Source organism: Pseudomonadota bacterium, from assembly GCA_016711215.1.
In the GTDB taxonomy this organism is placed as follows: Bacteria; Myxococcota_A; Polyangia.
Genome location: JADJTL010000002.1, coordinates 172,517 through 230,187 on the forward strand (window position 1 = coordinate 172,517; position 57,671 = coordinate 230,187).

Consider the following 57,671-nt stretch of genomic DNA (forward strand, 5'->3'; position numbering starts at 1 on the left):
CCCACGTTCTTGACCACGACGTTCTCTGCTGCCCCCGCTGCGGTGACCGAATGGTTCCAGTGCAAACCGTCAAGGACCCCGCCGTTATCCAAACCATCCTCTCTCACCTCGGCCTGCCCGCCACTGTTCCGACGACCTCCTCGTCGCGCGGACCTCCCCAGCAGGCCTTCGACTTCGACCAGAGTCCCGACGACGAGATCTTCGATATCCCCTTCGCCACCGACGCCTGACCGGCGCTCGACCGCGGTGTCATCCGAACCGCTGCGCTCGCACGCCCAACACTCCTTCTATTTGCTGTAGCCTACAAAACAGTACCCCCCGACAGAAGTCGCCGCTGCCCGATCGCCTCCTCCGACCAGCAGCAACGAATACCTGCCTCGATCGGTGATTTCCTTGTTTGTTCGTCTTGCTGGCAGCGGGCGATCGGCCGCCCGCTGCAGGGTGCGCTGGTCGACGAGGTAACCCGCTCAGCTGCCGTCGCCGGTGGTGCGCCGCGGGAGGTGGCGCTCGTTGCGCCGACCCACACCGTGGTCGACCCCGGGGACCCAGCTTTTTCCACCCCGAGCAAGCCGATCGGCAAGCCGATGAGCCCCGAGGAGGCCCAGCAGCTCGCGGGGGCCCACGGCTGGCATTTCGAACAGGGGGACAAGGGCTTCCAACGGTTCGTGGCTTCGCCAACCCCGCGAGGGGTCGTCGAGCTGGCGGAGATCCGACGGCGGATGGAGGGGGGCGCTATCACCATCGCCGCTGGAGGCGGTGGTATTCCGGTAGCGCGCGAGGCAAGTGAGCTGCGCGCACTCGAGGCCGTAGCCGACAAGGACCGGGTGGCCAGCCATCTGGGGCTGAGTCTGGGGGCCGATCTGGCGGTGTTTCTGACGGATGTGCCGGCGGTCTTCGGGAGTTTCGATCCGCGGACGAAAACGGGGCAGCCCCTGAAGCGCCACCTGCGGGTGAGCGAGGCGGACGCTCTGGTGTCAAGCGGCCAGCTCGGCCGCGGCGGCATGGCGCCCAAGGTCGCCGAGGCCGCGCGTTTCGTCAAAGAAGGCGGCGGCATGGCGCTCATCACCTGTCCGGACGCGCTGGAAGCGGCGCTGCGGGGCCTGAACGGCACCTGGATCGTGCCGTAGGTCCTGGCGTGTGCGCCCGACGGCCTCGGCTGGAGGGCGCGACCTGAGACTGCCCCGACGGTGTCAAAGGCTAACGACGTACCGCTCCTCGCTGAGCGGGTGCGCGCAGCTGCGGCGCCAACGCTGGTGGCGCGCTGTCCAGGCAGACCCGGTGTTGGTGCAGCCGCGCCAGCCACTGCTGCTGAGTGGCGGCATTGGGCGAGAGGCTCAGCGCGGGCTGACCGAGGGCCTCGGCCATCAGCAGCCCGAGCAAGGCTTGCCCGATCCGGGTGGCGCCACCAGGTAGAACGACCGCACCTCGGGCCGCGCGCTGGCTGCCAAAAAGCGCGTGAAGGCTTCCTGTTGAGCGGGTCGCAGCTCGATTCCCGCCGCGTACCCTGCCCAGGGCGAGATCTGTCTGGTCGATACCATCGGGGTGGGGCGACGATAGCGCGGCCGCGGCGCAGCCGCCACGTTGCGGCGTGCCCGCGTAGGTCCACGAAGGGCCGGAAGGGTCGGCGCTGCGAGGCGGGTAGGTGAAAGCTGGTTAGGCGCGGTGGAAGGTGGGGGCGGGCGAGGGGGCCGGTGCAGGGCGCGCGAGCGAGCTACTGCGGCCCGAGCTGCTGTGCCGCCCCTCCGAAGGGCCCCGGGCTATTGCCACTCGGGAACGAGACCTTCAGCGTGGCCGGAGGGACCGGATTTCCGGACGGGTCTTTCTCGAGCATCTGGTGCTCTTGGCCCACCCTCATGGCAAAGCCGGTAAGCTGGCCCTGCGGATCGCGCGTCATTGTCACCGTCGTGGCGTCCTCGTTACCGCCAGAGGGCTTGCCAATATTGAGCACGTCTACCCTGGATCCTCCGGTCCCGGTGCGTCCGGCAAGATGCGTGATTTTCCGTCCAGCGACCCGGCCTAGCAGTTTCTTCATCTGCTTCAAATCCGGAGCCGTGAGTTGGCCCACGTTCTTCCGCAACTCCCGGACTGCTCCGATCATGGACGACCTAGCTTCCTTAGTCGCCGTGGCCTTCAGCCGCGCCTGTTCATCGGGTGTGCCCGAGGCCGGTCCGGGGTTCTTGATTTCGCGTTGTATCCGGAGGAGCATGCGGCCGACAGTGCGGACTTCCCTTCCGTCGACTGCCGACGTGCGCGGGGCGGTGGCGCCAGGGTAGGCCGCGACGACCTTGGCCCGGCTCTGGGCGGGTGCGAGTGTGGCGAGCGCTAGGGCTCCGGCAGTTACAAGCTTTGCCAAGGTTTTCATGATCGCTTCCTGTCTGTGACGCCTGAGTGACGCTTCTGTGACGCGAAGGTGTCGCGTCGGTGGTTCGGCGCCCGCCCAAGCCCTAGCACGGGGCATTTTGGTACAGGCGAGGCGTGCATAAGCAAGATGCGATCCAAAGCCGCGCCCACTCGAATCGCCTGAATGTGGGCCCCGACGACGCAAGAGCACGGCATGTAAAGCAAATCATTCTAACCGGTTGTCCATTCTGCTCGGCGCAGCCGGTGCTCCAGCTTGCCCGGGGGCACCCCACCCGGCTTCTCTCTCAAGGTCGGTCGGACACTCCGAAGTTCGGAGAAGACCGGAGCAACGCAGCGTTACGCCCCACCCGCGCACCAGGGCCGACCAGCGGCGGGCGGTTGTTGACCTCGGTCGCCGGACGCGCGACCCTGCATCACCCGCGGCGCGAACTGATTGGAAGCTGACGATGCAGCACTGGGCACCTGAGCTGGCTATCGCCTTCGAGAGGCTCTGGCACACGACGCTGGCCTACATCCCGCGGGTGGCCGCGGCGCTGGTGCTGCTCGTGGTGGGCTGGCTCGTCGCACGCCTGCTGCGGCTGATCGCGTTTCGGCTCGTTCGGCGGCTGGGTGCTTTTGGCGCGGTGGAGCGAGAACTCAGGGCAGCGGGCGTGGACGAGGTGGCGCCCAAGGTCTTGGCTGCCGTCATCTTCTGGATTGCCTTCCTGCTCTTCGTCGCGGCGGCCGGCCAGATCCCGAAGAAATCGCGGCTCATCTTCGACGATCTGGTTACCGCGGACAGGTGGTACTCGTGCGCAACGAGGCGGGTGCCGAACACTTCGCGGTGCGCATCGACAGCTTTCCCTCCGGCAGGCTCGGAACGCTTGTTCGCCGTGTCGCTCGCAAGACCGACCAGCCGGCGAAGCTGATCTACGATCCCGTAGCATGCGTGATCAGTTAAGCGAAGCGTGGGCAACACGGAGCCGTTTGGGCTGACCTGGGGAGATGCGCCAACCGCGCATTTGGTCGAGGACGGAGGGGCGGCGCCGCCAGTTGGGGTCGGTCTCGCCGTTGAATAGCTCGGCGAGGCGACGCCACTCGAGGTCGGCCTCGCGGCCGGAGAGCTCAAAGGCCCGGCCAATGGCAAAGGCAGCGACGGCGACCATACGCGCGAGGGCTTGTGGATGCAGCGGCGGCTTCGTCCGCTCGGCCCTGCCGCGAGGAGAGCGCCTCCCGGCGGCGGTGATGGTGCGCAAGCATGCAAACGATGACCGAAGCGACCATCGCGGCGTGCACCAGGGCACGCACCGCAGGCCCTGTCTTGGCGCCGATGTCGTCCAGGCGCAAACAGGACTTGTCGAGCTTGTTGTCGAGTTCGATCTCCCAGCGCACCCGATAGAGGTCGGCGACAGCGTGGCGCAACGTCGGGAGCGAGGTTGGTTAGATAGAAGCAGTAGCCCTTTGGGGTCGAGACGCCCACCAGCCGTGCACCGACCACGCGCGACCCATGGCCGAGCTCGACGTCGGCGTCGATTACCTTGCCGTCGAGCTTGAGCACCTCGCGTTGCAGCAGGAGGTCGAGGTCTGTTCCGGGCGCAAACGTGCAGCTGACGCTGCCACGCGCGACGTGCAACACCTTCGGCTTCCAATTCTCTTTCAGCCGCAGCACACACGAGACGCCGTAGCGGTCGCAAGCTCGACAACAGCTTCAGCGAAGCATAGCCCAGGTCCACCAACAGCCCGAGGCCACGCCAGCTCTCGTCGAGCTTTAGATGCGGCGCGTCGTGCTCGCGTGCGGGGCTAGGTGATACGCCACCGTGGTCCCCATCCCCACCGAATAGCGCTTGTGCACCTTCAACGCCGCATATGCCCCGGCGCCCGGATACTCGTCCATCAGCGCATCGGCGAGCCGCACCGTTGTCGCGTCGACGATGTGCCAGTCTCGCGCCGTACGGCCCAACAGCCCCGGCAGGTCCAGCGCCTGCCCCGCGACATATGCAAGCGCGCGGTCCCGCACCCCCTCCATCGCTCGCTCCAGCGCCGGCCCAAACCACCCGTAGAAGCCACCACGCACTACCCTCGGCCCCCCAGACTCGAAATACATCTTCATCGCGTCCGCTTGCCGCCCGCCCCTCCCCGTCGACGCCGACACCACCATCGATCGCAATAACACCAGCGCGTTCAGGCGCCGCTCGCGCTGCTGCAGCCCAGCCGCCTGCACCACCGCCGTCAGCGCCTCGTCCGGCAGAATCGCCTCGAACACCTCCCGCACATCGCTGCCTTGCATGCTCATCCGCCGAGCTGATCACGCCCAACCCTGCTCTTCAAGCCCATCGCTTAACCGATCGTTCTTGCACCGCTTTCCTCCTAACTGGACAGCCATGCTACACAGAGGATGCGGAGGGCGCTCGCCGCAGTGTGTCGTGCTACGCTAGCCAAATGAATGATCAGCCATTGGAAGGACTTCCGGCCAAGACGGTGGGGCAGCGCAAGGCGGAGCGAGTTGGTCGCGACCAGTTGCTCGCCCTGCAGGAGACCGTCGCAGCGCTTGCTGTGGGGGCCCTGTGCGAGCGGGGCTTGTATCGCTTCGATAGTTTCGAGGAGGCCGAGCGGTGGCTCCTGCGACAGATGACAAGCCGGGCCCGCGTGTCCCGACGCGCCAGGACATCGTCCGCATCGCGCGGAGCCTCAACGAGTCAGGCGCGCGATACGTGATCATCGGAGGGATCGCCATGGCCTTCCACGGTTACGCCCGCGCGACACGAGACCTCGATCTGCTGGTCGACCCGACGCCTGAGAATGTCGCACGGCTGCGCCGCGCGCTCAGCGTGTTGGAGGACCAGGCGGTGCTGGAGTTGGACGACTCTGACGTCCAGACCTATCGCGTCGTGCGGGTGGCTGACGAGGTGGTGGTCGACCTGCTTGCCGAAGCTTGTGGCAACACGTACGAGCAGGTCAGCGACCAGATCGAGTCCTTCGAGTTGGACGGTGTCAGCGTGCCGATCCTCTCACCGCGTGCGCTGATCAAGACCAAGCAAACGGTGCGCGAGAAGGATGCGATCGATTGTAGCTTCCTTGCCGCTTTGGATAGCGCCGACGACGACTGAGGTCGGCGAGCCGTCTCCACCCGACAGCAATATTCAGAATGAAACCGAGCTTCGCTCCGACAGTGCGGGAAGTCGGACGCTGCGGCCAAAGTCGCCCGGGCTCGATTCGCTGGTCGCGGTCTTCGCCGAGCTTCCGGATCCACGTGTGGCTCGAACCCATGCTCATCCGCTGGTCGGGGATCTGCTGCAACTGCTCGACGTTCGCGGCGCCACGATCACGGCCGATGCGAACAGCTGTACCGCCAGCAGCCCGTTGATCCATTGCTCCCGTCGTGAGGCGGGGCACTGCGGCCCCTGATGGACGTCCGCGCGGCGGGAGCTCTCTGCGCGACCAGGAGGCGCCCTGGTCGCCCTGCTCCCACTCGCCTGCGCCCGGCTCGCCTACTCCCAGTTGCCTGCCCGTCCGCGGCCCGCGCCGGGGCATCTTGTCCCGCTGCTCGGCTTTCACGCACCCCCCAGCGCTGACAAAGCGCTGACAAAGGGGTGCCGAGGCGCTGCGGTCCTTGACACTCGCGGTGCTGCCTCCTAGCGTCGTTCGTTTAGCTCATCGACGGCGCCTGCATGCGCCTTTGCAACCAGGGAGCCACATCCATGGCGCCATCGCGCGGGCTACGTTATTTGGGGGTCGACGTCGGGGCCGAGACGATCAAGCTGGTCGAGCTGACCCGCGAGCCCGGCGGCACCCTGCGCTGGACGCGGCGCGCCCTCTTCGAGCACCAGAAGGATCCGACGGCGCGGCTGCGCGCGCTGCTGGCCGACTGGCAGTGGTCGGAGGTGCATGCGGCGGCGGCCTGCGGGCGGCTCAGCCGGCAGCTCAACCTCGCCCGCGTGCCGACCCAGCAGGCTCAGAGTCGCGGCTACCGCGAGCTGCGCGGCGGCAAAGCGGCGCAGGACGCGACGCTGGTGGCGATCGGCAGCCGCGGGTTTTCGGTGCTCGAGCTGCGCGCCTCGGGCACCGAGGTTTTCCGCGAGAACTCGCGCTGCTCGCAGGGCACCGGCAACTTCCTGCGCCAGCTCGTCGAGCGCTTCGACCTCGACGTCGAGCAGGCCAGCGCCCTCTGCGCCGACGTCCCCGACCCTGCGCCGCTCTCGGGGCGCTGCCCCGTGATTCTCAAGACCGATATGACGCACCTGGCGAATAAGGGCGAGAGCCGGCCCCGCATTCTCGCCGGGCTCTACGACGCGGTCTGTGAGAACGTGCAGGTGCTGATCAAGCCGCGCCTGAGCCCGCCGACCGTGGCGCTGCTCGGTGGCGTCAGCCGCGCTGAGCGCGTGCGCGAGCACTTCCGCCGCTTCCTCGCGCGCCACGGCATGACGCTGGCGCTGCTCGACGGCGACGATGGCCTCTATGTCGAGGCTCTCGGCGCGGCGGCGCTCGCGGCCGACGCACCGGCGGCCCATCTCGTGCCCCCGCTCGACGCCCTGCTGCTGCCGACGGTCGACCACACGCTCGAGCGCGTCCCGGGCCTCGCGGACTACCTCGACCAGGTGACGCGGATGCCCGCGCCGCCGCCACCGACGCTCAACGGCGCCCCGCGCCGCCTGGTGCTCGGCTACGACATCGGCTCGACGGGCTCCAAGGTCGTGGCGCTCGACTGCGAGACGCGCGAGGCGATCTGGCAGGGCTACGTCAATACCAGCGGCGACCCCGTCGGTGCCTGCCAGGCGCTGACGCAGCAGCTCGTGACCAGCCCGGCCGGTCACTACAGCGTGGTCGGCGTGGCGGCCACCGGCAGCGGCCGCGAGATCGTCGGCTCACTGCTCGCGACCTGCTACGGCCCCGACCGCGTCTATGTGCTCAACGAGATCGCCGCCCACGCCGCCGGCGCGCGGCACTATGATCCACGCGTCGACACGATCTTCGAGATCGGCGGCCAGGACGCCAAATACATCCGGCTGGCGGACGGGCGCGTGATCGACGCCGCGATGAACGAGGCGTGCAGCGCCGGCACCGGTTCCTTCATCGCCGAGCAGGGGCGCAAGCTGGCCGGCATTCGTGACGTGGTGCACCTGGGTGAGGAGGCGATGGAGGCCGACTGCGGCGTCTCCCTCGGGCAGCATTGCTCCGTCTTCATGGCCGAGGTGATCGACGAGGCCGCGGCCGCCGGGGTCGACCAGCGCGCGATCGTCGCCGGAATTTACGATTCGATCATCCAGAACTACCTCAATCGTGTGAAGGGCGCGCGCTCCGTTGGCGAGGTGATCTTTTGTCAGGGCATGCCCTTCGCCGCCGACGCGCTGGCCACCGCGGTCGCGCGTCAGACGGGGGCCCAGGTGATCGTCCCACCGCATCCCGGCACGGTCGGCGCGCTGGGTATCGCGCTGCTGGCCTGCGAGCAGCTGACGTTGCGCGGCCAGCCCGCCCTCGAGCTGCAGCGCCTGCTCGAGGCGGCGCTGAAGGGCAAGGAGACCTTCGTCTGCAAGTCGACGCAGGGCTGCGGCGGCGCCGGCAACAAATGCCGCATCGACCGCATCACCACGGTGGTGGCTGAACAGCGCCAGCACTTCACCTGGGGCGGAGGCTGCTCGCTCTACGACCGCGGCACCGGCAAGCGCAAGCTGCCCGACCTGGCGCCCGATCCCTTCCGCGAGCGGGCCGAAAACGTCCAGACGCTGATCGATCGGCTCGGTGAGCGCCGCGGCCGGCCGCTGATCGCGCTCACCGATGAGTTCGCGCTCAAGGGGCTCATGCCCTTCTTTGCGACCTTCCTGCGCGAGCTCAACTACGACGTTAAGATTCACACCGGCGCCGACCAGCGCGTGCTCAAGCGCGGCATCGAGCAGGCCAATGTGCCCTTTTGCGCGCCGATGCAGCTCTACCACGGGCTGATCGCCGAGCTGCGCGAGAGCGGACCCGACTACCTCTTCGTGCCGATGCTACGCAGCCTCGAGCGGGTCGGCGAGGAGAGCTGCGCCACGGTCTGCCCGATCGTTCAGGCCAGCCCGGACTTGCTGCGCTGGGACCTCGGCAGCGCGGGCGGACCGAAGGTGCTCTCGCCGGTGATCGACATCGGGCCGGACAACCTGGCCTCGAACGAGCTGATCGAGAGCTGCCGCCGCCTGGCCGTCGAGCTCGGCGTGGTCATGAGCTGGTGGCCGGCCTATCAGGCGGCGTTGGCGGCGCAAACGGCCTTCGATGCCGAATGCCTGGCGCTCGGGCGACGCGCGCTCGACTTCTGCGCCCGCAACGAGATCGTGCCGGTCGTCGTGCTCGGCCGCGCCTACACGCTTCACAACCGCGTGCTCAACTCCAACGTCCCGGCGATCGTGCGCGAACAGGGGGCGATCGCGATTCCGGTCGACTGCTATCCGATCGACACGGAGGTTCCGGTCTACAAGGACATGTTCTGGGGCTACGGACAGCGTATCCTGCGCGCCGCGCACCAGCTTCGGCGCAAGCCAGGCGAGTACAGCATCTTCTGCAGCAACTACTCCTGCGGGCCCGACAGCTTCAACCTGCACTTCTTCGCCTACCTGATGGAGGGCAAGCCCTTCGCGATCATCGAGACCGATGGCCACTCGGGCGACGCCGGCACCAAGACGCGGGTCGAGGCCTTCCTCTACTGCGTGCACGAGGACCTGCGCTCGAGTGAGCTGGCGACGACGGCGGCCGCCCGCGATCTGACGACGATCGAGGAGAAGAAGGCGCAGCTGCCCGACATTCGCGCAGCCAAGGAGCGCGTACTGATCCCGCGGATGGGCGAGGGCGCAGAGGTGCTGGCCGCCGCGCTGCGCGGGGTCGGGGTACCGGCGGAGGCCCTGCCCGTGCCCGATCGCGACACGGTGCGCCTTGGGCGACGCCACACCTCGGGCAAGGAATGCCTGCCGATGGCGCTGACGCTCGGCAGCCTGCTCCAGCGCCTGGGCCGTGACGAGGACGAGAGCCGCTTCGCCTTCTTCATGCCGACGGCAACGGGCCCCTGCCGCTTCGGCGTCTATAACATCCTGCACAAGATCACCCTCGAGCGACTGGGCTACGAAGGGCGCGTACGGGTTTGGTCGCCGAGCGACAACGACTACTTCGCCGGGATCCCGGTCGGCTTCTCGGCGCTGGTGTTCTCGGGCTTCATGGCTGCCGATCTGCTGCTGGAGGCGCTCTACGACGTGCGCCCGGGCGAAACCCGGCCCGGGGCCGCACGCGCGATCTTCGACGCCTATCGGGCGGAGCTCTGGCGCCTGCTGGAGCGTCGCGCGGCGGGCAACCTCTCGCTGCCAGCGACCTTGGCCGAGGTCGCGACGGGCGAGCACTTCGGCTGCACTGAACTGTTGGCGCGCGCGGCGCGCGAGTTCGCCGCCATCAAGGGCGGGACGGAGAAGCCGGCGGTCCTGGTGGTCGGCGAAATCTACGTGCGCTGCGATCCCTTCGCCAATGACTACGTCGTCGACCAGCTCGAGCGGCGCGGCCTGCGCTGTCGCTTTGCGCCCTTCAACGAGTGGCTCGAGTACACGGACTTCCTCACGCTGACGGCGCAGGGCGGCGCGGGTCTCACCGATCGCCTGCGCGGCCTGATCAAGGCGCAGATCCAGCAACGCAGCTACGACACGATGGCGGCGCCGCTCGACTGGCCCGCGCGCACGACCGTCCAAGAGTCGCTGGAAGCGGCGGCCGACTACCTGCGCCCGGAGCTGCACGGGGAGTCCGTGCTGACGGTGGGCGGTCCGACCCACGAGTGGCGCGAGGGTTTGATCGATGGCGTGATCAGCGTCGGCCCGCTCGAGTGCATGCCGAACAAGATCTCGCAGGCGCAGTTCTTCCACGTCACCGAGCGCGAGGGGCTGCCGGCGCTGACCTTGGCGCTCAATGGCGACCCGGTCGATCCCGAGCAGCTTGACAGCTTTGCCTTCGAGGTCTTGACCCGCTACCGCGAGCGCCACGCGACGCCGCAGGTGCTGCTCGGCGCGGCGGAGCCACGCCTCGCTGCGGAGCTCGGCAGCCTACCGCCCGAGGCCTCTGCCGCGGCACCCGCGCCCCAGACCGCGGCGCCCTGCGAGGCCTGACGGGGAGCCGCGCGGCGCAGGTCTGACGAGCGACACGGCCCTCCTCGACCCCTGGCACCGAGGGCGAAGCCAGAGCAGGGCCGGTGGCGTCGGCGGCTCGTCTCGGCGCGGGGGCTGTGTATAATGCGCCGCGCTGCGGCTGGGCGACGAGGCCGCGCCGAGCATGAGGTCGTCAGCACGAGGTCGAGCAATGAACACCGGACTGGCCTGCCGCGGGGTACGCGGCGCCACCTGCGTGGCGGAAAACACCACCGCGGCGATTACGGTGGCCACCCGCGAGCTGCTGCGCGCGATGCTCGAGGCGAATGCCATCGCCACCGAGGACATCGCCAGCATCTTTTTTGCTGCCACGCCCGACCTTTATGCCGCACATCCCGCGACGGCGGCCCGCGAGCTCGGGCTGGGCGACACCGCGCTGCTCTGCATGACGGAGATCGCCGTCCCTGGAGCGCCGGCCCGCTGCATCCGGATCCTGCTGCATTGGAACACGACCCGCGCTCAGGCGGCGATCGAGCACATCTATCTCGGTGCCGCGGCGGCGCTGCGACCGGAACGGCTCTGGCCGCGGCCCCCGAGCGTCGGCACCCCAACCGAGGGCAGCGCGGCGCCCCACTCCGCGGGCGCCCAGACGAAGGCCACGCTGATGGGAGACGGGCGATGAGCCTGCGCGTCGCCTTTCAGGGCGAGCGCGGCGCCTACTCGCACCTCGCGGCGCAGGCGCTGCTCGGGCCCAATGTCGAGGTGCTGCCCTGCGTCAGCTTCGACGAGGTCTTTGATACTGTCGCCTCGGGCGCCGCCGAGCGCGGCGTCGTCCCGGTCGAGAACTCGCTCGCCGGGACGATCCATCGCGTCTACGACCTTATGATCCGCCACTCGCTGCACATCGTCGGCGAGCACGCGCTGCGCATCGCCCACAGCTTGATCGCTGCGCCGGGCGTGGCGCTCGAGGACGTGCGCGTCGTGCTCTCGCATCCGCAGGCCCTGGCCCAATGCGAGCACCGACTGCGCGCGCTCGGCCTGAAGAGCGAGGTGGCCTACGACACGGCGGGGGCCGTCAAGCTCCTGGCGGAGTCCGGGCGACGCGACGCGGCGGCGCTCGCCAGCCCGCTCGCGGCGGAGGTCTACGGCATGCAGGTGCTGCGGGAGGAGCTGCAGGACCACGAGCATAACTACACGCGCTTCGCCGTGCTCAATCGCGAAGCGCTGACCGAACGACCGTCGGGCGACCTCAAGATCTCGGTGGCACTTTCGCTACACAACGAGCCTGGCGCGCTATTCAAGGCGCTGGCCGTCTTCGCCTTGCGCAACCTCGACCTGACGAAGATCGAGTCGCGGCCGCTGCCCGGTCGCACCTGGGAATACCTGTTCTACATCGACTTCGTCAGCGATGACTTCGCCAACAAGGGGCGGCGCGCGCTCGGCCATCTGGAAGAGATCTGCGGCATGCTCAAGGTCTTGGGCGTCTATCCGCGGCGCGTCTGACGGAGCTCTCGATGACTGTGCCAACCCCTGACTGGGATCAGCTCGGCTTCGCCTATCAGGCCACCGAGGCCTACTACCTGGCGACGGGCGAGCGTCAGGCCGCGCCGAGCTGGGCGGCGGGAGGCCTGGTGCCCGCGGATCAGCCGCTGGCGCTCGCGCCCTCCGCCGCGGTCCTCTCCTACGCTTGCGGCATTTTCGAGGGGCTCAAGGCAGAGCGCGCGCGCGACGGCCGCCTGCTGCTCTTCCGCCCGCAAGACCACGCCGAGCGCTTTCGTCGCTCCGCCGAGCGGCTGCAGCTGCTGCCGCTCCCACCCGAGCGCTTCGTCGAGGCCGTGCGCGCGGTCGTGCGCGCCAATGAGCGCTTCGTCCCGCCCGCGGGGCGGGGAACGTTCTACCTGCGACCGCTCGAGCACGGCATCGCGCCGATGCTGGGCCTGGGCCTCGGCTCGCAGTACCAGTTCGTCGTCTACGGCAGCCCCGTCGGCGATTACCACGCCCCGCAAGCGCTCGAGCGCGGACTACGGCTGCGGGTGCTGCCCTTCAGCCGCGTAGCACCCGGGGGCACCGGCGCCGCCAAGGCGATGGGCAACTACCCGGGCGGTCTGGTGCATAAGGAGCAAGCGCAGCGCGAGGGCTTCGCCGACGTGCTCTACACCCTGGTTCCCCCGAGCGGCGGCCCCGCGCTGCTGCAGGAGTGCAGCGGCGCCAACGTCTTTTGTCTGCTGCGTTCGGGTACCCTCATCACGCCGGCCACCGACGACACGGTGCTCGCCGGCGTCACACGCGCCAGCGTGCTGACCCTGGCGGCGGCCTGGGGTTTGGAGGTGGCGGAGCGAGCGCTGACGCTCGAGGAGCTGCTCGCCGACGGCGCCGAGTGCTTCTGCACGGGCACGGCGTGGACCGTGCGCAGCGTGGCCGCGCTGGGCCTCGCCGACGGCCGGGTGCATGACTGCGGTCCGCCGGCGCTGGCGCCGAAGCTGCGCGCGGCGCTGCGCGCCATTCAAAGCGGCGACGAGACGGATCGCTGGGGCTGGACCCTCAGCCTCTGAGGGCGGGGCCCCGGCAAGGAAGCGCATCGAGCATGGAGACGCTTGCCCTCGTCCAGACCGCCGGCGGCCACTATCCCGTGCTTTGCGGCGACGACCCGTCGGCGCTGTTGGCGCGGGTCTGGGACGCGGGCTGGCGTCAGGCGGCGCTGATCGGCGACAGCAATACCCTTCCACGCTTCGGACCCGCGCTGGCGAGCGCGCTCGCGGAGCGCTGCGACACGGTGCTGCAGCTCGCCTTCCCTGCCGGCGAGGCGCATAAGACCCGCGAGACCAAGCAGCGCCTCGAGGATACGCTGCTGGCCGCGGGCTTCGAGCGCGGCTGCTGTCTGGTCGGCCTGGGCGGCGGGATCGCGCTCGACGTCGCCGGCTTCGTCGCCGCGACGCTGCTGCGGGGCGTGGCGCACATCAACCTGGCGACCAGCCTGCTGGCGCAGGTCGATGCCGCGGTCGGCGGCAAGACGGGCGTCAACACGGCGCAGGGCAAGAACCTGATCGGTGCCTTTCACCAGCCGCGCGCCGTGCTGATCGACTACGCGGCGCTCGCCTCGCTGCCCCTGGCGGAGCTGCGCAACGGGCTGGCGGAGGCCGTCAAACACGCCGTCGTCGCCGACGCTGCGCTCTTCGCCGCGCTTGAGGCCTGGGCCGAGGGCGGCGCGGCGGGCGCGCTTTTGCCTCGCCCCCTGCTTGCGCGCTGCGTGCAGATCAAGGCCGAGGTCGTGGCGCGCGACGAGCGCGAGCAGGCCTACCGCCAGGTGCTGAACTTCGGCCACACCGTCGCCCACGCGATCGAGGCGGCGAGCGATCACGAGGTGGCCCATGGTGCCGCCGTGGCGATCGGCATGGTCGTCGAGGCGCGCGCCGCCGAGCGCCTCTGCGGCTTCCCGGCGGCCGAGAGCGAGCGCCTGCGGCGCTTGCTCCAGCGATTGCGGCTGCCGATTCAGAGCGCGCTGCCTTTCGCCGCGCTGCGCGACCGGCTCGGTCACGACAAGAAGACGCGCGGCGGGATGGTGCACTGCGCGCTACCGGAGCGGCTGGGGCACATGCACGAGGCCGAGGGGCGCTGGGCGCTGCCGACCCCGGTCGAGCTGCTGGCCGAGGTCTGGCAGCCGCTCGACTGAACGGGCGGGGCTGCGTCAGCCTGTGGGAGGGAGTGAGCAATGCTTTGCGTGACCGGCAAGGAGGGCTCCGTCGAGCTGCTCCAGCTCCGATTGGATCGCGTCTTTGCCACGGGCCGCGAGCGCGGACTCGCTGCCCTCGGGGAAGCGACCGGCGCGCCGCCCAGCCTGCTGCAGGAGGTGCGCCTCGACGCGCTGACGCCGCCCCTCGAGGGCGTCTGGGCGCTGCTGCGCCGCCACGCCCCGCGCTTGCTGGTCTGCTGTCGCCCGGCGCGCGAAGGTGGATCGTTCATCGGCAGCGAGGCCGATCGCCTGCAGCTGCTCGAGCGCGCGGCCGAGTGTGGCGTGGCCTACCTCGACCTCGAGGCCGACTGCAGCGACGGCACCCTGCAGGCGTTGGCGCAGCGCAGCAGCCGCACCCGTCTGGTAATCTCCGCGCATCACTTCGCGGGCCTCCCGGCGGACCTCGAGCGCCGCTTCGCGGCCCTGGCCGAGCGTGGGGTCGGGGACGTGCTGAAGCTGGCGGTGAGCGTCGACGATGTGATGGACCTGCCGCGGCTCGCGGCGCTCGCTAAACGCGCCCAGCGGCCGACGCTGCTGCTCGGCATGGGCCCCGCCGGCCTGCTCTCGCGCTGCCGCTACCCGGCGTTCGGGGCGCCCTGGACCTACGTCAGCGCCAACGACGACGGGGGCACCGCGCCGGGTCAACTGACCTTCGATCAGGCGCTCCAACTCGGCCTGCCGCAGAGTGCCACCGCCCCCTTTCTCGCGGTCGTCGGTGGACCGCAGGTCGTCAACTCGCCGGGACCGTTGGCCTACAATCGGCTCTTTCGCCGTCGTGGCTGGCCCTGGAGCTATCTCCCGATCATCACCGCACAGCCGCAGCAGGCCTTCGCGCTGCTGCGCGCGCAGGGCGCGATCGGGGTCGCGGTGACGATGCCGCATAAGGACGCGGCGATGACCTTCGCGGGCGCCGGCGCCGACCTCCGCGCGCAGCAGGCCCGCGCGGTCAACTCCCTACGCTTCAAGGGCGACGCCGTCGAGGCGACCAACACGGACATCACGGGCGTGCGCGAGCCGCTGCAGGCCCTGCTGGCGCGCGCGCCCTCGCCGCCCGGAAGACCCCTGGCGCTCGTCCTGGGGGCCGGTGGTGCCGGGCGCGCCGCCGCCCTCGCCTGCCGCGCCCTCGGCCTCGAGGTGACGGTCAGCGCGCGGCGAGAAGCCCAGGCCCGCGCCTTGCTCGAGCCCGGCGAGCGCTTCGTGGCCTGGGACGAGCGCGCCAGTGTCGCCGCCACCGTGCTGATCAACGCCACCCCGCTGACCGGCAGCAGCGCCAGCCCATGGCCGGCCACAGAGCGCATCGGAGCGCGTGTGGTCTTCGATCTCGCGCTCGGCACCGAGCCACCCGCGCTGCTGCAACAGGCCCGCAGCGCGGGCGCCGAGGTGCTCGCGCCGCAGGAGATGTGGCTGGCGCAGGGCGCCGAGCAGATGAGCTGGTTCACGGGTGAGGCGATCACCGTCGACGAGCTGCGCGACTGCAGCGGGCACCGGCGCGCCGACGCGACCGGCCGCCGCGACGCGCGGCGTGGAGGCGACGATGCCAGGCGTTGAAGGGGCGCTGACGCTGAGCTGTCCGGGCAGCAAGAGCATGACCCAGCGTGCGCTGATGATCGCCGCTCTGGCCGAGACGCCGGTGCAGATCGACGGCGCGTTGGCCTGCCACGATTCGCACTACCTGACGCTGCTGCTGCGCGCGCTCGGCGTCAGGGTCGATTGGGACGGTACGCGCATCAACGTCGCCCCCGCGGCCACGCTGCGCAGCGACGGGAAGCCGCTCTACGTCGGCAACGCCGGCACGGCGATGCGCTTTGCCAGTTGCCTGGCGCTGGTGGTGGAGGGCGAGCTGCAGCTCGACGGCGACGCCCGGATGCGCGAGCGCCCGATTGGCCCGCTGGTGGCCACGCTGGCACAGCTCGGCGTCCAGGCGCGCTACCTCGGCCGCGAGGGCTGCCCACCCGTCGTCCTGCGGCGCGGCGCGCAGGCCGCCCCGGCCCGCGCCACGATCGAGGCCTCCCAGTCGAGCCAGTATGCGAGCGGGCTGCTGCTGGTCGGCGCGCGGCTACCCGCGGGGCTGGAGTTGACGCTGGGCGGCCAGGCGGTCTCGCTGCCCTACCTGCAGATGACGGCGGCGATGATGCAGCGCGCCGGCGCCGAGCTGTGCTGGCTCGACGCGGGGCGGATCGTCGTCAGCCCGCGGCCCTATCGCGCGAGCCGGATCGCCGTCGAGCCCGACTGGTCGACGGCGGCGTTCTTGCTCGCGGCCGGCGAGCTGCTGGGCCGCCCGCTGCACATCCCCGGGCTCGTCGACGCCGCCCATTCACTGCAGGGCGACGCTATCTTCGTCGAGCTGCTGGAGGAGCTGCGCCGACCGCAGCCGCACCGTATCGACCTCGGGCCGACCCCGGATCTGATCGCGCCCCTGGCGGCGCTCGCCAGCTTCGCCAGCCATCCGACGACGATCGCCGGGGTGGCCCACGCTCGGATCAAGGAGAGCGATCGCATCGCCGTGCTCTGCCAGCAGCTCGGCCGCGCGGGCGTCGAGGTCGAGGAACGCGTCGACGGCCTGGTGATTCATCCGTGGCGCGCCGCGGACCACGCGCCGGTGACCCTCGAGCCGGCCAACGATCACCGCATGGCGATGGCCTTCGGCCTGCTCTCGCTGCGCCTCGACCACGTCGCCGTCGCCGAGCGCGACTGCGTGGCCAAGTCCTTTCCGCAGTTCTGGGACGTCCTGGCGCGGCTGCGCGCGGCGTAGCTCGCCTTGAGCCGGGGATCAGCCGTGAGCGGAGCGCGCTTCGAGGGCAGTCGGGAGGGGGCGTCCGCCGCGAGCACCGACCCGCGCGGCCAGCGCGTGGAGATGGAAGCCGGGCAGCCGGAGCCGCTCGAGCAGGGCCTCTGGGGACCGGTGCTGGTCGGTCTGCGCGGCAGCGGAAAGAGCGCGCTGGCCCCGCGCGTGGCGGCGCGGCTGGGGCTCGTCTGGCTCGACGCGGACGTCGAGCTCGAGCGCCACGAGCGGCAAACAGTCGCGGCGCTCTTCGCCCAACACGGTGAGGCCGGCTTTCGCCGACGCGAGCGCCGCCTGTTGCTCGAGGAGCTCTTGCCGCGCCAGCGCACGGTCTTGGCCACCGGCGGCGGCGCGGTGCTCGACGCCGAGGTGCGCGCCTGCCTGACCCGGCGCGTGACGGTCTGGCTCAACGCGCCGCTCTCGGTGCTGGCCGATCGCATCGCCGGCAGCGCGCGCCCGAGCCTGACCGGGCTGCCGATCGCCGACGAGCTCGAGGGCCTGCTGGCAGCACGCGAGCCGCTCTACCGCGCCGTCGCCAGCCTGGTGCTCGATAGCGCTGCCGCCAGCCCCGATGCGCTGGCCGAGCGCATCGCCGACCATTGGCGCACGGCCGAGCGCGCTGGCCACGCCGGAGTGGTACGGTAGGCGAGGTTTGCTTAGGCAAGAGGACGCGAGGCCCGTTGCATGTCATCGAATAGCTTTGGCGACAACTTCCGCATCACGACCTTCGGCGAGAGCCATGGTGCGGCGCTCGGCGTCGTCATCGACGGTGTGCGTCCGGGCGTGGCGGTCGACCTCGCCGCGATCCAGCAGCAGCTCGACCGACGACGTCCTGGCACCAGCCCGCTGACCAGCCCGCGCAAGGAGGGCGACCAGCTCGAGCTGCTCTCGGGGGTCTTCGAGGGCAAGACCACCGGCGCACCGATCGCCATCATCGTCCGCAACAGCGATGCCCGCTCGCAGCACTACGCCGAGTGGCACGACGTCTTTCGGCCAGGCCACGCCGATCTGACCTGGTGGCGGAAGTTCGGCATTCGCGACTGGCGCGGCGGCGGACGGACCTCCGGGCGCGAGACGCTGGCGCGCGTCGCGGCGGGCGCGCTGGCCCAACAGCTCTTGGTGCGTGAGGCCGGCGTGACGATCCGCGGCCACGTCGTACGCATCGGCACGGAAACCGCGACCACCTTCGATGGCGACGAGATCGAGCGCAACGACGTGCGCTGCGCCGACGCGGCGGCCGCCGCGCGGATGACGGCGGCGATCCTCGCGGCGCGCAAGGATGGCGACTCGTTGGGGGGCGTCGTCGAGGTCATCGCCGAGGGTGTACCGGCCGGCTGGGGCGACCCCGTCTTTCTCAAGCTCGATGCCCAGCTCGGCGCGGCGATGCTGTCGATCGGCGCGGTCAAGGGCGTCGAGATCGGCGATGGCTTCGCGCTGGCGAAGCGGCGTGGCTCCCAGACCAATGATCCGATCTCGCCGACGGGCTTCGCGTCGAACCACATGGGCGGCCTGCTCGGCGGTATCTCGAGCGGCGCGCCGATCGTGGCGCGCCTGGCGGTCAAGCCAACCTCGTCGATTCGTCATGAACAACAGACGATCGACACCGCCGGCCAACCACGCACCTTGCGCGTCCCCGGACGCCACGACCCCTGCATTTGCCCGCGCGTCGTGCCGGTGGCCGAGGCGATGATGGCGCTGGTGCTCTGCGATGCGATGCTGCGGCAGCAGGCGCTGACGGGCGCCGCCACCTCCGCGGATCAGCTCCTCGCCGAGCTGGCCTTCTGCGACGGCGAGCTGCTGCGGTTGGTGGCCCGCCGCCGTGCGCTGCAGCAGGAGCTTGGGGCAGTGCTCGACGCGCCACGGCAGGAGTCCCTGTCGCGCGTGCAGCAGCAGACCAGCACTGCGCTCGAGCTACCGCTCGCGACGACCACCTTCTTCGAGCTCGTCGCCGCCGCCTGCGCCGCGACGGCACCGATCACAGACCCGATCGCGGACCCGACCGAGGACCCGAGCAAGGACGTGCCATGATCATCGTCTTCAAGCCAGGTACGAGCCGCGAGCAAGTCGAGTCACTGGTGCAGCGTCTGAGCGCGGCCGGCTGCAAGCCACTCTACCTTCCCGGGGACGAGCGGCTGGCGATCGGCGCGATCGGCGACGAGCGACTGCTCGCTAGCCTGCGACTGGAGAGCCATCCGCAGGTCGAGAGCGTCACCCTGGTGCCCAGCTCGCATAAGCTGGTCAGCCGCGAGTTCCATCCGCACGACTCGATCGTCAACATCGGCGCGGTCCCGGTCGGCTCGAATCGCTTCATCGTCATCGCCGGCCCCTGCGCCGTCGAGAGTCGCGAGCAGATCACGCAGGCCGCGGAGCTGGTGCAGCGCGCCGGCGCGAGCTGCTTGCGCGGCGGCGCGTTCAAGCCGCGTAGCAGTCCCTACGCCTTCCAGGGGCTCGGCCGCGAGGGCCTCGAGCTGCTGGCAACGGCGGCGCGCGGCGTCGGGCTGCCGAGCGTGACGGAGGTCGTCGAGACGACGGATATCGAGGCGATCGCGAGCTATGCCGATGCCTTCCAGGTCGGCGCGCGAAACATGCAGAACTTCAGTCTGCTCAAGGCGCTGGGCCAACAGCGCAAGCCCGTGCTGCTCAAGCGCGGGATGGCCGCGGAGGTCAAGGACCTGCTGCTGGCCGCCGAGTACATCGTCAGCGAGGGCAACGACGCGGTGATCCTCTGCGAGCGCGGCATCCGCACCTTCGAGACCGCCACGCGTAACACCCTCGATCTCAGCGCCGTGCCCTTTCTCAAGCAGCGCAGCCACCTGCCGGTGATCGTCGACCCCTCGCATGGCACCGGTCGGCGCGAGCTGGTGGCGCCGATGGCCCGCGCGGCGGCGGCCTGCGGGGCAGACGGCATCATCGTCGAGATGCACCCCGATCCGGCGCAGGCGCTCTCGGACGGCGCGCAGTCGCTCTACCCGCAGCAGTTCCGCGAGCTGATGCAGGGCCTCCGCGCGATCGTCGCCGCGGTCGGGCGAACGCTATGAGCGAGGTCATGACCCTGGCGGCCAGCCAACGACGAACCCTGCTGCGCAACGTCAACCTCTGCCCCGACCCGATCGAGGCCTTTCGCGCTTGCTGCGGCGACGCGACGCGGCTCGGCACGGCGCTGCTGGAGACCGCCGAGACCCCGGAGTCGGCGGCCTCGGCCGGCAAGTCGCTGCTGATCATCCGCAGCGCGTTACAGATCACCTGCCGCGGTCGGCAGGTCACGGTGCGCGCGCTCGGTCCTCATGGGCAGCTGCTCTTGCCCTGGCTGGCTGAGCGCCTCCCGAGCGCCGAACAACTGACCCATAGCGCCGACACGCTCTCGTGCAGCTTTCCGCCGATTCCCAGTGGGAGCGAGCAGCAGCGCCTGCTCGCGGGCTCACCGGTCGACGTGCTGCGCGCTCTCGGTCGAGGCCTCGTCGAGCGCATCGAGCAGCCCTCCGCCGCGCCGCTGCTGCTGGGCACCTTCGCCTACGATCTGCTCGAGAGCTACGAGGCCCTGCCGCCCGCGAGCGCCGACCCGACGGGCTGGCCGGACTTTGAGTTCTTCCTGCCCGATCGCTTGGTCTGGCTCGACCACGAGCACGGCACGGCCACCGTGGTCGTGCATCTCTTCGGTGGCGACCAGACCTCGAGCGCCTACGGCGATGCCGTCTCTGGCGTGGTGCGCTTGGTCGAGGGGCTCAATCAGGCCAGTCGCGCGAGCGAGCCCGCAGCGACCCCAGCGCCGCGCCGCGCCACCGACACGGGTGGCGACAGACCCGCCGCGCTGGCCGCCGTCGATATGGATGACCCGACCTTCGCCGCGCTGGTCGAACGCCTCAAGCAACACATCGTCGCCGGCGACGTGTTTCAGATCGTCCCGTCGCGAACCTTCTCGGTGCCCTGCAGCGCCCCGCTCGAGGCCTACCGGCGCCTGCGCGCCGCCAACCCCAGCCCCTACATGTTCTACCTCAATGGCAGCGCAGGGGTGTTGTTCGGCACCTCACCGGAGACCGCCGTCGCCGTCGAGGGTCAACCGCCGCGCGTGCATATCCGCCCGATCGCGGGCACCCGTCCGCGAGGTCGCGCGACGCCCCAGGGGCCGATCGACTTCGACCTCGACAGCCGCCGTGAGGCCGAGCTGCGCCTCAGCGAGAAGGAGGTCGCCGAGCACATGATGCTCGTCGACCTCGCGCGTAACGACGTCGCGCGCGTCAGCGAGAGCGGCTCGCGACGCGTCGAGGCGCTGCTGACGGTCGAGCGCTATTCCCACGTGATGCACCTCGTCTCGCACGTCAGCGGCCTGCTGCGCCGCGACCTCGACGCGTTGCACGCCTACGTGGCGACGATGAACATGGGCACCCTCGTCGGCGCACCGAAGGTGCGCGCAGCCCAGCTCCTGCGGCATTACGAAGCGACGCGCCGTGGACCCTATGGCGGCGCCGTCGGCTACCTCACGGCCGACGGGCGGATGGACAGCGGCATTATCATTCGCGCCGCGCTGGTGCGCGACGGCCGCGCCTATGTGCGCGCGGGCGCGGGCGTCGTCTACGACTCCGATCCGGCGGCCGAGGCCGACGAGACGCGGCGCAAGGCCCAAGCCGTCCTCGATGCGATCGAAGCGGCGGAGGAGGGACGATGAGCGCAGCGACCAGCGTCAGCGTGCTGCTGATCGATAACTACGACTCCTTCACCTTCAACCTCGTCGATGAGTTCGCCCGCCGCGGCGCGCGCGTCGAGGTCTGGCGCAACGAGCTCAGCGCCGAGCGCGCGCTCGAGCTGGCCCTTGCACTGCCGGCGCCGCGCTTGATCGTGCTCTCCCCGGGGCCGGGTCGACCCGAGGACGCGGGCTGCTGTCAGGCGCTGGTGCAGGCCGCCTGCGGGCGCGTGCCGGTCTTCGGCGTCTGCCTCGGCCTGCAGGCGATCGTCCAGGCGCTCGGGGGCGTCGTGGGACCCGCGGGCGAGATCGTTCATGGCAAGTCGGTGTGGATCGATCACGAGGGCGAGAGCGTGCTCGCGAGGCTACCGCAGCCGCTCCAGGTCGGTCGCTATCATTCGCTGGTCGCCACCCGCGTTCCCGAGGCGTTGCAGGTGATCGCCCGCTACCGGCAGCTCGTGATGGCAGTGTCGCACCGCAGCGCGCCGGTGATCGGCGTGCAGTTCCACCCAGAGTCGATCTTGACGCCACACGGCGGCGCCCTGATCGATCGCACGCTGGCGTGGGCTGCTGCCGCCTGCACCCCAGGCGCCGAGCCGGGCTCGGGCCGCCACGATGCGTGAGCTGCTGGAGACACTCTGCGCCGGCGGCTCGCTGCCCCGGGCGCGTGTGCGCGAGGTCTTCGGGCGCGTCATCGACGGCGCGATCACCGAGGTCGAGCTCGCCGCGCTGCTGATCGCGCTCAAGGCCAAGGGCGAGAGCCCTGAGGAAATAGCCGGCGTCGCCGAAGCGCTGCGCGCCGCGGCCGAGCCCTTCGACACCGCTGGACGGCCGGTGGCGGATAGCTGCGGCACGGGAGGTGACGGCGCCGGGACAGTCAATATCTCGACCGCCGTAGCGCTGCTCGTCGCCGAGCTCGGGCTGCCGATGGTCAAGCACGGCAATCGCTCGGTCTCGTCGCGTTGCGGCTCGGCCGATGTGCTCGAGCATTGCGGCGTGAAGATCGACGCCAGCCCGGCGGTCTCGAGACGCTGCCTCGACGAGCTCGGCGTCTGCTTCCTCTTCGCGCCGCAGTATCACGCGGGCATGCGGCACGCGATGCCGGTGCGCCGCGCCCTCGGGGTGCGCACGATCTTCAACCTGGTAGGTCCGCTGGCCAACCCGGCGCGGCCTCGCTGGCAGCTCGTCGGCGTCCCCGATCCGGCGCTCTGCGAGCCGCTGGCGCGCACTCTTGGCCTGCTCGGCTGCGAGACAGCTCTGGTGGTGCATGGCGCGGGGCTCGACGAGCTCGCGCTGCACGGGCCGACCACCGCGGCGCTGGCGCGCGGTGGCAGCGTCGAGCGGCTGCAGCTCACACCAGCGGACGCTGGTCTCCAGCCACAGCCCTTGGAGGCGCTGCGCGGCGGCGACGCGGCAGATAACGCGCTTTGGCTCAGTGAGGTCCTGGCGGGCCGCGCCCTGCGCGCGCAGCGCGAGGTCGTCGCCCTCAACGCCGGGGCGCTGCTGTGGATCAGCGGACGGGCTGCCGAGCTGCGGCAGGGCGTGGCGCAGGCGCTTGCTGGGTTGGCGGGCGGCGGCGCAGCTGAGCGACTCGCGCGTTGGGCCGCGCTGTCGCAGCAGGGCACCGGCTCGTGAGCGTGCTCGCGCGCATCGTGGCGGCGAAGCGCGAGGCGGTCAGGCAGCGCCGCGAACGCCTGCCCCTGGCGCTGCTGCGCGAGGGCCTCGCGCCGAGCACCCGCAGCCTGCGGCAGGCGCTGCGCTCGGCGCCCTGCGGCTACATCCTCGAATGCAAGCGCCAGGCACCGTCGGGCGGCCTGCTCCGCGCGGATTACGACCCCGCGGCGCTGGCGCGCAGCTATGCCGAGGTGGCCAGCGCGATCTCGGTACTGACGGACGAGCCCTTCTTTGGCGGCAGCCTCGACCACCTGGCGCAGGTGCGCGCCGCGGTGGCGCTGCCCGTGCTGTGCAAGGACTTCGTCGTCGAGCCCTATCAGCTCTACGAGGCCAGGCGTTGGGGCGCGGACGCCGTGCTCTTGATGCTCTCGGTGCTGGATGACGCGCTGCTGCGCGAGTGTCTGGCGCTGGCGACGAGCCTCGGACTCGACGCCTTGGTGGAGGTCCGCGATCGCCCCGAGCTCGAGCGTGCGCTCAGCGCCGGGGCCGAGCTCGTCGGCATCAACAACCGCAACCTCGCGACGCTCGAGGTCGAGCTCGGACCACCGAGCTGCTGGCGCCGCTGGTGCCAGCGGAGGTGACCCTGGTCGCCGAGTCGGGGATTCGCAGCCGCGCCGACGTGCGGCGCCTGCGGCCCCTCGTCGACGGGTTTCTGGTCGGCAGCAGCCTGATGCGGCGCGCGGAGCTCGGCCGCGCGGCGCGCGAGCTGGTGTTTGGGCGCGTCAAGGTCTGTGGGCTGACCCGCGCCGAGGACGCCCGCGCGTGCTGGCGGCAGGGAGCGAGCTGGGGCGGGTTGATCTTCGCCGAGCGCTCGCCCCGCGCCGTGACCCTGGAGCAGGCCGCCGCGCTGCGGCTCGCGGCGCCCGAGCTGCAGTGGGCCGGCGTCTTCGTCGATGCCCCACCGACGACCATCGCCGAATGCGCGGCGACGCTCGGGCTGCAGGCCGTGCAGCTCCACGGCGACGAGTCGGCCGCGACGCTGCGTGCCTTGCGAAGCGCCCTGCCCGCGGGCTGCGCGCTCTGGAAGGCGATCGGCGTGCCGGTTGAAGGGCCGACGCTCGGGGCCGCGAGCCTCTCGACGGCGCAGGCGCTCGGCGCCGACCGCCTGCTGCTCGACAGCCAACGCGGCGGCAAGCGCGGCGGTACGGGCAGCGCGTTCGACTGGCGTGGGCTCGCGGCGCTGCCGGCGGCCACGCGGGCCGAGCTGCTGCTCGCCGGCGGCCTGGGACCTGCCAACATCGCCGAGGCGGATACGCTCGGCGTCTGGGCGCTCGACCTCAACTCTGGCGTGGAGGAGGCACCGGGTCGCAAGAGCGCGGAGCGGCTGGCCGCGTGTGGCGCTGCGCTGCGCGCTGCCGGGGGCAGCCGACGCGACGCGGCGAAGCGAAATCACGCCGCTGACAGCGCCTGCTGATGGCGCCTATGGCGTGGCGCCCTCGTCGACCGCCGCGGCCTAGAGGGCGGGAAAGGCGATGCGCAGGAAGGTGTACGCCCCGCGCTGCTCGGTCGTGATCGTCGGCCGCAGCGGGCGCGCGAGCCTGATCTCGAGGCGCACGCGGTGACCCTTCTGCGCGTAGAGCTTGAAGCTCGAGACCGCGCCACCAAACTGCTTGGTCAGCACGCGACGCAGGTTGTTGTGCAGCGCCACGTCGACCTTGCTCAGGCTCACCTCGACGCGCCTGCCACGCACGCGGCTCGTGAAAGGCACCGTGCCCGTGAGCTGCAGAAAGACCTCCTGGCCCTGTCCCGGGCGCGCCCGAAATCCGGGCCAGGTGATGAGCTGCACGTCCCCGGCGGGTCGCACCTGGGGGGGCGGGTCCCCCGCCTCTGGGCTGACGCCGGCGTAGCTCAGGGGGGCGCGAGCCCGTGAGGGCACCGCCTTCGGGCTACGCCCCTCGGCGCGCGCTCCGACGGCGAGGGAGGACAACCACAGCAGACCAACGACCGCGCAGGCTTTCGAGCTCATGTCGGATGCTCCTGGGAAGGGCCGCGGCCACGGCGCGCGGGCCCGGCGGCCAGGATCCGTTGCAGCCTGGCGCCGGTCAAGTTTCGGGTCGGGCGCCAGGCTCGTCGCCCTCGCCGCGATAGACGCAGCCAGCGGTGCAGGTCTCACGCAGAACGACCTGACTCAGCCCGGGCAAGGTCGGCTTGAGCCGCTGCCAGATCCAGCGGGCGATGGCCTCGCTGGTGGGGTTGTCCAGGCCCTCGACCTCGTTGAGCAGGCGGTGGTCTAGCTGATCATGCAGGGGCTGGAAGGCCGCGGCGAGGTCGGCGAAGTCGATCACCCATCCGGTCGCCTGATCGACGACGCCGCGCACGTGGAGGGCGATGCGAAACGAGTGGCCGTGCAGCCGAGCGCACTTATGACCCGCCGGAACCCGGGGTAGCCGGTGCGCCGCCTCAATCGTGAACTCCTCGAAGATCTCCATCGTCGCCGCGTTCATGGAATCCCCAGCAGCTTATGAAGCTGCAAGCTGAGCCGCCACTGCGGATGCGCGAGGCAGAACTGCAGCGCCGCCTGCGTGTGGCGCTCGCGCTCCCTGCCGTCCAGCGGTTGCACGAAAAAATGGCGGAAGTCCAGCGCGGCGAAGCGCTCGGGCTCCGCGCCGGGCTGCGGGTAGACGAGCTTCAGCTCATCGCCCCGACGCTGCAGCAGCTCGCTGCCGGCCTTGGGGCTGACGCAAATCCAATCGAGGCCCGGCGGCGCGGGGCGCGTGCCGTTGGTCTCGACAGCGACGACGAAGCCGCGCGCGTGGAGCGCCGCGATCAGCGGGGAATCGAGCTGCAGCAGCGGCTCACCCCCGGTGCAAACGACGAAGCGTTCGGTGGCCATCCCCTGCGCGGGCCAGCAGCGCGCCACGGCGTCGGCGAGCGCCGCGGCCGAGCGAAAGCGCCCACCACCGGGCCCATCGGTGCCCAGAAAATCCGTGTCGCAGAACCGGCAGATCGCCGTGGCCCGCTCGGCCTCGCGCCCCGACCACAGGTTGCAGCCGGCAAAGCGACAGAAGACCGCCGGACGGCCCACCTGGGCCCCCTCGCCCTGCAGCGTGTAGAACAGCTCCTTGACCGCGTACGCCACCCTCGACCTCACTCGCGCGCTGCGTCTCTTATGCACAGGAGCGAGGGCTCGAGCAATCGTCCCGACGATCGGCCAGTCGCGCGCTGCGACGCGCGCTGCGCCCTCGCCGTCGACGCCCGGGCTGGTCTAGACTGAGCGGCGATGGACGCCGGCCTGCGTGAGATCCCGTTCAATTACACCTCCGCCGATGATCGGTTGGTGACGACCTACCTCGGCGGCGAGGCGCTTTGGGAGCAGCTCGAGCAGCTACGGGCGCGGCGCGTCACGGGGCGCTCGGCGCGGCTGCTGCTGCGCGTCTTCGGCGACCTCTTCGTCCATCGACGCAACGCCTTTCTCTATCAGGAGCTGCTCGATGCGCCACGGCGCCGGACGCGGCTGCTGCGGCGGCTGACGACCGAGCTGGCGATCGTCGAGGAGAGCGGCGGCGGCGACCCCCTGGTGCTCGCCGTGCTGTCCACCACCCGTGAGTTGCTCGAGCAGTTTTCCCGCGAGCTCGGCGGCGCGGCCCGCGAGCGGCGCCGCATCGTCACCGCGCTGGCGCCGATCGTCGGCAAGCAGAACGTCCGCTTCGACCCCTTCACGCTCGTCTCGCACGCGACGGACGCCACCGACTGGCGACTCTTTCTGCCGCGCGTCGTGGTCACGCCGGCTCGCGAGGAGCAGGTGGCGCCGCTGCTGCGCGCGCTCGGCGAGCTGGGGCTCGCGGCGATTCCCCGCGGCGCGGGGACGGGCCTGACCGGAGGCGCGGTGCCGCTGCGCGCCGGCTGCGCCATCGTCAACACCGAGCAGCTCGACCGCATTGTCGGCCTCGAACAACGCGAGCTGCCCTTCCCCGACGGGCACCTCGAGCCTCTGTCCGTGCTGGCGGTCGAGGCAGGGGTCGTCACCGAGCGCGCGATCGAGGCGGCGGCGCAACAGGGCTACGTCTTCGCCACCGATCCGACCAGCGCCTGGGCCTGCACGATCGGCGGCAACATCGCGGAGAACGCCGGCGGCAAGACCGCGGTGCTCTGGGGCACCTGCCTCGATAACCTGCTCGCCTGGCGGCTGGCGCTGCCGAGCGGTCAGGTCTGGACGGTGCGCCGCGTCGATCATCCGCGGCGGAAGATCCTGCCGACGGATCGGGTGCGCTGGCAGGTCGTCGACGCCGAGGGCGCTGTGCGGCGCACGATCGCCCTGCGCGGCGACCAGCTGCGACGTCCGGGGCTGTGGAAGGACATCACCAACAAGGCGCTAGGGGGGCTGCCGGGCCTGCAGAAGGAGGGCACGGACGGCGTCATCACGGCGGCGGAGTTCATTCTCTATCCGCGCTATCAAGCGACCGCGACGCTCTGCCTCGAGTTCTTCGGCGAGGACATGGAGGAGGCCAGCCGCGTGATCCTCGAGCTCTCGCAGGCCTTCCCCAACAGCGGCGCGGAGGTGCTGCAGGCGCTCGAGCACTTCGACGACGAGTACGTGCGGGCGATCGGCTATCGCGTCAAGGCGCGGCGGGCCGCCATCCCCAAGGCCGTCCTCCTCGTCGATATCGTCGGTCACGACGCCGCGCAGGTCGCCCGCGGGGTCGAGAGGGTGCGCGGGCTGCTCGCGTGCCACGAAAACTCCGAGCTCTTCGTCGCCGCCGATGCGGCCGAGTCCACGCGCTTCTGGGCCGACCGCAAGCGGCTCGGGGCGATCGCGGCGCGGACCAATGCCTTCAAGCTCAACGAGGACATCGTCGTGCCGCTCGACGCCCTGGCCGCGCTGGCGGCCTACTGCGCCGCGATCAACCTCGAGGAGGAGCGGCACAATCAGCGGGCGTTGGTCGAACGCCTGCAGTGCCTGCTCGCGGAGGCGCCCGCCGCGGCCAAGGACGAGGGCGGGGCGTTTCTAGCCGAGCGGTTGGCGGAGGCGCAGGCGCGCTGTGTGCGCGCGCTGGAGGCGTTGGAAGGCGCCAGCGTGGTGGCCTTGCGCGAGCTTGGGCCGCTGCGGGAGCTGAAGCGGGACCTGCTCGAGTATCTGCGCGGCTACGCGGCGCTGACGACGGCGCTGGAGGCCTGTTGGCAGGACGAGCGCCGCCGGCTGCTCGTCGTCGCCACGCACATGCATGCGGGCGACGGCAACGTCCACGTCAACATCCCGGTGATGTCGAGCGACCGCGCGATGATGAGGCGCGCCGAGGCGCTCGTCGACCGCCTGATGGAGAAGGTCACCGAGCTCGGCGGCGTCTGCTCCGGTGAGCACGGGATCGGCGTCACCAAGCTCAAGTACCTCGGCGACGACGCGCTCGAGGCCCTGGCTGCGCACCGCCGCGAGCTCGATCCGCAGGGGCTGATGAATCCGGGCAAGCTCTCGGACCGGCGGGCCGCCGCGCTGATCTTCACGCCCTCGTTCAATCTGCTCGAGCTCGAGGCGCGCATCCTGCAGCACGGCAAGCTCGAGCAGCTCGCGCTGAAGATCGCCAAGTGTATTCGCTGCGGCAAGTGCAAACCCGACTGCTGCGTCTTCCACCCCGCGCGTGGCCTGTACTTCCACCCGCGCAACAAGAACCTGGCGATCGGCGCGCTGATCGAGGCCCTGCTCTATGAAGCGCAGCGCGAGCGCTCCGACTCCTTCGAGCTGCTGCGCCATCTCGAGCAGGTGGCTGACCACTGCACGATCTGCCACAAATGCCTCAAGCCCTGCCCGGTGGACATCGACACCGGCGAGGTCAGCGTGCTGGAACGCGAGATCCTCGCCGCGCGCGGGCATAAGCGCCGCCGCTTGGCGGCCCGCGCCACGCTGCGCTACCTCGACAGCCGTTCACCGCTCTTCAACGCGGCCTTTCGCACGACGGTCCTGCGCTGGGGCGGCGCCGTGCAGCGCGGCCTCGCCGGCGCGCTGGGCGAGCGCCCCGAGGCGGCCGCCAGCGCGCGCGGGCCCGCATCCTATACGCGCCAGCTGCTCTCGGCCCCGGGACCACGAGCCGAGCGGGCCACGCTGCGGGAGCTGCTGCCGGCGTGTGGGCCCGACGAGGCGTTGGTCTTCGAGCCGAGCGGGCCGGCGAGCGGCACCGTGCTCTACTTCCCTGGCTGTGGCTCGGAGCGCCTCTACGGCTCGATCGGCCTGGCGGCGCTGCATGTGCTGCAGGCGCTGCAGCTGCGGGTCGTGCTGCCGCCGCCCTTTCTTTGCTGCGGCTTTCCGGCCTGGGCCAATGCCGCGGCCGCCGAGCACGGGCGGCAGAGCCTGCGCGACACGATCGTCTTCTCGCAGATCCGTGAGATGCTCGCACACCTCCGCTTTGACGCCGTGGTCGTGACCTGCGGCACCTGCAACGAGGCGCTCGTTAGCCTCGAGGCGCAGAAGATCTTCGCCGCGCCCGTGCTTGATCTCCTGCGCCTGGCGCACGATCGCGGCCTGCGCTTGCGCGCTCCGCAGGAGCGGGCGCTCTATCACACGCCCTGTCATGACGGCCTGCGAGGCGAGGCGCCGGCCCTGCTCGCCGCCGTCGGCAACTTCGCGCTCGATCCCGTCGCGCACTGCTGCTCGGAGGCCGGGACCCTCGCGCTCTCGCGGCCCGACATCGCCAACGCCATGCTCCATCGCAAGCGCGCGGCGCTCGCACCAGCGCTGGCGGCCCGTGGCGCTGCCGACCCGCCGACGGTGGTGCTGACCAGCTGTCCGTCGTGCATCTCTGGCTTGAACCGCAACGCCGCGTTGGGCGTCGAGGGCCGCCACCTCGCGGTCGAGCTGGCGCGCACGCTGAGCGGCGAGGGTTGGCGTGACGCCGCCCGCGCAGAATGCGCCGCAGCCCAGGCGATCCGCTTCTAGCGCGGCCCGCTTGGGGGCTAGCGCGGATGCACTCGCAAGAGCTCGGCCGTGCCGTCGCGAGCGAGCAGGCGACAGGGGCCCAGCCGCGCGGGCACGAGCGCCGACGCGCCCGCGCTGAGCGTGCCGAGGTCCGTGCCGTCGTCGTGCGCGATCGTGACCACGCCGCGCAGCGCATGCAAGAGCTGTAGCTGCTCGCTGGCCTCGAGCCTGACGCAGAGGCCCTCGGTCGGCCGCAGGTGATCGAGCACGAAGGCGTCATCCTCCACCGAGCGCCAGATCCGCGGCTGTCCCGCGAGCGGGCGCGGCTCGACGATGAACTCGTCCGCGCTTGTCGGAATGAAGCTCAGCGCGGCCAAGGCCTGATCGATCGCGACCGCGCGCGCGGGCCAGCGCACGTGATCCCAGGCCCGATAGGTCGGTCCCGGGCGGCGGACCTCGAACGCGAGGATCTCGCGCCCCTCGGGATTGCCCAGCGCATGGACCTCAGCCGTGGGCGGCCGGCCGAGCGCCTGCGCCACGCGCGGGGGGTTGGCGTTGTGGATTACCAGGCCTGGACGCAAGGGAATCGCATTCAGCGCCCCGAGCGCCTCCCAATAGACGGCCCGCAGCTCGGCCAGCAGCATCTGGGCCTGGGGCGACGTGGCGCGGTCGGCGAGCCAGGGGTCGAGCTCTGGCGGCCTCGTGGCGCTCCCGGGCTGCTCACCCACGCAGAGCCACGGTCCGACGCGCGCCTGGAGCGCCAGGGCGTCGACGTCGGGGCGCAGCAGCGCCGTCAGCGCCCGCTGCGCCACCAGCCCGGCCGTCAGCCGCCTCCCCCACGCGGCGGGGTCGAGGGCGTGCGCGAAGCCGAGGCGCAGCGTCGCGCCGGGCGCGCAGTCGATGATGACGTAGGCCTCCGTATAACCGGCTGGATGCGATTGCACCGAGAGCAGCTCGCCAATCGAGAGTGTCTTCGGCAAGAGCGAGAGCTGCGGGCCATGCGCCGCGAAATACGCCGCGCCGAGCACGGCGGGCCCGGCATGGCGCAGCAGCTCGGCCAGCACCATGGTCGAGCCGTCGGCGAGGGTGACGCGGCTCGGATGGGCCCGCGTCTCGGGGTCGAGCTCGCAGGCTGCCATCTCGAAGGCCTCGCCCCAGGGCCCGCCTGTCTCGCCGCCGGGCGCCGCGGCGATGCCCTTGTAGGCCTCGAGGGTTCGCCCCCCCCACGGACGCGCGACCAGGTTGTCAGACTGGGGGCGCAGCAGCGAGCGCGCGACACGCGCCACGGCCGCGCGGTCACCGGCGATCAGCGCCTGGGCGAGCGTCAAAACACCACCTGGCCGACGACCAGCGGCCCGGCGGCGCCGGGCAGGATCGAGAGCGAGGGGCCGACGGGTGAGGCGGGGGGCTCCTCGCTGGCGTTCTGCGCGCGGTAGAAGAGCCACCAGCTCACCGCGCTGGCGGCGGCCAGGACGCCGGCGGCAGCGTGCGCCACGATGGCACGCGCGCGATAGGTCTCGAAGGCCCGGGTGCTGCGGAGCTGACGATTGGCCTGCGCGGTAGAATAGAGCGCCAGCGCCTCGGCGGCGAGCACCAGCGACGCGCTGCCGATACCCGCCGCGAGCCAGAGCCGGCCGGGCATGCGCGCGGCGCGCAAGGTCACCGTCTCGCGCCGCGGTTGGCCGGCCGCGACGGTGACGATGCGGCGCCAGAGCTCGTAGCCCTCGGCCTGGATCTCGAGGGCGTGATCGCCAGGCGTCAGCTCGAGCCGCAGGTCGGTCAGCGCCACCTGCGCGCGCAGCTCGCCATCGATTCGCACCCAGGCACCGCTCGGTGCACCGACGAGCCAGAGCTCCCCCTGGGTCGCGCTGGCGCTGGGCGCGGCTGCGCCCCAGACCTCGGCGGCCGCGGGCGCCCGCGACGCGCCGCTGGCCGCGCCCCGCGCGGGCGCGACCACCGCAGCCGCCCGGCGATCGCGCTCGAGCCTGGCGCTCAGCGCGGCGATGTGGCGCTTCACCTCGGCAGCGAAGGGAGGTGCGCGCCCCGAGGCCTCGCTCGGCCACTGCGCGAGGTATTCTCGATAGTGGGCAAGCGCTGCCTCGTCATTGCCGAGCCGGCGGTGACACTGCGCCATGTTGAGCACGATGCTCGGCCGCCAGGTCAGCTTCAGCGCCCGCGTGAAGAGCTCGAGCGCCGGTCGATAGCGCCCGGCGCGGTATTCCAGGCGCGCGGCGTCGAAGAGCGCCTTGGACCGGCGGACGGCAGACACGCTCTCGGTGGCCTCCGCGGCGAGCGGCGGCGCGTGCAGCAGGGTCAAGACCGTCAGCGAGGTGGCTAAGAACCAACGCATACAACCCACATCAGCGCGGTGGAGGTTAACACGGCGCCTCGCGGCGCGGAACGCGCGGCGCGGGCTCGTGTAGCGGGCGCGGTCGCGCGCGATCTCGACCGGCCGCGCGCGGTGAGGAGACCAGGGGCCGAGTCGCGGCGTCGCGTCAGAATGCCGCCGTGTCCTCGCCGAGCAGCGGCCGCGCGCGCGACCCTGCCCCGTCGCTCCCTTCGGGCGCGTTGCCGGCCGGCGCGGGCGGCCGCGCGCGGCGCGCGCGCAGCGGCGGGCGTGGTGCGGGCGGGCGTTCGCCCCGGGCGGCCGGCAGCCCGTCGTCGAGCTCGGACCACAGCGGATCGAGGTCGTCGGCCGCCAGCGCCTCGGCGCTCCCCGTCGGCGCGGCCTTGACCTCGATGATGCGCTGCGCAGCGACCAGCGCCCGCAGCACGAGGCGCTCATCGTGCTCGACGCGCCAGCGCCGGCGAAAGGTGGCGTATCCGGGGCGCAGGACCTCGAGCTCCACCTGCTGACCCGTGCTGACCTGAAGCTGACAGGGCAGGCGCTGCTCGCCGAGCCGAGCACGCTCGACCCGCAGGCGGCAGCGGCCCTCGAAGTCACGCGCCACCACCTCGACCGAGCGCAGCCCGACGCGGGCCGGCTCCAGCGCCTCCGCTGGCGGGGATGTGCCGCCCGTCGCGCGGGGCCCGCCAAACCTGGCCGGCACGACCTGCGGCGCGGCTGCCGGCGCGGCCGGCCGCTGCAGGTCTGCTACGCCCGCGCGTGGGGCTCCCCGCGGGGGCGACGCGACCCAGACCCAGAGCGTCAAGAGCGCGAGCAACCCGAGCGCGGCCCCTCCCGCCCAGACGAGGCGCGATCCGCGCCGAGGGTGCACGCGCGCCGGACGCAAGACGCGCCGCGTCGCGGGCAAGCTGAAGCCACCGTGGGTCGCGTCCCAGCTCTGACTATCGGTGTCGTGTAGGCGATCAGTGTCATGTAGGCGATCGTCCTCGCCGCGGGCGGAGGCCGAGCTGCCACTGTCGCTGAAGCTCTCGGGTCCCAGCAGCGCGCCCTTGTCGGTCGGCGTCGAATCATCGGCTGGTGGCGGAAGCGACGCGCTGCGGCGGGCCGGGGCGGAGCGGGGACGGCGACGCACGCGGGTCTCGCCCATCGTTTGGGCCGACACCAGCGCCTCGGCGCGGGGGGTGCTCGCGCCGGCGACCGCGTCCGCGGCGACCGCCGCCGCGAAGGCCACGCTGAGCTCGGCAGCCGAGGCCGGCCGCTGCGCCGGGGCCTTGGCCAGGCAGCGCTCGACCAGCTCGGCGACGGCCGGCCCGACATGCTTCGCCACGCGCGCGAGCGGCGGCGGCGGCTCACGAATGTGCTGCGCCAGCACCAGCGCGGTGACCTCGGAGAAGAAGGGCGGGTGGCCCGCCAACATCCAGTAGACGACCGCGCCGAGCGAGTAGACGTCGGTGCGCGCGCTGATCTGGTCGGGGCGGCCAGCGGCCTGCTCGGGCGCGATCGTGAAGGGCGTGCCCATCACCATGCCGGTGGCCGTCAGGTTGGGGTTCTTGTCGCCCTCGCGGCCCTTGATCTTGGCGATGCCGAAGTCGAGCAGCTTGAGCGCCAGCGGCTCGCGCTCGAGCACGAAGACGTTCTCCGGCTTGAGGTCGCGATGGACGATGCCGTGATCGTGAGCCACCTGGAGCGCCACACAGATCTGCTGCAGGTAGGGACGCACGTCCTCCGGCCGCATCGGTCCGCGTTCGGCCATCACCGCCGCCAGCTCGCAACCCCGGAGCAGCTCCATCACGTAGTAGAGCTGGCCGCCCTCGGTGCGACCGAAGTCGTAGAGGGCGATGATGCTCGGATGGTCGAGGCGCGAGAGTGCCCGCGCTTCGGCGAGGAAGCGATCGACGGCGTCGGGTTGGTCGCTGAGGGCCTCGCTGACGACCTTGACCGCCACGCGCCGCCCGATCTCCGGGTGCTCGGCGACATAGACGGTGCTCATCCCGCCCTCTTGCAAGGGCGCGGTGATCACGTAGTTGCCGATGCGCTGGCCGATCAGGGGGTCGATGGACACGGTGCTTTCCCCACGCGCGGCAAACATACGGTAGCAGGCGATCCCCAACAAGGCGGAGCTACGACTGCAGGCGGCCGCTCTGAGGTGAACGAGCGGGCGCCCAGTTGACCACTTGGCCAGTTGACCACTTGGCCAGTTGAGCACTTGGCCAGTTGACCACTTGGCGCTTGCTTCGCTAGAAGAGCGGGCGGTTGCGGGCGCTCGCGCGACCAAGCGCGCGACGCCAGCGTTACCCTCGAAGCGATCAGCGACCCTCTCAACGACTCACGGGGTGGACGATGAAGATCGAACGCAACTTCACGCTGCCGGCCGACGAGGTGCGTGAGCGCCTGCGGCTGCTGACCGAGCATTGGGGCAAACACGGCGTCAACGCGAGCTGGGAGGGCGACTGCGCGACCCTCTCCGGCAAGGTGCGCGGCATCAGCTTCGACGGCACGCTGCAGGTCGAGGCGACGCAGCTCCGGGGCGACATCAAGGCCAGCGGCCTCTTCGCCGAGACGCTCGGTCGCCCCTATGTCGAGAGCAAGCTGAGCGAGTACCTCAATCCCGCCACCTCGGTCGAGCAGCTGCGCAGCAAGCGCGGCTGATCAGGCCCGCGCCGCGCCGGCGCGAAGCCACGCGAACGCGCGGGCGCTCAGACCCCGAGGCGATCGGGCGGCACACCGAAGACCGTCGCCAGACGCTCGCAGCGCGCCGGCTCGTCGCGCGCCAGCTCCTCGGCGCGGCCCGCGCCGAGCACGAGCACGCGATCGGCCTCGCGATACGCCTCGGCCAGATCGTGCAGCACCATCACCACGGCGACGCCGAGGTCGCGCCGCAGCCCTTGCAAGAGCTCGAAGAGCTGATGCCGCCAACGCAGATCGAGGTGCGTCGTCGGCTCGTCGAGCAGCAGCAGGGGCGCCTGCTGCGCCACCGTCATCGCCACCAGCGCGCGCTGGCGCTCACCGCCGCTGAGACGGCCCAAGGGTTGCTCGCTCAGGACCTGCAGATCGCAGCGCGCGATCGCGCCCTCGACCACCGCATGATCCTCCGGTGCGAGCCGCCCCCACCAGCCAAGGTGGGGTGTGCGCCCGAGCTCGACGAGCTCGCGCACTGTCAGCTCGGGATCGAGCGCGAGCGTCTGCGGCAGCAGCGCGACCCGCTGAGCCCGCGCGCGCGGCGCCAGCGCTGCGAGCGCCTCCCCACCGAGTCGAAGGGTACCCGCGAGGGCGGGCAAGGCGCCGCAGAGCGTCAGCATCAGGCTCGTCTTGCCGGCGCCGTTCGGTCCCACGACCGCCAGCGCCTCGCCCCGCACGAGGCGCAGCGCGGCCAGCGCACCGAGCGGCGCCTGTGCCGCTCGGCCCCAGCGCAGCTGCTCTAGCTCGAGGCGAGGCGGCTCGCCCGCGCGCGCGGGCGCGAAGGCCGCGGCGGGCCTGGGCCGAAGGCGATGCTCGTCTGCCACCATCACCCTTCCGTCGTCCTTGAGCCGGCTTTCGCGCAAGCGCCCTCTCCGCCCCAGAGGGTCGCTCAACGCGCCGGGCGTAGTTGCCGCTTGAGCTGAACCAGCAGCAACGGGCAGCCCAGCAGGCCCGTCAGAACGCCGACCGGCAGCTCCTCCGGCGCCAGCGCCGTACGCGCCACCGTGTCGGCCACGAGGACCAGCAGGGCCCCACCGGCCGCCGCCGCCGGCAGCGTGGCGCGAAAATCGCTGCCGACCAAGCGCCGCACCAAGGGCGGCACGATCAGCCCCACGTAGCCGATCAGGCCGGCAACCGCCACGGCCACCGCCGCCAGCACGCTGGCCAGCAACGCGACCTCGCGCACGACGCGCGGCGCGTCGAGACCCACGCCGCCCGCCGCAGCGGTACCGAGCGCGAAGGCGTTGAGGCGGTGGGCCCAACCCCGCAGCAGCACCCCGACCACAGCGGCCAAGAGGGTGCAGGCCACGAGCTGCGGCCAGTCGACGAAGCCGATGCCGCCGAGCAACCAGCTGGTCGTCAGCCGCAGCCGGAAGGGGTCAGCGCGGGTGAGCAGCAGCGTCATCAGCGCGGCGCAGAAGGCGTTGACGACCACCCCCGCCAGCAGCAGGCTGACCAGCGAGAGGCGACCACCGGCCGTCTGCGCCAGGGTCAGCACGAGCGCCAGCGCGGCCAGCGCGCCGACGAAGGCCGACAAGGGCAGGGCCGCCCAACCGAGCGCCGCCCCCAGGCCCGGCACACTATGCAGCAGCACGACGGCCAGGCCGGCGCCCCCCGAGACGCCCAGCAGATAGGGGTCGGCCAGCGGATTGCGCGTCAGCCCCTGCAGCGCCAGCCCCGCAACGCCGAGGGCGGCGCCGACGAGCAAGGCCGCTGCGACCCGCGGCCCGCGCAGGTGGACGAGGGGCGCGCGCAGACCGTCGTCAGCGCTCAACAGGCGCCGCGGCCAATCGAGGTCATAGCGGCGCCCGGCCGCGTCGACACCGAGGCCAAGGGCAACCCAGGCCGCGATCGCGATCAGCAGCAAGAAACCAGCGGTCAGCAGCGGAGCTCGGCGGCGCATTGGGGTGACTCGCCGCGCAGGTTGGGTCATCGCGAGGCCGTTGGCAAGCGCGCGCCCTGGCCGCTTTGGCGGCGCTCCAGTGAGCTGAGGGCGGGGGCGCGTCAGGCGCGCACTCAGCGAGTGGTGGCCGCCTCGCTCCGCGCGTCGAAGGCCGCCGGATGCAGTGCGCGCGCGAGCGCCTCGACCCCCTCGACCAGGCGTGGACTCGGGCGCGAGAGCAGCGACGGATCGATGCCGTCGACGATACGCCCGTCGCGCAAGGCAGGCACCTCCGCCCAGCCCGGCCGCAGCAGCAGCGCGCGCCTGAGCGCTGACCGATCGGCCAGCGGCACGTTGAGCAGAATCACCTCGGGCGCCGCGCGCAGCACCGCCTCCGCGTTGACCTGCCAGGCCGCGCGCGCCACCGACTGAAAGATCGGCTGCCCGCCGGCCCGGCGGACCAGATCGGCGATGAAGGAGCGGCTGCCGACGGTCCAGGGCTGCAGCGGATTGCTGCCATCGAGCTCGACGTACACGCTCGGAGGTCGCCGCGACCGAACCCGCGCAGCCACCGCCGCCAGCCGCTGCCGCAGGCGACCCGCCAGGTGCTCGGCCGCGATCCTGCCGTCACAGAGCCGGCCGATCGCCACGATCGCCTCGAGCACCGCGGCCACCGACTGCGGGTCAAAGCTGATCACCCGCGGGCCAAGCCGCTGCAAGCCGCGGGCGCGGCGCGCGTCGACGTGGTTCAGCAGCACCAGGTCGGGCCGAAAGCTCGCGACGTGCTCGACGACGAGCGAGAAGGGGTCGGTGGTCGGCAGGCGGCGCACGGCCGCCGGGTAGTCCGAGGCCGGGTCGCGGAGCACCACGCGCGCCCCGCAGCCGACCGCGAAGAGCACCTCGTTGAGCGCAGGCGCCAAGGCCGCGATGCGCCGCGCAGGCGCACGATCGGCCGAGCTTCGCCCATCCGAGGCCGGCGCCGCAGCGCCTCCGCCCTCGCAGCCCGCGCTCAGCACGCAGGCCGCGAGCACCAGCGCGCTAGTGCGCGAAGGCACGCCGCAGCTGCGGCTCGAGCGTCTTGTAGGCGGCGCGTGCGAGCTGCGCGGCACCGCGGACATCGGGCGCCCCGCCCACGTGCACGCCGGGTACGGGCACCAAGCTACCGCCGACGCCGAGCAACGCCACCGCCGTGTAATGCAGCAGCAGCAGCGCGGGCCGCGGACTCAGGCCGGAGAGCAGCGACATCGGCCCGGTGGCCGCGAATCCGCCGAACTGCCAGTACTGCATCATCGCCGCGCGCATCCGCTCGAGCCCGGGTTCGTCGGCGCGCAGGACCTCGTAGAGCGCCCCGGCCAGCCCATCGATGGTCAGCGCCAAGGGTCGCCGCGCCTCGTAGAAGCGGGTGAGCGTGCGCTCGGTGGCGACGCTGTCGCCGAGCGCGACCGTCGCGAGGCCCTCGGCCAGCAGGCAAACGTCGTTGAGCGCCACCGTCATCCCGCCGCCGGTCACCGGGTGGCGCATGTTGAGCGCGTCGCCGAGGAGCACCAGCCCGGGCAGGCGCACTGGCCGCGGCGCCAACGCATAGGTCGGCATCACGCGCGGTAGCTCGCCCGCCTCGAGCGTGGCGAGCAACGCAGCGCGCAGGGGCTCGGGGAGCTGCGGCGCCGTCGTCGTCCGTAGGAACTGCACGAGGCCATCGCCGCGCCCGCGCGGCAGCTCACCGGGCAGGTCGACCAGCAGTCGAACCTCATCGCTGCCGATCTGATAGCCAAGGATCGGGGCCGGCTGCGTGACGAAGACGTGCCCATGCTGCGCGTGCGGCAGCACGCCGCCACGCAGCAGCACGCCGACCGAGTGGGAGAGGCGCGCGGGCGCCTCCGCGCCGACGCAGCGGCGCAATCGCGAGCTGCGACCATCGGCGGCGACCACGAGCTGCGCCTGCAAGCGCTGCTCGTGACCCTCGCGGTCGCGGTAGACCACGCCGGTGACGCGCGCATCGGCGGCCGTGCCGGCGCGGATCAGCTCGGAGGCCGTCCCGCAGCGCAGCTCGACGCCCGGCGCCGCGGCAGCCGCTTCGCGCAGCCGCATGACGAAGCGTCCGTGGTGAAAGGCATAGCCCTCGACCGGTGCGCCGCGCTGGCCGTCGCTGCCCGTTGGATAGGCCAACGCGCGCTGCTCCTCGCCGTGGATCACGGCGAAGCCGCGCGTGCGCTGGGCGTCGATACCCTGGACGCAGCCGAGCAGGCCCAGCGCCTCGAGCGAGCGCGCGCCGCCCGGCTGCAGCAGCTCACCCACGAATAGATCAGGCGCTCGAAGATCGCGCTCGAGCAAGAGCACGCGCCGGCCCGCGCGCCCCAGCCGCGCCGCCAGGGCCGCGCCCGCGACGCCGGCGCCGACAATCACGACATCATGGCTGGACATCATCGACACCTTGGTGGCTCCCCTCGCCTAGCGCACGACGGACGTCGGGGGCTCACGGCCTGCGAGCTGCCCATGATCCGGCCGCCGCGGCGCGATTGTGCTGAGCGCCGGCCGCCCAAGTCAACCCTGCCCATGACCCTGCCCATGACCCTGTCCCGGTCCCGCCCCCGCCAGGGGCGCCGAGCGCGGCTTCGGCTTGCGCAAGGGGTCGTCGGCGCGGCAGCAGACATCGCTCAGGCGCTTCAGCCGCGCTGCCAGCGCTGGGGTCAGCGCGTCCTCGGCGCAGCGCCACTCCCAGTTGCCTGCGAGCGTGCCGGGCACGTTGAAGCGCGCCTCGCTGCCCAGGCCGAGCACGTCCTGCAGCGGCGCCATCGCCACCAGGGCCGGCGAGGCCCACGCGGCGCGCAAGAAGTCCCAGGCGACCTCGGGATTCCTGGCGTCGAGATAGGCCTCGGCGTAGGCGCGGTCGGCGGCCGAGGCCTTGGCGTACCAGCCACAGATCGTGTCGTTATCATGCGTGCCGGTGTAGACGACGCAGCGCGGCGGATAGGTATGCGGCCGGAACTCGCTCGCCTCGGCCGAGTCGAAGGCGAACTGCAGGATCTTCATTCCGGGGTAGTGGAACTGCTCGCGCAGCGCGATCACATCGGGCGTGATCACGCCGAGGTCCTCGGCCAGGATCGGCAGCGGGCCGAGCGCCTTCGTCAGCGCCAAGAAGAGCGCCGCACCCGGGCCCGGCTCCCAGCGACCGTGCTTCGCCGTCGGCTCGTCAGCGGGGATCGCCCAATAGGCGGCGAAGCCGCGGAAGTGATCGATGCGCAGCAGGTCGTAGCGGGCGAGCTTAGCCCTCACCACTGCGGTCCACCAGGCGAAGCCCGTTTCATAGTGCCGCGCCCAGTCGTAGAGCGGGTTGCCCCAGCGCTGGCCGTTGGCGCTGAAGTAGTCCGGGGGCACGCCGGCAACCGCGGTCGGCCGGCCCTGCGCGTCGAGCGCGAAGAGCTCACGCTGGGCCCAGACCTCGGCGCTGTCGTAGGCCACGTAGATCGGCAAATCGCCGACTAAGCGCACGCCCTGCTGCTGAGCATGCGCCCGGAGCTGCTGCCACTGGCCATAGAAGAGGTATTGGACGAATTTCTGCAGCGCGATGCCGCCGGCCCGCTCGGCACGGACCGCTGCGAGCGCGGCGGGCTCACGCAGGCGCAGCGGCTCCTCCCAGTTATCCCAGGCGACCCCGCCCGCGGCGCTCTTGATCGCCATGAAGAGCGCGAAGTCGTCGAGCCAGGCCGCCTGCTCGCTGCAGAAGTGCGCCAGCTCCTCGCGCATCGCCGGCGTGGCACGCTCGCCGAAGCGTGCATGGGCCCGCGCGAGGCGCGCCCAGACGAACGCGATCACGCGCTCGTAGTCCACGCGCGTCCCGTCGAAGGGCCGCTCCGGCCGCAGGTCCTCGGCGCTGAGCCAGCCCGCGCGCTGCAGGCGCTCGAGGTCGATCAGCAGCGGATTGCCGGCGAAGGCCGAGAAGCATTGGTAGGGGGAGTTGCCGAAGCCGGTCGGTCCAAGCGGGCAGAGCTGCCAGAGCTGCTGGCCCGCCGACGCCAGCCAGTCGACGAAGCGAAAGGCCGCATCGCCCAGGGTACCGATGCCCTGAGGCCCCGGCAGCGCCGTCGGGTGCAGCACCACCCCGCTACAACGTTCCAACTCCATCGCCCCGCCCTCCCGGCTGCGCGCGGCAATGTAACAGAACTGTCTCCGCGGCGGTGGACCGCTCACCGATTTTCGGCTGGCGCGCCGAGCAGCGGCGGCCGCCCTCCCGGCCACCGGCCCCCCGCTCGGCAGGGCTCCAGCACGGAGGGTTGCGCCGAGGAGCCCCGGACGAGGCGCCGAAGCGGTCCGCCGGGCGGTGGGCCGCCGTCGGAATGGCTCTCTGCAACCACAAGGCTTTTCCGCTACGGCTGAGCCCGTGGCCGGCCCCAAGCCGGCGCTCACGACGCGCCCGGCCGGCGCTGCCGGGCGCGATGCACCGTCTCCATGCGCTGGCCTGCCTCGTGGCACGTGGGGTGCTTGCGTGAGACCTCGGCCCGAGCGATGCGGGCTCGACGAGGCCGCCGCCGGATCCGCCGAGCCCGCGACCCGCGACGAGCCCGCAACGAACCCGCCAGCGGGCACGGCAAGTGGGTACGAAGGAAGCCGTTGGCGGGAAGCGCGAGGATCGGTTATAGATCAGGGTTCGCGGGCCTGTTTCTGCCAGCGCCAAATGAGAGGGCCAGACGAGAGGGCCAGACGAGAGCGCCAGATGAGAGCGCCAGACGAGAGCGCCAGACGAGAGCGCCAGACTGGGTAGTCGGAGCGAGATGAGTCGTTCACCAACAGGTCCTTCGCCCATCGGTCGCGCACGGCGTCGCAAGTCGAGCAGCCCGCTCTGCTGCGCCCTGGCGCTCGCCCTGGCCTTCGCCGCGGGCGGCAGCACGCCGGCGGCGGCCCTGCCGATGGTGAAGGACAGGCAGGACGGCTTCCAGGACGGGTTGCCAACCAACCGGGGATTGCGGACTCACCAGGACAGGCTGCGCCAGCGCCTCGGTGACCCGCTGCCTCGTCGTGAGCAGAGCCAGGAATTTCCTGGTCGTCCTGGACGAGCGATGGCCGAGCCAGCGCGCCACGATCAGGCGCCGTTCAGTCGTAACGCTCGATCGAAGGCGGGCGCGCCAGCTGGCGGCTTGGGCGCCGCGCGTGGCGGCGCGTTCGGAATCGCTAGCCCCGGCCACCGCCCACTCCGGGTACCCGCTTCGCGCTTCAGCGCGCCTGATCGACGCGCGACCGGCCACGGCCTAACCTCGGCCGCGAACCGGCTACTACTTGGACGCGACCGTGAACGCGGTGTTCAAGCACGGATTTTCGACCAGCTCCGCCCCGCCGCGAAGCGGCCGCTGGAGCATGCCCAGCTGCACGCGACCGGGCTGCGGATCCGTGCCCTCACACAGCTCGTGCGGGATCGCCTTTCGTCCGCGGCCGCGGCGATGAACCGACATGCCGGGCGGCTAGGTAGCCCAAGTAGAGGGGGACGTCTGGCTACGTTGGACGGTCAACTCCAGGATCAACACGTTCGCTTTCAATACGCCGCCGCCTGCGAAGGTCGCTGCGATGACATGACGGCCCTTGGAGCGGCATTGCGCGCGCTTCCCGCCAATCGGTCGCCTCGGGACAGGGCTGGCTCTCGATCGCGCCGTGGTTCCTTCAGCGCTCAGGTGCGCGGCGCCATGCCGACCATGCGGACCATGCCGACCGTGCCGATGGGCGGAGACGCTGCTCGCTTCAGCGGCGAGCTGGCCGACCTCGCGGGCGACCTCGTCGCGTTGCGGCCCTCCAGTGGCCCTCGCGCTAACGCCACCCTCCAGTGACGCCGACGCTGACCTGAGACGCCTGTGGGCGGGGTGCCCCCGTGTTGTGGCGCTCCCAGGGGCGGCGCGCTTGGCTCAACGGCGTCCTCGTCCATGCCGCATCCTCGCGCTGTGCTAGATTGCCGCCATGACCGAGACGATCTTTGCTCGTATCCTTCGTGGCGAGGTGCCCTGCCATCGCGTCTATGAGGACGCGCAGGTGCTGGCGTTTCTCGACGTCAACCCGCTGGCGGCGGGGCACCTGCTGGTGATTCCCAAGGAGCCGGCGGTGACGCTCGACGTGCTCTCAGATGACGCGGCGGCCGCGCTCGGCCGCGTCCTGCCGCGCTTGTGCCGCGCCCTGATCGCCGTCACCGGCGCGCCTGGCTATAACGTCTTGCAGAACAATGGCAGCGTGGCCCATCAGGCCGTGCAGCAGGTGCACTTCCATCTGATCCCGAAGCCCGATGCGGAGCGCGGGCTGGGGGTGGGGTGGCCCGCCGGCCGGCTCGACGGCGCCGAGGGTGCGACGCTTGCCGCACGCCTCGCTGCGGCCGTCGCCGCGACCGCGACATGAGCGCCCGCGGCAACCACCCGCGGGCGGTGATCTTCGACCTCGACGGGACCCTCGTCGATTCGTTGGCGGACATCAGCACGGCGATGAACGGCGCGCTCGCCGAGCTCGGCCTACCCGTCCATCCGGCGGCGGCCTACCGCCACTTCATCGGCGACGGCGTCGAGCCGATGGCCCTGCGCGCGCTGCCACCCGAGCGCCGCGACACGGCCTCCCTCAGCGCCTGCGTCGCGCTTTGGCGCCGACGCTATGGCGACTGCCTGCTCGAGCAAACGCGGCCTTACCCCGGCGTCAGCGCGCTGATCGACGCGCTGAGCGCGCGCGGCCTGCGGCTGGCCGTGCTCTCCAACAAGGCCGACGACCTGACCCTGCGCATCGTCGCCGCGCTCTTTCCCGGCGCGCCCTTCGCCGAGGTGCGCGGCGCCCGGGAGGGGGTGCCGAAGAAGCCCGACCCCACCGCCGCTCTAGCCATCGCCGAGACGCTCGGCGTGCCACCCACGCGCTGCCTCTACGTTGGCGACACGGCGATCGACCTCGACACCGCGCGCGCCGCGAGGATGGTGCCGGTGGGCGTGCTCTGGGGCTTCCGCCCCGAGCAGCTCCGCGAGAGCAACACGGCCCAGCTCCTCGAGCAACCCGCCGCGCTGTTGAACTGGCTGCCAGGGCAAGCCGAGCTGCCTGAGGACCCTCGCTAGCGGGCCCAACGCGCCCCAGGAAACCTCGCGCATGCCTGGCTTTCCCGTCAAACCCGCCTACGTCGGCGAGCGCGTGCGCATCGAGGGCGTGGCGCGCCATCCGCTGACCACCTCCGCGCCGGTGGTCGCGCTGGCCGAGGACCGCCACCGCGTGCTCAACCCCGACACCACCGCGACCGCGACCTCGGAGCCCCTCGCCGCGCTGCTGCGGCGCTCGGCGCGCGACGTCTGGGCGGTCGGCGACATCGTCGTGCGTGGCCTGGTCCCGCGCGTGTTGCTCGACGTCGTCGTCTACGATCTCGAGGCGCGGCCGATCGTCGAGGCCGCGGGCGTGACGCGCGGCCTCGTCGCGCTGATGGACGAGCTCTCGCGCCGCCAGCTCACCAGCGCCGCGCTCGAGCCGATTGGTATGGCGCACGGCGGCATCTCCGCCGAGACGCTGGCCCAGGCGCTGCACGGGGCCTGCGCCCACGCCCCCTTCGGCCTGCAGCTCCAGCTCTGCGATCCCAATCGCTGGCTGCTTCGCGAGGTCCTCGAGGCGCTCGCTGCGCTCGAGCGTCCGCATTAGGCGCCTGCTGAGTTTTGGGGCCACGCGGCCAGCGCCGCTGGCAGCCGCTGGCAATCGATCGCCGGGCTATCAGTCGGCGGCGACCTGCGGCGCCGGGCCGAAGCGGCGCTCGACATAGCTGTCGACCAGGCGCCCGAAGTCGGCGGCGATGCTGGGGCCCTCGAGGGTGCACTGCAACTTGCCGTCGACGTAGACCGGCGCGCGCGGCGCCTCACCCGTGCCCGGCAGGCTGATGCCGATATCGGAGTGCTTCGACTCGCCGGGGCCGTTGACCACGCAGCCCATCACCGCGACGCGTAGCGTCTCGACCTGGGGATAGCGCGCCCGCCACTCGACCATCTTCTGCTTGAGGTTGTCCTGCACCTCGGCCGCCAGCTCCTGAAAGAGCGTCGAGGTCGTGCGCCCGCAGCCGGGGCAGGCCGTCACCGAGGGCGTGAAGGCGCGCAGCCCCATCGTTTGCAGAATCTGCTGCGCGACCTCGACCTCGAGCGCTCGATCACCGCCGGGCGCCGGCGTCAGCGAGACCCGGATCGTGTCGCCGATGCCGCGGGCCAGGAGCGGCGCCAGCGCGGCCGTGCTGGCGACGATCCCCTTGGCGCCCATCCCGGCCTCGGTCAGGCCGAGATGCAGCGCGTAGTCGTCGCGCTCGGCCAGGCGCTCGTAGACCTCTTAGAGGTCGCGGACGGTCGAGACCTTGGCGCTCAGTACGATGCGGTCCTTCCCCAGCCCGTAGCCCTGTGCGGCCTCGGCCGAGCGCAGCGCCGAGGCCAGCATCGCCTCGATCATCACCTCGCGCCCGGTCTTCGGCGCGGTCGCCTTGGCGTTCTCGTCCATCATTTGCGTCAGCAGCTGCTTGTCCAGCGAGCCCCAGTTGACGCCGATCCGCACCGCCTTGCCGTGGCTCACCGCTTGCTCGATGATCGTGCGGAAATTGTCATCGTGGCGGCGTGCGGCGCCGACGTTGCCGGGGTTGATGCGGTACTTGGCCAGCGCCTGCGCCAGCGCCGGAAACTGCGGCAGGAGCTGATGGCCGTTGTAATGGAAGTCGCCGATCAGCGGCACGTCGACGCCCGCGTCGTCGAGGCGCTGGCGGATCTCCGGCACGGCCCGCGCGGCCTCTTCATGATTGACCGTGATGCGCACCAGCTCGGAGCCGGCCCGCGCCAGCGCGGCCACCTGAGCCGCCGTGCCCGGCGCATCGGCCGTGTCGGTGTTGGTCATCGACTGCACGACGACCGCGGCCGACCCTCCGATCACGACCTGTCCCACCCGCACCGCAACCGCCGCTCGGCGTTGTCCCTGAATCATCGTTTGGCCCACCTGCTAGGTTCTGACGACCCTGGCGCGAGCCTGACCGAACTCCCCGACCAAGGCAAGCACCGGCCGGCCCGTGGCTGATGGCTGCCGGTCGAGCGACCACTGCCATCACGAGCGCCGCAGGCGGGCACCGGACGGCTAGCAAATGCGGGCTGGCGCTCGCGAGGGCCAGCGGGCGCCGCGCGTTGCCGGAAGGCGCCGGTCCGGGAATTGACCCGCGGGCGCGGGCGGCTCATACAATCCGCACGCCCGCACTGGCGGGACGACCCTCGGTCTGGGAAGGAGCTCGCCGTTGACCCGTGCCCGACGCCGCTCCGGCGTGCTGATTGTCTGTCTATTGGCCTGCAGCCTCGGCGCGAGCAGCCGCAGTCCGGCCCAAGCGCCCACCGTCATGGCCTGGCAACCGCGACCGCCGGAGCAGGTGACCGCGTCGCGGCGCGTCTGGGCCTATCTGGACGGCCAGCGGCGCGCGATGGACCTCGACGACGCACGCCGTCTCGGCTTCACCATCGTCGATCTGAGCGACGATTGGGCCCCGATCATCTTCTGGCCGCAGACGCCCGGTGAGCGCGACAGCAAGCCGAACGAGTACCTCGACGACTACATCGCGCTGGCCAACGACCGCATCGATCTCGACGGCGCCCGACTGCGGCGCGGTCGCCAAAACCACCTGGAGGTCTACGGCATCCCGCCCTCGCTCGGCGTGCTGCGCCAGCGCTGGCTCGAGGACGAGGCCAAGCCCTGCTTCGCCGCCCTCGACCCGACGGTTTTTCACGACTATCAGGGGCCCGTGCGGGTCGTTGACGAGGCCGGCAGCGCGCGGCTGCAGCAGCAATATCAGCAGGCCCGGGCCGCCTTCGTGGCCGCGCAGCGCGCGAGCGGCACGCGCAACCTCGAGCGCCTGCTGCTCGACCCGACCTATCGCCGCACGGCAGCGACCTACAAACGGCTGCAGTGGCAGCGGCGCGCGCTGACGGCGATGCATCAGCGCCTCGCCTGCGAGGGCCTCTACGAGGGGCGCGTCCCTCAGGTCGCGCCGGGGCAGGTGACCTGGGCCGTGCGCGAGGCCTTGCGCCGCTTCGAGCGCAAGCACAACGTCTACGGCGCCGGCATGATTCACGAGGACACCGCGCAGGCGCTCGGACGCAGCGCGCGCGAGAATAACTTCGAAGCGCTGAAGCGCGTGATCACCGAGCGCGCCGTCAGCGCCGCCGGTGTGGTCGAGGATGGCACCGTGACCGCCAGCTATCGCGGCGCGGACGGCAAGACGCAGCGCGTGCAGGACCTCGTCAGCCAGGTCGCGCAGGCCACGCTGAAGGCGCTCGGCCTGACCGACGCGCTGCGCGGGCTCGAGTTCGTGCGCGAGCCGGGACGCGAGGGCTTCACGCGGCTCCTGGTCGGCGTGCGCCTGCCGACGCTGCCCGAGTACCACACGCGGGCGATGGACCTCTCGGTGGTGATCGACCGTGGCGACGTCTGGTACGACCTGCCCTTCGACGAGCGCGGGGGCCGGCTGGCGCAACCCCGCTCCCGCCTGCCGGCGGTCACGGTCTTTACGCGCTACCGCGACCAGCTCATTCCGCTGGTGCGCTGGCGCACCACGATCGGGAGCTGGCAGAAGGAGATGCGCGGCAACGAGGAGTACTACAAGTACAAGGTCTCCGACGTCGGTAGCCGCGTCTGGAAGCATGTCGTTGCCGGCCCGGTCTGGGTGCCCCCCAAGGTCACCCCTGGCCGCGAGCTGATCAAGGCTGGCGGCAGCGGCCTGCGCGTGGCCCAGAGCGCCTTCGGGCCGGGCTACGCCTCGGCCTACGGCCTCGTGGCGGCGTTTCACGTCACCGCTGCCGGCGCCGATAACCAGGTGCGGACCCACGGCACCGTCAACTACATGAGCGTCTTCAGCGGCTTCTCCCACGGCTGCCACCGCCTGCGTAACTTCCAGGCGGTACGGCTCTTCTCCTTCGTGCTGCGCCACCGAAACTTCAAGCGCATCGGCCAGCTCCGCCTGGCCTATACCCACCGCTTCGAGCACCGCGGCGAGGAGTTTCAGATCAATCTGCACACGCGCGGCTACTACTACGAGCTGACGCCGCCGCTGCCGGTCAACGTGCTCGAGGGCACGATCCGCGGCACGCTCAAGCAGCCGATCGAGGAGTACGTCAAGAAGCCGTCACAGGTTTATCAGGACGAGCTGCCGCCGGCCGGCGGACGACCCAAGGGGCCGAGCGGCGCGCCCCGCGGCCACGACGCACCGCATAGCCACATGCAGCAGCAGCAAGCCCTCTAGCCGGGCGAGGCCGAGCGCTGACGGCTCAGGACGAGGGGGGGCAGAGCCGCAGGCAGCGCGCGAGCTCGGCGTCGGCCTGGCGAAAGCACGCGGTGCGCGCTGGGCGCTGGGCTGGAGGAACACTGCGACAGCGCTGGTAGGCCTCGGACTTGGCCGCGTAGCAGGCCGCGTTGCAGCTCGCGGTGCTCGGGAGATCCTTGGCGGCATCCTTGGCGGCATGCTCGGCGGCATGCTCAGCGGCATGCTCGGCGGCATGCTCGGCGGCATGCTCGGCGGAGGCCCGCGCGCAGCCGCTGAGGACCAGTGCGAGCACGAGCGCGCCGCCCACGGAAACAATCGACCTGATCATCGGCATCATTGGCCCCCCTTCGTCGCTGCGTGCCCCAGCCCCCATTGTACGAGGTCGCGGGCAGCGCGACCACGGCACCTGCGCCCGCCCCGCCTTCATCAAGCGCGCGAGCGCCCGTTACTTCCAGGCCAGTCGCAGCTGTTCGCCCATCGTCGGCGGCAGGGCGGTCGTCAGGCAGGCGCGCGCCGCCGCGACCTGGTCGGGGCGCACGTAAACCCGCGTCAGCCGCGCTGGCTGGGCGTAGCGCTCAAAGAGCGGCGAGTACTCCTCGATGCGGCTGACCCGCTGCAGCGCGCGGTTGATCACGAAGATCGGCGGCTGGCGACCCGCCCCGTAGTAGCGGCTGAGGACGCCCTCGTCGCGGCTGATGAAGAAGTCCACGGCGGCGTGCCGCAGCGCGTCCTGCAAGGCCGCGATCTCGGCGGCGCCATCGGCCGTGTGCAGCTCGAGCAGGCGCCGGTAGAGGTCACGGGCCACGACGCGGCGCGCCCACGGGTTCGGCGACGCGCGGAGGATCGTCCAGAGCGTGATGTCGTCGCAGGCGACGTAGCGCTCGGCGTCGGTCGGCAGCGCGAAGGCCTGCGGCTCCTCCTCGATGAAGCGCCCCAGCATCGTGTCGAAGCCGACCGCCGTGTGGTGGTAGTAGACACTGACGAACATGTGATAGCGGCTGAGCAGGAAGTCCTCGAAGGCAAAGATCGCTCGGTGCGCCAGCGCCAGATGCGCGCGCGCGTCCTCGACGTGCAGCGTCAGGTTGCTGAGCAGCCACTGCTCATCGAACTTGCCGTAATTGACGCCGGCGTAGAACGAATCGCGCTGCAGGTAGTCCATCCGATCGGCGTCGAGCTCGCCGCTGACGATCTGGGCCAGCAGCGGCGCGAAGTCGATGCCGCTCACCACCAGCGACGCGGCCCGCGCGGCGAAGCGCGGGCTGATCAGCTGCGCCACGTCGTGGGCGCCGAGCCCGAGCGGGGCGAAGCGCTGCTCCAGCGTCTGCCTCAGCGGCGAGGCCAAGAGCAGCAGCACCGTGTAATCCTCATGGGTCGCACGCTCGAGCTGCTCCGCCGCCGTGAAGCAGTCGAGGCCCAACGCGCGGCGCGGCGGCATGCAGTCCTCGGTCGCATGCGAGAGCGGGGCGTGGCCGAGGTCGTGGAGCAGCACCGCGAGGCGCACGAGCTGGCGCAGGCGGCGGCGCTCGCCCTCGGGCAGGACACCCTCGTCGCCCGGCGCAAACACCGCGTCGAACATCCGCGAGGCCATCTGCATCGCGCCGAGGCTATGCGCGAAGCGCGTATGCGTGGCGCCAGGAAACGCCTGATCGCCGAAGCCGAGCTGGCGGATGCCGCGCAGGCGCTGAAAGACCGGGCTCTCGACGAGCGCGAGCTCGTCGGGGCTGAGCGCGATCGTGCCGTGGATCGGATCGCGAAAGTGAATCGGCTCGGCACGCACGAGCGGCTCCCCCCGGCTCAGGCAGCGCCGGCGAATAACGTGTGAGCGGAAGCCCGATGCACCAGGGCGGGCAGCAACGTCCCGGGCGCACAGGGCGGGCCGGCGACGACCGTCGTGCGAAAGCAGCTCGTGCGCCCGAGCATCGTCTGCGCGTCACGGGGGTTGGTCCCCGTCACGAGCACCTCGACCGTGCGGCCGATCAGCGCCGCGTGCCGCGCCCGACTGCTGCGCTCCTGCAGCGCGAGCAGTCGCGCCAGGCGCTCGACCTTGACCGCGTCGGGAAGATCATCGGGCCGCGCCCGTGAGGCGCGCGTGCCGGCGCGCTCGCTGTACTTGAACATGAAGGCGCTGTCGAAGCCGACCTCCTCGACCAGCGCGAGCGTCGCCGCGAAGTCGGCCTCGGTCTCGCCCGGGTAGCCGACGATGACATCCGTCGAGAGGGCGAAGTCGGGCAGCCGCGCGCGCACGGCGGCGATCAGCGTCCGATACTGCGCCGCGCTGTAGCCGCGCCCCATGTCCTCCAGCACGGCCGTGCTGCCGCTCTGCAGCGGCAGGTGCAGGTGGCGACCGACCCGCGGCAACTCAGCCAGCGTGTCGAGCAGCCGCGGATCGGCGAAATCGGTCGGGTAGGGCGAGGTGAAGCGCAGCCGCATCGTCGTGCGCGCGTGGAGCGCGCGCAGCAGCTCGGCGAAGCCGACCTCGCCAACGCGATAGCCGGAGACGGTCTGGCCGAGCAGCGTCAGCTCGCGGAAGCCCTGCTGCTCCATCGCCTCGGCCTGCCGCAGCACCTCGTCGGGCGGCACGCTGCGCTCGCGCCCGCGCACGAAGGGCACGATGCAGAACGAGCAGAACCGGTCGCAGCCGCGCATGATCGTGATGAACCCACTGACCCCGTCGGCCCGCTGCGGATCGATCCCGGTGTAGAGCTCGCGGCGGTCGAGGCGCACGTCGACCAGCGGGTCCTGGGCCTCGGCTCGCGCCTCGCGCAGGAGCTGCGGCAGGCGCCGATAGGCGTCGGGACCGATGACCAGGTCGACATAGGGCGCGCGCGCCAGCAGCGATTCCTTGGTCCGCTCGGCCATGCAGCCGACCACCCCCAGCACGAGCTCGGGCCGCGCCGCCTTGGCGCTCTTGAGCCAGCCCAGGCGGCCGATGATGCGCTCCTCGGCGCGCTCGCGGACGGCGCAGGTGTTGAGCAACACCACATCCGCCTGCTCCTCGCGCTCGACCAGGACAAAGCCCTCGCCGGCCAGCACGCCAGCCATCAGCTCGGAATCGGCCACGTTCATCTGGCAGCCGTAGGTTTCGATGTAGACAGCGGTGCTCACGGCGGGACATCCAGCGCGCAGGGGGCGGTTACCGGCGAGAATCTAGCAGGCGCCGCGCGGGGCGCAAACCGCGGCGCCGCAGGGCGGGGCGCGGAGCGGGGTCCCTGGCCCCCGGGAAGCGCCCGAGGCCGCGCGACGCCGGGCGACGCCGCCCGACGCTCCTTGAGCCCCGTGCGAGTTGGCATCCGGCGTGCTTAGAGGGCCCAGGTGGTCTAGCCCTGCTCTGGGGCAGCGCTCTTGCTTGCCCGGGCCCTTGGCTGATCCAAGGACCTATCGAGGATCGATCGTGTTTCGTATCGCTCAGCCCAGCTGGACCGCGCTCTGCCTGGCCGGCTGCCTCCTCGGCGCCTCGCCAGGGGCGCGGGCCGATCGGGCCCTCTTCGACTTCGTCGACTTCGCCGCGGAACGCCGCGCGATGGTGGAGACGCTGCGCGCGGAGGGGATCACCGACGAGGGCGTGCTCTGGGCGATGGGCGCCGTACCCCGCGAGCAGTTCGTGCCCGCGGGGTACCGCCGGCACTTCGCCGGAGACCACGCCATCCCCCTCGACTCCGACACCACCGAGAGCAGCGTCAGCCGACCGCTGACCGTCGCCGCGATGAGCGCGTGGCTCGAGCTCGCGCCCGGCGATCGGGTGCTCGAGATCGGCACCGGCAGCGGCTACGGGGCGGCCGTGCTCGCAACGATGCTGAAGCGGCTCGGCGCGCACCCAGGAAGGGGCCGAGCGGGGCACCTCGACACGGTCGAACTCGACCCTAAGCTCGTCGTCGCGGCGAGACAACGGCTGCTGCAACAGGGCCACACGAACGTCCGCTGCGCGCTCGCGGACGGCTCTCTGGGCCTCCCGGGCGCGGCGCCTTTCGACCGCATCATCGTTTGCCGCGGCGGTCGGTGAGCGCAGGGTGATCGCGCGCCTCGCCGCGCAGCTCGTCGATGGCGGTCGAATCGTCGCGCCGCTGGCCGGTTGGCTGGGCGTCGGCGAGCGCGCGGGGAACACCGTGCTCTGGACACCGAAACGCCAGGCCAACTTCGTGCCTCTGGTGGAGCCCTTGCCCACGCTCGCCCTGACGGGATCGCTGCCTTCGATTCGAGCGGCGCGACGCGCCCAAGCCGAGCGCGCTACAATGTTCTCGTGCCGGGCTCCGAGATCATCGTCTGCGGTCAGCGCCTCGCCATCGACCATCCGGTGGTGACCTTCGAGGACAGTGACGGCTTCAGCGCCTACGTCCCCCATTGCACCGACAACATCAGCCGCGTCTTCGCGCGCGACCCGGCGCCGGGCCTGGCGCAGCGCAGCTCGCGCTGGCGCCTCCGGCAACGGATCAGCCCCACGGCGCGCCTCGGCGAGCTGCGCCAGATCGTGCGCCAGGTGACGGTGCACCTCGACGGCTGTCGCGACGCGGCGATGTGCTTCGACGTCCTGCACAACGAGCGTGGGCTCTCCGTGCATTTCATGGTCGACACCGATGGGACGATCTACCAGACGCTGGACCTGCTGCACTGCGCCTTCCACGCCGCGGGCGTCAATGAGGTGGCGATCGGCATCGAGCTGCAAAACCTCGGCGACGCCGCCCGCCGTCCACACGCCTATGCCAAGGCGCGGCCCACGGTGACCTGCACCGTCCACGGCGCGCAGTTTCTCTGCTACGACTTCACCGATGCGCAGTACGAGGCGATGGGGCGGCTCGGTCGCGCGCTGACGCGCATCTTCGACCTGCCGCTGGCGGCGCCCAGCGCCAACGGCAGCGCCGTGTGGACGCGCCTCGACGAGCCCCGCGCCTTTCGCGGTTTCCTCGGCCACTATCACATCAGCCTCAACAAGTGGGATCCGGGGCCCTGGGACTTCCCGCGCCTCTTCGGCAGCATCGGCTCGCGCCTGACCTTTCCGCTCAGCGGCGTCGCCAGCGATCGGGGCGCGGCCAGCCTGGCCTTCGAACGCGAGGCCGCGCGCTACTTCGAGCTGAGTGAGCAGGATGCCCATGCCTACTTCCCGGTGGGCCCGCTCGGCGACTCGCGGCTCTGGCATGGTGGGGTGCACCTGCCGGCGACCGAGGGCGATCCGGTGCATGCGATCGCCCGCGGGCGTATCGTCGCGGCGCGGCTGGGACCGCCCTGCCCGCTGGGGAGCTGCAGCTTCGTCTTGCTGCGGCATCAAACCACGCTGCGCCAGCAGACGCTGACCTTCTTCTCGCTCTACTTCCATGTCGCCGGCGCCGCCGAGCTCGGGGCGCCCGGCAGCCCGGCGCTGCCCTGGATCGACCGGCTGCCCGATGGGCCCGCGCCTGCCGCGCTCGCGCGCGGCGAGCTGGCGCTGCTCGGGCTCGAGGTTGACGCCGGCGAGGTGATCGCCAGCGTCGCGGAGGCGGGACCGGCGGGTCAGCGCCAGGCCCAGCTGCACTTCGCGATCTTCAGCGCCGACGAGCTGGCCCGCCGGATCGATCCGGCGGCCTGGGAGGTAATCGAGAGCGACGGGAAGCGGCGCCTCTGTGACGAGCCCGCGATCCTGCGCCGCATCGACCGTCCCCTCGGCCGCCAGCGGCCCGACGGCCGCCTCAGCCGTCGCGAGCTGCGGAATTTCTTTCGGCTCAGCCCGCGGCGGGAGGACCTGCGGCGCCTGGTGGTGCGGCACCTCTCCGAATGGACCCCCGGCGGCTGGGCCGAGGAGCTGGCCCGCGCGCCCGACTTCGCCGCGCTGCCGCCGGCCCAACGCCAGCGCATGATCGCCCAGCAGATCACACCGACGACCTGGTGGACCCGCACCGTCGCCGAGCACGCCGGGCTGCCACGCGACGGCGTCGTCTACGCCTATCATCCGATCGGCTTCGTGCTCTGGCTCAAGCAACTCCAGCAGCGCGAGACCGCGACGCGCGCGGCCGGTATCGAGGGCGCCGATCGCTGGCTCGGCCAGCTCGCCCCCTCGCACCTCACCGTCGACAGCGAGTCCGCCAACGAAATGACGGATGCGGAGGACTTCTACTCGGGAGAGCAGGGCAAGCAGCTCGAGCTCGAGGACCTCGTCAATGGCTATCCGGACTGAGCGGGAAGCAGGTGCCGCAGCAGGCGCAGCAGGCGCACCTGGCGCACCTGGCGCCGAAACGCCGCGCGTCGGCCGACGCGCCATCTTGCAGGGCGCCCTTTGGAGTCTGCTGCCCGCGGGCCTTGGCCTGGGGGCCTGGCTGCAGCCCCGGCGCAGGGCCCGCCGCGCGGCGCCGATCAGCTGGATCGGCCACCGCTGAGCGCTGGTGCTATCATCGCCGGGCGGGCGCCGCCGCCCCCACCGACACCATGCCTGCATCGCGCACCTTGCTGCAGCGGCTCGAAGCGCCCGGCCCGCCCGATCAGCGCGAGCTGAACGCGGACCTGCGCCAGCTTCGTGACTCGATCCGCGAGCATCTCCAGACCCTGCTCAACAGCGTCTACGGCGGCTCGGAGAGCGCACCGGAGTTCGGCGTGCCGAGCTTCGGCGACTTCATTCGCGGCGGTCAATCGGGCCAGGCGATCGAGAGCGCGGTGCGCCGTGCGATCGAACGCTACGAGCCGCGCCTCAAGGAGGTCAACGTCGCCTTCGACGAGGGCGGCGAGCAGGGCTCCGCCTTCGAGCTGCGCTTCAGCATCACGGCCAGCGTCGTCACCGGTCACGGCCAGGTTCCGACCGTCTTTCGCAGCATCGTCGAGCCCACCGGCCACGTGCGCGTGGGCGGCGGCTAGGGCGGGCGGCGCGGATGGACCGCCGCAGCTTCCGCGAGCATCTGCGCTTCCTCTATGAGGGCGGCCACGCGATGGCCCAGGCCCATCCGCGCGTGGCGGCGATGCTCGGCGGGCTGAGCTACGACCCCGACGTCGAGCGCTTGCTCGAGGGCATCGCCTTCATCACCAGCAAGATCGGCGAGCGCCAGGCCAAGAGCCTCGACGAGGTTTGTCAGCTGCTCTTCGACACGCTCTTCCCGCATTATCTCGCCCCGCTGCCGGCCACGACGATCCTGCAGTTCGAGCAGCCCGAGGGGGCCCCACGCGCGAGCGTGCCGCGCGGCAGCATCGTCGCGTCGCTGCCGGTGCTCGAGACGCCCTGCCACTTCCGCACGGCCTTCGCGGTCGAGCTGGGCGGGCTGCACCTCGACGAGGTGATCTGGCAGGCCCAGGGCCCGAGCACGACGCTCGAGCTGCGCTTCGGCGCTGGCGCCTGGCTCGCGCAGCCTCCCGCTCGCGATCGCATCGCCCTGCACCTGCACGGCGAGCCGCTGCTGACCCGGGCGCTCTATGAGTGGCTGCTGCGCGCCGTCGAGCGCGTCGAGCTGGTGGATGCGCGCGGCCGGCCGCTGGCGCTGACGGCGCTGCGGCCCCAGGCGCTCGGCTTCGGCGAGGACGAGGCGCTGCTCGACTATCCGAGCGGCAGCTTCCCCGGCTTTCGCCTGCTGCAGGAGTACTTCACGCTGCCCGAGAAGTTCCTCTTCGTCGCCTTCGATGGCGTCTGGGCCGAGCTGCAGCGTGCCGGGCTGGCGGGTGGGGAGCGCTTCGGCCTGCGCCTGACCCTGCGCGCCAGCGCCGAGTCACTGGTGGTCACCACGCAGAACCTGCGGCTTGGATGCACCCCTGCCGCCAACCTCTTCGAGCATGGGGCCGACCCGGTGCTGCGCGATCCCGGCCACATGGACTACCGCGTGCGTCCAGGCGGAAGGCACCTGCACCACGATACGGTGCGCGTGCTCGAGGTCAGCGGCTTCTCCGCGGCGCGCGGCCATCGGCCCTACGCGCTGCTCTCGGAGGCCGACCTCTCGCGCAACGACGGCGCCCTCTGCCAGCTCCATCGCAGGCTGGTCGGCCGCGAGCTGCAGAGCTACCTCTGCGTCTACGACACGGCCGCCGAGCTGCCGACCGAGGAGACCCTGACGATCGAGCTGCTCTGCAGCAACGGCTACCTGCCGACCGCGCTCGGCGTCGGCGACATCCGCGTGCCGCTCGGGCAGGCAGCCGAGCTGCGCTGCGCCAACCTGCAGCCACCGACGCGCCCCCTGCCCCCGCCCGTGGGCGAGGACCTGCGCCGCCGACTGGTGCGCCACATGGCGCTGAGCCAACGCGAGCTGACCTCGATCGCAGCGCTGCGCGAAGCGCTGACGCTCTACGACTTCCGCCTGATCTATGACCTCGCGGCCCGCCGAGCGCATACCCAGCTCCACGAGGGGCTGCGCGAGGCCACGACCACCACGCTGCTGCACCGCCACCGCGGGGTACCGCTCTGGGGGCAGACCACGCTGCTCGCCGTCGACGATCGCGCCTTCACGCCCGGCGAGCTGCACCTGCTGGGCTCGGTGCTGAGCGAGCTGCTGGCGTTGCAGGCCCCGCTGAACATGTTCTCCGAGCTCGGCATCCGCCGGCTCCAGACACAGGACCTCCACCGATGGCCAAAACGCCTGGGCCGCGAAGCGCTCGCGAGCTGCTGAGCTACCTGCGCGACCACGCACCGCGCGTGGCGTTCTTCAACGCGCTGCAGCTGCTGGAGCGCCTGCTGCCAGGAGCCGCGCGCATTGGCCATAGCGGCCCGGCCGACGACGAACGCCTGCGCATCCGCCCCTCGCTCTCGCTCTCCTGCCCGGTGGCCGACCTCGAGTCGATCGAGCTCCCGGCCGACGACCGCGGCCCTGTGCGGCTGACGGTGACCTTCCTCGGCCTCTATGGCGTCGATTCGCCGCTGCCCCCGCTCTACGGCGAGCACCTGGCGCAAACCGCCGAGGAGCCCGGAGGCCAGCGGGTGCGGGCTTTCCTCGATCTCTTTCACCACCGGCTCTACTCGCTGCTCTTTCGCGCCTGGCGCAAGTCGCATCCGGTCGGCGCCGGCGAGCGTCCCGACGCGCTCTACGATCGGCTGCTGGCGCTGACGGGCTACTCGAGCCGCCTCGGCCTCGGCGGTCCGACGATGCCGCGCCTGGCGGAGGCGCGGATCACGGTGATGCAGGCACGCACGGCGCTCGGGCTCGAGGCAATGCTGCGCTGGCGCGCGGGGCTCACCTGCCGCGTCGAGCAGGCGCTGGTCAGACAGGCCGACATCCCTGGCGATCAGCGCACGCGGCTCGGCCGCCAGCACTGCGTGCTGGGCAACGACCTGGTCGCGGGGGCGCGCGCCACCGATCGCAACCTCGTGGGCCTGCACGTGCAGGCCGAGGACCACGCGGCGTGGTGCCGCCTGGCGCCGCGCGGGGTCGATCGCCGCGCCGTCGACCAGGCCGTCGCCGACTACCTCCGTGAGCCGGTGCCTTACGAGCTCACCGTGCACCTGG

The 57,671-nt window shown here is 71.5% G+C and carries 45 protein-coding genes and 2 pseudogenes (2 of these 47 running past the window's edge); 30 read left to right on the plus strand and 17 right to left on the minus strand.

The features are described from left to right. Together IPL40_05855 and IPL40_05860 are read left to right on the plus strand one after the other, a co-directional pair. On the plus strand, positions 1 to 230 hold the 3' portion of the coding sequence (locus tag IPL40_05855) for a transposase (GenBank protein ID MBK8480682.1). It extends 436 nt beyond the left edge of the window; the window shows 230 of its 666 coding nt (coding positions 437-666); its start codon lies beyond the left edge, outside the window; the stop codon is at positions 228 to 230. A gap of 270 nt (positions 231 to 500) precedes the next feature. Continuing rightward, positions 501 to 1,127 carry a carbamate kinase gene (locus tag IPL40_05860; protein MBK8480683.1) on the plus strand — a complete coding sequence of 209 codons (627 nt, stop codon included), beginning with the start codon at positions 501 to 503 and terminating at the stop codon, positions 1,125 to 1,127. 584 nt (positions 1,128 to 1,711) lie between these two features. On the opposite strand, the gene IPL40_05865 is transcribed toward IPL40_05860, so the two are convergent. Next, entirely contained in the window at positions 1,712 to 2,362 is a 651-nt protein-coding gene (locus tag IPL40_05865) for a hypothetical protein (protein MBK8480684.1), read from the minus strand. Between the two features lie 445 nt (positions 2,363 to 2,807). Here IPL40_05865 and IPL40_05870 point away from each other — a divergent pair, with 445 nt between their 5' ends. Then, positions 2,808 to 3,269: a hypothetical protein gene (locus IPL40_05870; GenBank protein ID MBK8480685.1), complete on the plus strand. Its 462-nt coding sequence runs from the start codon at positions 2,808 to 2,810 to the stop codon at positions 3,267 to 3,269. 839 nt (positions 3,270 to 4,108) lie between these two features. Here the strand turns inward: IPL40_05870 and IPL40_05875 are convergent. Further along, positions 4,109 to 4,633, minus strand: a complete 525-nt coding sequence (locus IPL40_05875; GenBank protein ID MBK8480686.1) for a hypothetical protein — start codon at positions 4,631 to 4,633, stop codon at positions 4,109 to 4,111. A 373-nt stretch (positions 4,634 to 5,006) separates the two neighbouring features. Between IPL40_05875 and IPL40_05880 the strand changes: the two genes are divergently transcribed. From IPL40_05880 to trpCF, 15 genes and pseudogenes are all read left to right on the plus strand, one after another. Beyond that, on the plus strand, positions 5,007 to 5,447 hold the full coding sequence (locus IPL40_05880; protein ID MBK8480687.1) for a nucleotidyltransferase: 441 nt from the start codon (positions 5,007 to 5,009) through the stop codon (positions 5,445 to 5,447). Positions 5,448 to 6,038: 591 nt separating this feature from the next. Then, entirely contained in the window at positions 6,039 to 10,445 is a 4,407-nt protein-coding gene (locus IPL40_05885; protein ID MBK8480688.1) for a CoA activase, read from the plus strand. Positions 10,446 to 10,635: 190 nt separating this feature from the next. Beyond that, complete coding sequence (aroH, locus tag IPL40_05890) at positions 10,636 to 11,106, plus strand: chorismate mutase (protein ID MBK8480689.1); 471 nt, start codon at positions 10,636 to 10,638, stop codon at positions 11,104 to 11,106. Next, positions 11,103 to 11,927 (plus strand): prephenate dehydratase, encoded by an 825-nt coding sequence (gene pheA / locus IPL40_05895; protein ID MBK8480690.1) that lies wholly within the window; start codon positions 11,103 to 11,105, stop codon positions 11,925 to 11,927. The genes aroH and pheA overlap by 4 nt, the downstream gene beginning before the upstream one ends. An 11-nt stretch (positions 11,928 to 11,938) precedes the next feature. Further along, on the plus strand, positions 11,939 to 12,976 hold the full coding sequence (locus IPL40_05900; GenBank protein MBK8480691.1) for an aminotransferase class IV: 1,038 nt from the start codon (positions 11,939 to 11,941) through the stop codon (positions 12,974 to 12,976). A gap of 32 nt (positions 12,977 to 13,008) precedes the next feature. After that, positions 13,009 to 14,094, plus strand: coding sequence for a 3-dehydroquinate synthase (gene aroB / locus IPL40_05905; GenBank protein MBK8480692.1), 1,086 nt, complete (start codon positions 13,009 to 13,011; stop codon positions 14,092 to 14,094). A gap of 39 nt (positions 14,095 to 14,133) precedes the next feature. Further along, entirely contained in the window at positions 14,134 to 15,702 is a 1,569-nt protein-coding gene (locus IPL40_05910) for a type I 3-dehydroquinate dehydratase (GenBank protein MBK8480693.1), read from the plus strand. Then, a complete protein-coding gene (gene aroA / locus IPL40_05915; GenBank protein MBK8480694.1) occupies positions 15,689 to 16,906 on the plus strand; it encodes a 3-phosphoshikimate 1-carboxyvinyltransferase in 1,218 nt (405 codons plus the stop codon). The genes IPL40_05910 and aroA overlap by 14 nt, the downstream gene beginning before the upstream one ends. Positions 16,907 to 16,930: 24 nt before the next feature. After that, positions 16,931 to 17,581, plus strand: coding sequence for a shikimate kinase (locus IPL40_05920; protein MBK8480695.1), 651 nt, complete (start codon positions 16,931 to 16,933; stop codon positions 17,579 to 17,581). A gap of 39 nt (positions 17,582 to 17,620) precedes the next feature. Continuing rightward, on the plus strand, positions 17,621 to 18,964 hold the full coding sequence (aroC, locus tag IPL40_05925) for a chorismate synthase (protein ID MBK8480696.1): 1,344 nt from the start codon (positions 17,621 to 17,623) through the stop codon (positions 18,962 to 18,964). Beyond that, positions 18,961 to 19,974, plus strand: a complete 1,014-nt coding sequence (aroF, locus tag IPL40_05930; GenBank protein MBK8480697.1) for a 3-deoxy-7-phosphoheptulonate synthase — start codon at positions 18,961 to 18,963, stop codon at positions 19,972 to 19,974. The genes aroC and aroF overlap by 4 nt, the downstream gene beginning before the upstream one ends. Beyond that, a complete protein-coding gene (locus tag IPL40_05935; protein ID MBK8480698.1) occupies positions 19,971 to 21,599 on the plus strand; it encodes an anthranilate synthase component 1 in 1,629 nt (542 codons plus the stop codon). The genes aroF and IPL40_05935 overlap by 4 nt, the downstream gene beginning before the upstream one ends. Then, complete coding sequence (locus tag IPL40_05940; GenBank protein ID MBK8480699.1) at positions 21,596 to 22,237, plus strand: aminodeoxychorismate/anthranilate synthase component II; 642 nt, start codon at positions 21,596 to 21,598, stop codon at positions 22,235 to 22,237. Before IPL40_05935 ends, IPL40_05940 begins: the two co-directional genes overlap by 4 nt. Then, positions 22,230 to 23,249, plus strand: coding sequence for an anthranilate phosphoribosyltransferase (trpD, locus tag IPL40_05945; protein MBK8480700.1), 1,020 nt, complete (start codon positions 22,230 to 22,232; stop codon positions 23,247 to 23,249). Before IPL40_05940 ends, trpD begins: the two co-directional genes overlap by 8 nt. After that, positions 23,213 to 24,702: pseudogene (gene trpCF, locus IPL40_05950) on the plus strand (bifunctional indole-3-glycerol-phosphate synthase TrpC/phosphoribosylanthranilate isomerase TrpF). Before trpD ends, trpCF begins: the two are co-directional and overlap by 37 nt. A 39-nt stretch (positions 24,703 to 24,741) precedes the next feature. Here the strand turns inward: trpCF and IPL40_05955 are convergent. The 3 genes from IPL40_05955 to queE all read right to left on the minus strand — a co-directional run bounded on the left by IPL40_05955 (position 24,742) and on the right by queE (position 26,367). Beyond that, positions 24,742 to 25,254: a hypothetical protein gene (locus tag IPL40_05955; GenBank protein MBK8480701.1), complete on the minus strand. Its 513-nt coding sequence runs from the start codon at positions 25,252 to 25,254 to the stop codon at positions 24,742 to 24,744. 76 nt (positions 25,255 to 25,330) lie between these two features. Then, on the minus strand, positions 25,331 to 25,717 hold the full coding sequence (gene queD, locus IPL40_05960; protein ID MBK8480702.1) for a 6-carboxytetrahydropterin synthase QueD: 387 nt from the start codon (positions 25,715 to 25,717) through the stop codon (positions 25,331 to 25,333). A gap of 11 nt (positions 25,718 to 25,728) precedes the next feature. Then, a complete protein-coding gene (queE, locus tag IPL40_05965; GenBank protein ID MBK8480703.1) occupies positions 25,729 to 26,367 on the minus strand; it encodes a 7-carboxy-7-deazaguanine synthase in 639 nt (212 codons plus the stop codon). A gap of 141 nt (positions 26,368 to 26,508) precedes the next feature. Here queE and IPL40_05970 point away from each other — a divergent pair, with 141 nt between their 5' ends. Then, on the plus strand, positions 26,509 to 30,153 hold the full coding sequence (locus IPL40_05970) for a DUF3683 domain-containing protein (protein ID MBK8480704.1): 3,645 nt from the start codon (positions 26,509 to 26,511) through the stop codon (positions 30,151 to 30,153). A 17-nt stretch (positions 30,154 to 30,170) separates the two neighbouring features. On the opposite strand, the gene IPL40_05975 is transcribed toward IPL40_05970, so the two are convergent. The 3 genes from IPL40_05975 to IPL40_05985 all read right to left on the minus strand — a co-directional run bounded on the left by IPL40_05975 (position 30,171) and on the right by IPL40_05985 (position 34,541). After that, a complete protein-coding gene (locus tag IPL40_05975; protein ID MBK8480705.1) occupies positions 30,171 to 31,460 on the minus strand; it encodes a hypothetical protein in 1,290 nt (429 codons plus the stop codon). Further along, the gene (locus tag IPL40_05980; protein MBK8480706.1) at positions 31,457 to 32,482 is read right to left on the minus strand and encodes a PEGA domain-containing protein; all 1,026 of its coding nucleotides are present in this window, start codon (positions 32,480 to 32,482) and stop codon (positions 31,457 to 31,459) included. Before IPL40_05980 ends, IPL40_05975 begins: the two co-directional genes overlap by 4 nt. A gap of 145 nt (positions 32,483 to 32,627) precedes the next feature. Further along, entirely contained in the window at positions 32,628 to 34,541 is a 1,914-nt protein-coding gene (locus IPL40_05985) for a serine/threonine protein kinase (protein ID MBK8480707.1), read from the minus strand. A 278-nt stretch (positions 34,542 to 34,819) separates the two neighbouring features. On the opposite strand from IPL40_05985, the gene IPL40_05990 reads away from it, so the two are divergent. After that, complete coding sequence (locus tag IPL40_05990; GenBank protein MBK8480708.1) at positions 34,820 to 35,128, plus strand: polyhydroxyalkanoic acid system family protein; 309 nt, start codon at positions 34,820 to 34,822, stop codon at positions 35,126 to 35,128. A 47-nt stretch (positions 35,129 to 35,175) separates the two neighbouring features. Here IPL40_05990 and IPL40_05995 read toward each other — a convergent pair whose 3' ends face one another. The 5 genes from IPL40_05995 to malQ all read right to left on the minus strand — a co-directional run bounded on the left by IPL40_05995 (position 35,176) and on the right by malQ (position 41,162). Next, entirely contained in the window at positions 35,176 to 36,021 is an 846-nt protein-coding gene (locus tag IPL40_05995; protein ID MBK8480709.1) for an ABC transporter ATP-binding protein, read from the minus strand. A gap of 26 nt (positions 36,022 to 36,047) precedes the next feature. Beyond that, positions 36,048 to 37,061 carry an iron ABC transporter permease gene (locus tag IPL40_06000; GenBank protein ID MBK8480710.1) on the minus strand — a complete coding sequence of 338 codons (1,014 nt, stop codon included), beginning with the start codon at positions 37,059 to 37,061 and terminating at the stop codon, positions 36,048 to 36,050. Between the two features lie 113 nt (positions 37,062 to 37,174). Continuing rightward, the gene (locus IPL40_06005) at positions 37,175 to 38,095 is read right to left on the minus strand and encodes an ABC transporter substrate-binding protein (GenBank protein ID MBK8480711.1); all 921 of its coding nucleotides are present in this window, start codon (positions 38,093 to 38,095) and stop codon (positions 37,175 to 37,177) included. Next, complete coding sequence (locus tag IPL40_06010) at positions 38,079 to 39,461, minus strand: FAD-dependent monooxygenase (GenBank protein MBK8480712.1); 1,383 nt, start codon at positions 39,459 to 39,461, stop codon at positions 38,079 to 38,081. Before IPL40_06010 ends, IPL40_06005 begins: the two co-directional genes overlap by 17 nt. A gap of 120 nt (positions 39,462 to 39,581) precedes the next feature. Next, complete coding sequence (gene malQ / locus IPL40_06015; GenBank protein MBK8480713.1) at positions 39,582 to 41,162, minus strand: 4-alpha-glucanotransferase; 1,581 nt, start codon at positions 41,160 to 41,162, stop codon at positions 39,582 to 39,584. A gap of 1,550 nt (positions 41,163 to 42,712) precedes the next feature. Here malQ and IPL40_06020 point away from each other — a divergent pair. The 4 genes from IPL40_06020 to IPL40_06035 all read left to right on the plus strand — a co-directional run bounded on the left by IPL40_06020 (position 42,713) and on the right by IPL40_06035 (position 44,669). Further along, positions 42,713 to 42,853, plus strand: coding sequence for a hypothetical protein (locus tag IPL40_06020; protein MBK8480714.1), 141 nt, complete (start codon positions 42,713 to 42,715; stop codon positions 42,851 to 42,853). A gap of 127 nt (positions 42,854 to 42,980) precedes the next feature. Continuing rightward, entirely contained in the window at positions 42,981 to 43,409 is a 429-nt protein-coding gene (locus IPL40_06025; GenBank protein MBK8480715.1) for an HIT domain-containing protein, read from the plus strand. Beyond that, a complete protein-coding gene (locus tag IPL40_06030; GenBank protein MBK8480716.1) occupies positions 43,406 to 44,101 on the plus strand; it encodes an HAD family hydrolase in 696 nt (231 codons plus the stop codon). Before IPL40_06025 ends, IPL40_06030 begins: the two co-directional genes overlap by 4 nt. A 31-nt stretch (positions 44,102 to 44,132) precedes the next feature. Then, entirely contained in the window at positions 44,133 to 44,669 is a 537-nt protein-coding gene (locus IPL40_06035; protein ID MBK8480717.1) for a hypothetical protein, read from the plus strand. Between the two features lie 69 nt (positions 44,670 to 44,738). Here IPL40_06035 and ispG read toward each other — a convergent pair. Then, positions 44,739 to 45,977 (minus strand): annotated as a pseudogene (ispG, locus tag IPL40_06040) (flavodoxin-dependent (E)-4-hydroxy-3-methylbut-2-enyl-diphosphate synthase). 301 nt (positions 45,978 to 46,278) lie between these two features. On the opposite strand from ispG, the gene IPL40_06045 reads away from it, so the two are divergent. Then, entirely contained in the window at positions 46,279 to 48,273 is a 1,995-nt protein-coding gene (locus tag IPL40_06045) for a hypothetical protein (protein ID MBK8480718.1), read from the plus strand. A 25-nt stretch (positions 48,274 to 48,298) separates the two neighbouring features. On the opposite strand, the gene IPL40_06050 is transcribed toward IPL40_06045, so the two are convergent. From IPL40_06050 to miaB, 3 genes are all read right to left on the minus strand, one after another. Continuing rightward, positions 48,299 to 48,622, minus strand: coding sequence for a hypothetical protein (locus tag IPL40_06050; GenBank protein MBK8480719.1), 324 nt, complete (start codon positions 48,620 to 48,622; stop codon positions 48,299 to 48,301). A gap of 117 nt (positions 48,623 to 48,739) precedes the next feature. Continuing rightward, positions 48,740 to 50,056, minus strand: coding sequence for an HD domain-containing protein (locus IPL40_06055; protein MBK8480720.1), 1,317 nt, complete (start codon positions 50,054 to 50,056; stop codon positions 48,740 to 48,742). 32 nt (positions 50,057 to 50,088) lie between these two features. Next, positions 50,089 to 51,399: a tRNA (N6-isopentenyl adenosine(37)-C2)-methylthiotransferase MiaB gene (gene miaB / locus IPL40_06060; GenBank protein ID MBK8480721.1), complete on the minus strand. Its 1,311-nt coding sequence runs from the start codon at positions 51,397 to 51,399 to the stop codon at positions 50,089 to 50,091. Positions 51,400 to 51,685: 286 nt separating this feature from the next. On the opposite strand from miaB, the gene IPL40_06065 reads away from it, so the two are divergent. The 5 genes from IPL40_06065 to tssG all read left to right on the plus strand — a co-directional run. After that, on the plus strand, positions 51,686 to 52,294 hold the full coding sequence (locus IPL40_06065; protein ID MBK8480722.1) for a protein-L-isoaspartate O-methyltransferase: 609 nt from the start codon (positions 51,686 to 51,688) through the stop codon (positions 52,292 to 52,294). A 237-nt stretch (positions 52,295 to 52,531) separates the two neighbouring features. Continuing rightward, positions 52,532 to 54,436 (plus strand): N-acetylmuramoyl-L-alanine amidase, encoded by a 1,905-nt coding sequence (locus tag IPL40_06070; protein ID MBK8480723.1) that lies wholly within the window; start codon positions 52,532 to 52,534, stop codon positions 54,434 to 54,436. 248 nt (positions 54,437 to 54,684) lie between these two features. Then, on the plus strand, positions 54,685 to 55,107 hold the full coding sequence (gene tssE, locus IPL40_06075) for a type VI secretion system baseplate subunit TssE (GenBank protein MBK8480724.1): 423 nt from the start codon (positions 54,685 to 54,687) through the stop codon (positions 55,105 to 55,107). Positions 55,108 to 55,121: 14 nt separating this feature from the next. Then, on the plus strand, positions 55,122 to 56,837 hold the full coding sequence (gene tssF, locus IPL40_06080) for a type VI secretion system baseplate subunit TssF (protein MBK8480725.1): 1,716 nt from the start codon (positions 55,122 to 55,124) through the stop codon (positions 56,835 to 56,837). Further along, positions 56,795 to 57,671: the 5' portion of a type VI secretion system baseplate subunit TssG gene (gene tssG / locus IPL40_06085; protein MBK8480726.1), read on the plus strand. The gene runs 173 nt beyond the window's last position; only the first 877 of its 1,050 coding nucleotides appear in the window; it begins with the start codon at positions 56,795 to 56,797; the stop codon falls past the right edge of the window. Before tssF ends, tssG begins: the two co-directional genes overlap by 43 nt.

Bases quoted from the DNA above. Each gene is read 5' to 3' on its own strand.
- IPL40_05865 (MBK8480684.1), bottom strand. From the start codon at position 2,362: ATGAAAACCTTGGCAAAGCTTGTAACTGCCGGAGCCCTAGCGCTCGCC.
- IPL40_05870 (MBK8480685.1), top strand. From the start codon at position 2,808: ATGCAGCACTGGGCACCTGAGCTGGCTATCGCCTTCGAGAGGCTCTGG.
- IPL40_05875 (MBK8480686.1), bottom strand. From the start codon at position 4,633: ATGAGCATGCAAGGCAGCGATGTGCGGGAGGTGTTCGAGGCGATTCTG.
- IPL40_05885 (MBK8480688.1), top strand. From the start codon at position 6,039: ATGGCGCCATCGCGCGGGCTACGTTATTTGGGGGTCGACGTCGGGGCC.
- aroH (MBK8480689.1), top strand. From the start codon at position 10,636: ATGAACACCGGACTGGCCTGCCGCGGGGTACGCGGCGCCACCTGCGTG.
- pheA (MBK8480690.1), top strand. From the start codon at position 11,103: ATGAGCCTGCGCGTCGCCTTTCAGGGCGAGCGCGGCGCCTACTCGCAC.
- IPL40_05900 (MBK8480691.1), top strand. From the start codon at position 11,939: ATGACTGTGCCAACCCCTGACTGGGATCAGCTCGGCTTCGCCTATCAG.
- aroB (MBK8480692.1), top strand. From the start codon at position 13,009: ATGGAGACGCTTGCCCTCGTCCAGACCGCCGGCGGCCACTATCCCGTG.
- IPL40_05910 (MBK8480693.1), top strand. From the start codon at position 14,134: ATGCTTTGCGTGACCGGCAAGGAGGGCTCCGTCGAGCTGCTCCAGCTC.
- aroA (MBK8480694.1), top strand. From the start codon at position 15,689: ATGCCAGGCGTTGAAGGGGCGCTGACGCTGAGCTGTCCGGGCAGCAAG.
- aroC (MBK8480696.1), top strand. From the start codon at position 17,621: ATGTCATCGAATAGCTTTGGCGACAACTTCCGCATCACGACCTTCGGC.
- aroF (MBK8480697.1), top strand. From the start codon at position 18,961: ATGATCATCGTCTTCAAGCCAGGTACGAGCCGCGAGCAAGTCGAGTCA.
- IPL40_05935 (MBK8480698.1), top strand. From the start codon at position 19,971: ATGAGCGAGGTCATGACCCTGGCGGCCAGCCAACGACGAACCCTGCTG.
- IPL40_05940 (MBK8480699.1), top strand. From the start codon at position 21,596: ATGAGCGCAGCGACCAGCGTCAGCGTGCTGCTGATCGATAACTACGAC.
- trpD (MBK8480700.1), top strand. From the start codon at position 22,230: ATGCGTGAGCTGCTGGAGACACTCTGCGCCGGCGGCTCGCTGCCCCGG.
- IPL40_05955 (MBK8480701.1), bottom strand. From the start codon at position 25,254: ATGAGCTCGAAAGCCTGCGCGGTCGTTGGTCTGCTGTGGTTGTCCTCC.
- queD (MBK8480702.1), bottom strand. From the start codon at position 25,717: ATGGAGATCTTCGAGGAGTTCACGATTGAGGCGGCGCACCGGCTACCC.
- IPL40_05970 (MBK8480704.1), top strand. From the start codon at position 26,509: ATGGACGCCGGCCTGCGTGAGATCCCGTTCAATTACACCTCCGCCGAT.
- IPL40_05980 (MBK8480706.1), bottom strand. From the start codon at position 32,482: ATGCGTTGGTTCTTAGCCACCTCGCTGACGGTCTTGACCCTGCTGCAC.
- IPL40_05990 (MBK8480708.1), top strand. From the start codon at position 34,820: ATGAAGATCGAACGCAACTTCACGCTGCCGGCCGACGAGGTGCGTGAG.
- IPL40_06000 (MBK8480710.1), bottom strand. From the start codon at position 37,061: ATGCGCCGCCGAGCTCCGCTGCTGACCGCTGGTTTCTTGCTGCTGATC.
- IPL40_06010 (MBK8480712.1), bottom strand. From the start codon at position 39,461: ATGTCCAGCCATGATGTCGTGATTGTCGGCGCCGGCGTCGCGGGCGCG.
- malQ (MBK8480713.1), bottom strand. From the start codon at position 41,162: ATGGAGTTGGAACGTTGTAGCGGGGTGGTGCTGCACCCGACGGCGCTG.
- IPL40_06020 (MBK8480714.1), top strand. From the start codon at position 42,713: ATGCCGACCATGCGGACCATGCCGACCGTGCCGATGGGCGGAGACGCT.
- IPL40_06025 (MBK8480715.1), top strand. From the start codon at position 42,981: ATGACCGAGACGATCTTTGCTCGTATCCTTCGTGGCGAGGTGCCCTGC.
- IPL40_06030 (MBK8480716.1), top strand. From the start codon at position 43,406: ATGAGCGCCCGCGGCAACCACCCGCGGGCGGTGATCTTCGACCTCGAC.
- IPL40_06035 (MBK8480717.1), top strand. From the start codon at position 44,133: ATGCCTGGCTTTCCCGTCAAACCCGCCTACGTCGGCGAGCGCGTGCGC.
- IPL40_06050 (MBK8480719.1), bottom strand. From the start codon at position 48,622: ATGATCAGGTCGATTGTTTCCGTGGGCGGCGCGCTCGTGCTCGCACTG.
- tssE (MBK8480724.1), top strand. From the start codon at position 54,685: ATGCCTGCATCGCGCACCTTGCTGCAGCGGCTCGAAGCGCCCGGCCCG.
- tssF (MBK8480725.1), top strand. From the start codon at position 55,122: ATGGACCGCCGCAGCTTCCGCGAGCATCTGCGCTTCCTCTATGAGGGC.